Source organism: Streptomyces phaeoluteigriseus (genome assembly GCF_001896135.2).
Taxonomy (GTDB): Bacteria; Actinomycetota; Actinomycetes; order Streptomycetales; family Streptomycetaceae; genus Streptomyces; species Streptomyces phaeoluteigriseus.
The window spans coordinates 470,953-522,909 of sequence record NZ_MPOH02000016.1 but is presented as its reverse complement, the minus strand read 5'-3'; the positions used below and the strand labels follow the sequence as shown (position 1 = coordinate 522,909).

35 protein-coding genes and 8 pseudogenes are annotated in these 51,957 nt (G+C 71.7%); 18 read left to right on the top strand and 25 right to left on the bottom strand.

From position 1 onward, the window contains the following. Window positions 1-207 precede the first annotated feature (207 nt). The 4 genes and pseudogenes from BM536_RS26995 (at window position 208) to BM536_RS26980 (ending at window position 6,214) form a co-directional block, all read left to right on the top strand. Window positions 208-999: an ATP-binding cassette domain-containing protein gene (locus tag BM536_RS26995; protein WP_073493304.1), complete on the top strand. Its 792-nt coding sequence runs from the start codon at window positions 208-210 to the stop codon at window positions 997-999. Further along, window positions 996-2,341 (top strand): annotated as a pseudogene (locus tag BM536_RS26990) (sugar ABC transporter permease). The gene BM536_RS26995 and the pseudogene BM536_RS26990 overlap by 4 nt, the downstream one beginning before the upstream one ends. A 260-nt stretch (window positions 2,342-2,601) precedes the next feature. Continuing rightward, window positions 2,602-4,519: pseudogene (gene dxs, locus BM536_RS26985) on the top strand (1-deoxy-D-xylulose-5-phosphate synthase). Window positions 4,520-4,690: 171 nt separating this feature from the next. Continuing rightward, window positions 4,691-6,214, top strand: coding sequence for an amino acid permease (locus tag BM536_RS26980; RefSeq protein ID WP_073493305.1), 1,524 nt, complete (start codon window positions 4,691-4,693; stop codon window positions 6,212-6,214). Window positions 6,215-6,370: 156 nt separating this feature from the next. Here BM536_RS26980 and BM536_RS26975 read toward each other — a convergent pair whose 3' ends face one another. Continuing rightward, on the bottom strand, window positions 6,371-6,745 hold the full coding sequence (locus BM536_RS26975) for a PIN domain-containing protein (protein ID WP_073493346.1): 375 nt from the start codon (window positions 6,743-6,745) through the stop codon (window positions 6,371-6,373). A gap of 111 nt (window positions 6,746-6,856) precedes the next feature. Here BM536_RS26975 and BM536_RS26970 point away from each other — a divergent pair, with 111 nt between their 5' ends. Next, window positions 6,857-7,873, top strand: a complete 1,017-nt coding sequence (locus BM536_RS26970) for a PLL family lectin (RefSeq protein WP_073493307.1) — start codon at window positions 6,857-6,859, stop codon at window positions 7,871-7,873. 90 nt (window positions 7,874-7,963) lie between these two features. On the opposite strand, the gene BM536_RS26965 is transcribed toward BM536_RS26970, so the two are convergent. The 4 genes from BM536_RS26965 to BM536_RS26950 form a co-directional block, all read right to left on the bottom strand. Continuing rightward, window positions 7,964-10,093, bottom strand: coding sequence for a 3-hydroxyacyl-CoA dehydrogenase NAD-binding domain-containing protein (locus BM536_RS26965; protein WP_073493309.1), 2,130 nt, complete (start codon window positions 10,091-10,093; stop codon window positions 7,964-7,966). Next, window positions 10,090-11,307 (bottom strand): thiolase family protein, encoded by a 1,218-nt coding sequence (locus tag BM536_RS26960; protein WP_073493311.1) that lies wholly within the window; start codon window positions 11,305-11,307, stop codon window positions 10,090-10,092. The genes BM536_RS26965 and BM536_RS26960 overlap by 4 nt, the downstream gene beginning before the upstream one ends. Window positions 11,308-11,429: 122 nt before the next feature. Continuing rightward, window positions 11,430-12,467, bottom strand: a complete 1,038-nt coding sequence (locus BM536_RS26955; RefSeq protein ID WP_073493313.1) for a LacI family DNA-binding transcriptional regulator — start codon at window positions 12,465-12,467, stop codon at window positions 11,430-11,432. Further along, the gene (locus BM536_RS26950; RefSeq protein WP_073493348.1) at window positions 12,464-14,881 is read right to left on the bottom strand and encodes a glycoside hydrolase family 2 protein; all 2,418 of its coding nucleotides are present in this window, start codon (window positions 14,879-14,881) and stop codon (window positions 12,464-12,466) included. The genes BM536_RS26955 and BM536_RS26950 overlap by 4 nt, the downstream gene beginning before the upstream one ends. A 189-nt stretch (window positions 14,882-15,070) precedes the next feature. Between BM536_RS26950 and BM536_RS26945 the strand changes: the two genes are divergently transcribed. The 3 genes from BM536_RS26945 to BM536_RS26935 are packed head-to-tail and all read left to right on the top strand — an operon-like array spanning window position 15,071 to window position 18,155. Further along, window positions 15,071-16,387, top strand: coding sequence for an ABC transporter substrate-binding protein (locus BM536_RS26945; protein ID WP_073493315.1), 1,317 nt, complete (start codon window positions 15,071-15,073; stop codon window positions 16,385-16,387). Further along, the gene (locus BM536_RS26940) at window positions 16,384-17,328 is read left to right on the top strand and encodes a carbohydrate ABC transporter permease (RefSeq protein WP_073493317.1); all 945 of its coding nucleotides are present in this window, start codon (window positions 16,384-16,386) and stop codon (window positions 17,326-17,328) included. The genes BM536_RS26945 and BM536_RS26940 overlap by 4 nt, the downstream gene beginning before the upstream one ends. Beyond that, window positions 17,325-18,155 (top strand): carbohydrate ABC transporter permease, encoded by an 831-nt coding sequence (locus tag BM536_RS26935; RefSeq protein WP_073493319.1) that lies wholly within the window; start codon window positions 17,325-17,327, stop codon window positions 18,153-18,155. The genes BM536_RS26940 and BM536_RS26935 overlap by 4 nt, the downstream gene beginning before the upstream one ends. Before the next feature lie 277 nt (window positions 18,156-18,432). Here BM536_RS26935 and BM536_RS26930 read toward each other — a convergent pair. The 3 genes and pseudogenes from BM536_RS26930 to BM536_RS26920 all read right to left on the bottom strand — a co-directional run. Continuing rightward, window positions 18,433-19,716 (bottom strand): annotated as a pseudogene (locus tag BM536_RS26930) (HRDC domain-containing protein); the annotation flags it as partial. Window positions 19,717-19,931: 215 nt separating this feature from the next. Further along, window positions 19,932-20,594, bottom strand: coding sequence for a response regulator transcription factor (locus BM536_RS26925; protein ID WP_073493321.1), 663 nt, complete (start codon window positions 20,592-20,594; stop codon window positions 19,932-19,934). 485 nt (window positions 20,595-21,079) lie between these two features. After that, window positions 21,080-21,748 carry a DUF3000 domain-containing protein gene (locus tag BM536_RS26920; RefSeq protein ID WP_073493323.1) on the bottom strand — a complete coding sequence of 223 codons (669 nt, stop codon included), beginning with the start codon at window positions 21,746-21,748 and terminating at the stop codon, window positions 21,080-21,082. Between the two features lie 195 nt (window positions 21,749-21,943). Between BM536_RS26920 and hemE the strand changes: the two genes are divergently transcribed. Beyond that, on the top strand, window positions 21,944-23,011 hold the full coding sequence (gene hemE / locus BM536_RS26915) for a uroporphyrinogen decarboxylase (RefSeq protein ID WP_073493325.1): 1,068 nt from the start codon (window positions 21,944-21,946) through the stop codon (window positions 23,009-23,011). A 317-nt stretch (window positions 23,012-23,328) separates the two neighbouring features. On the opposite strand, the gene BM536_RS26910 is transcribed toward hemE, so the two are convergent. Further along, window positions 23,329-24,135, bottom strand: coding sequence for a rhomboid family intramembrane serine protease (locus tag BM536_RS26910; RefSeq protein WP_073493327.1), 807 nt, complete (start codon window positions 24,133-24,135; stop codon window positions 23,329-23,331). Window positions 24,136-24,269: 134 nt separating this feature from the next. On the opposite strand from BM536_RS26910, the gene BM536_RS26905 reads away from it, so the two are divergent. Then, window positions 24,270-24,536 (top strand): hypothetical protein, encoded by a 267-nt coding sequence (locus BM536_RS26905; RefSeq protein ID WP_094103618.1) that lies wholly within the window; start codon window positions 24,270-24,272, stop codon window positions 24,534-24,536. A gap of 53 nt (window positions 24,537-24,589) precedes the next feature. On the opposite strand, the gene BM536_RS26900 is transcribed toward BM536_RS26905, so the two are convergent. Both BM536_RS26900 and BM536_RS26895 read right to left on the bottom strand, forming a co-directional pair. Further along, window positions 24,590-25,996: an FAD-dependent oxidoreductase gene (locus tag BM536_RS26900; RefSeq protein WP_094103650.1), complete on the bottom strand. Its 1,407-nt coding sequence runs from the start codon at window positions 25,994-25,996 to the stop codon at window positions 24,590-24,592. Between the two features lie 201 nt (window positions 25,997-26,197). Beyond that, window positions 26,198-27,130, bottom strand: coding sequence for a DUF4349 domain-containing protein (locus BM536_RS26895; protein ID WP_073493331.1), 933 nt, complete (start codon window positions 27,128-27,130; stop codon window positions 26,198-26,200). 196 nt (window positions 27,131-27,326) lie between these two features. Here BM536_RS26895 and hemG point away from each other — a divergent pair, with 196 nt between their 5' ends. Continuing rightward, window positions 27,327-28,781 (top strand): protoporphyrinogen oxidase, encoded by a 1,455-nt coding sequence (gene hemG / locus BM536_RS26890; protein WP_073493333.1) that lies wholly within the window; start codon window positions 27,327-27,329, stop codon window positions 28,779-28,781. A gap of 5 nt (window positions 28,782-28,786) precedes the next feature. Next, window positions 28,787-29,518: a hydrogen peroxide-dependent heme synthase gene (gene hemQ, locus BM536_RS26885; protein ID WP_073493335.1), complete on the top strand. Its 732-nt coding sequence runs from the start codon at window positions 28,787-28,789 to the stop codon at window positions 29,516-29,518. Here the strand turns inward: hemQ and BM536_RS26880 are convergent. The 5 genes and pseudogenes from BM536_RS26880 to BM536_RS26860 all read right to left on the bottom strand — a co-directional run bounded on the left by BM536_RS26880 (window position 29,519) and on the right by BM536_RS26860 (window position 36,341). Next, window positions 29,519-31,116: pseudogene (locus BM536_RS26880) on the bottom strand (alpha/beta hydrolase). A 657-nt stretch (window positions 31,117-31,773) separates the two neighbouring features. Next, window positions 31,774-32,537: pseudogene (locus tag BM536_RS26875) on the bottom strand (TIGR04222 domain-containing membrane protein). A gap of 106 nt (window positions 32,538-32,643) precedes the next feature. Continuing rightward, window positions 32,644-33,426: a DUF4142 domain-containing protein gene (locus BM536_RS26870; RefSeq protein ID WP_073493339.1), complete on the bottom strand. Its 783-nt coding sequence runs from the start codon at window positions 33,424-33,426 to the stop codon at window positions 32,644-32,646. Between the two features lie 306 nt (window positions 33,427-33,732). Further along, a pseudogene (locus BM536_RS26865) lies at window positions 33,733-35,063 on the bottom strand (MbnB/TglH/ChrH family RiPP precursor modification enzyme). Window positions 35,064-35,300: 237 nt separating this feature from the next. Beyond that, window positions 35,301-36,341: a fatty acid desaturase family protein gene (locus tag BM536_RS26860; RefSeq protein ID WP_073493352.1), complete on the bottom strand. Its 1,041-nt coding sequence runs from the start codon at window positions 36,339-36,341 to the stop codon at window positions 35,301-35,303. An 839-nt stretch (window positions 36,342-37,180) separates the two neighbouring features. Here BM536_RS26860 and BM536_RS26855 point away from each other — a divergent pair. Together BM536_RS26855 and BM536_RS26850 are read left to right on the top strand one after the other, a co-directional pair. After that, window positions 37,181-37,486, top strand: coding sequence for a hypothetical protein (locus tag BM536_RS26855; RefSeq protein WP_073493341.1), 306 nt, complete (start codon window positions 37,181-37,183; stop codon window positions 37,484-37,486). Between the two features lie 56 nt (window positions 37,487-37,542). Continuing rightward, window positions 37,543-38,735 (top strand): annotated as a pseudogene (locus BM536_RS26850) (N(5)-(carboxyethyl)ornithine synthase). A 45-nt stretch (window positions 38,736-38,780) separates the two neighbouring features. Here the strand turns inward: BM536_RS26850 and BM536_RS26845 are convergent. The 8 genes and pseudogenes from BM536_RS26845 to zapE all read right to left on the bottom strand — a co-directional run bounded on the left by BM536_RS26845 (window position 38,781) and on the right by zapE (window position 47,263). Beyond that, window positions 38,781-39,482 (bottom strand): peptidyl-tRNA hydrolase, encoded by a 702-nt coding sequence (locus BM536_RS26845; RefSeq protein WP_245873781.1) that lies wholly within the window; start codon window positions 39,480-39,482, stop codon window positions 38,781-38,783. 90 nt (window positions 39,483-39,572) lie between these two features. Beyond that, window positions 39,573-39,761 (bottom strand): hypothetical protein, encoded by a 189-nt coding sequence (locus BM536_RS26840; protein WP_073493343.1) that lies wholly within the window; start codon window positions 39,759-39,761, stop codon window positions 39,573-39,575. A gap of 29 nt (window positions 39,762-39,790) precedes the next feature. Continuing rightward, window positions 39,791-40,625: pseudogene (locus BM536_RS26835) on the bottom strand (polysaccharide deacetylase family protein). Between the two features lie 51 nt (window positions 40,626-40,676). Beyond that, window positions 40,677-42,080 (bottom strand): alkaline phosphatase PhoX, encoded by a 1,404-nt coding sequence (locus tag BM536_RS26830; protein WP_073498556.1) that lies wholly within the window; start codon window positions 42,078-42,080, stop codon window positions 40,677-40,679. A gap of 90 nt (window positions 42,081-42,170) precedes the next feature. Then, window positions 42,171-43,040 (bottom strand): slipin family protein, encoded by an 870-nt coding sequence (locus BM536_RS26825; protein WP_073498554.1) that lies wholly within the window; start codon window positions 43,038-43,040, stop codon window positions 42,171-42,173. 361 nt (window positions 43,041-43,401) lie between these two features. After that, entirely contained in the window at window positions 43,402-44,859 is a 1,458-nt protein-coding gene (locus tag BM536_RS26820) for a SulP family inorganic anion transporter (RefSeq protein ID WP_073498552.1), read from the bottom strand. Window positions 44,860-44,867: 8 nt separating this feature from the next. Continuing rightward, on the bottom strand, window positions 44,868-45,449 hold the full coding sequence (locus BM536_RS26815; protein ID WP_094103615.1) for a carbonic anhydrase: 582 nt from the start codon (window positions 45,447-45,449) through the stop codon (window positions 44,868-44,870). Window positions 45,450-46,117: 668 nt separating this feature from the next. Beyond that, window positions 46,118-47,263 (bottom strand): cell division protein ZapE, encoded by a 1,146-nt coding sequence (zapE, locus tag BM536_RS26805; protein WP_073498548.1) that lies wholly within the window; start codon window positions 47,261-47,263, stop codon window positions 46,118-46,120. Between zapE and BM536_RS26800 the strand changes: the two genes are divergently transcribed. The 4 genes from BM536_RS26800 to msrB all read left to right on the top strand — a co-directional run bounded on the left by BM536_RS26800 (window position 47,262) and on the right by msrB (window position 50,944). Further along, a complete protein-coding gene (locus BM536_RS26800; RefSeq protein WP_094103613.1) occupies window positions 47,262-48,167 on the top strand; it encodes a pyrimidine reductase family protein in 906 nt (301 codons plus the stop codon). The two genes, zapE and BM536_RS26800, sit on opposite strands and share 2 nt — an antisense overlap. Before the next feature lie 233 nt (window positions 48,168-48,400). Beyond that, entirely contained in the window at window positions 48,401-48,874 is a 474-nt protein-coding gene (locus tag BM536_RS26795; RefSeq protein WP_211362952.1) for an indole-3-glycerol phosphate synthase, read from the top strand. 259 nt (window positions 48,875-49,133) lie between these two features. Further along, window positions 49,134-50,522, top strand: coding sequence for a UDP-N-acetylmuramate--L-alanine ligase (murC, locus tag BM536_RS26790; protein WP_073498544.1), 1,389 nt, complete (start codon window positions 49,134-49,136; stop codon window positions 50,520-50,522). Between the two features lie 14 nt (window positions 50,523-50,536). Continuing rightward, a complete protein-coding gene (gene msrB / locus BM536_RS26785; RefSeq protein ID WP_073498542.1) occupies window positions 50,537-50,944 on the top strand; it encodes a peptide-methionine (R)-S-oxide reductase MsrB in 408 nt (135 codons plus the stop codon). A 27-nt stretch (window positions 50,945-50,971) separates the two neighbouring features. Here msrB and BM536_RS26780 read toward each other — a convergent pair. Next, on the bottom strand, window positions 50,972-51,957 hold a 986-nt coding region (locus BM536_RS26780; RefSeq protein WP_425444682.1), incomplete at its 5' end, for a lysylphosphatidylglycerol synthase transmembrane domain-containing protein.

Here is a 51,957-nt window from a genome sequence, read left to right as displayed (position 1 = left end):
CGTCGAGACCCCTCGACGCCCGCCCCCACCTTCACACCCCGCTGCCGGGGCGGGCGTCGGACGGAGCCGTTGCCAAGTGCGACGGGCTCGCGCATGTTCATCTTGTAAACCTCGTGCGTCAACGCCCCGTACCCGCGGCGCTGCGCACACCCTTCCGCGCCTGTTCTGTCACAGCGCGGCATCCCCGCCGGTCAGGCGGCGAAGGAGATGGTTCACGTGTCCGCTACGCCCGTGCTGGCGTTGCGCGGAGTCTCCAAGCGATTCGGTGCGGTGCAGGCACTCACCGACGTCGAGCTGGAGGTCCACGCCGGAGAAGTGGTCGCCCTGGTGGGCGACAACGGCGCAGGAAAGTCCACCCTGGTCAAGACGATCGCCGGGGTCCACCCCATCGATGACGGAGTCATCGAATGGGAGGGCAAGCCGGTCAGCATCAACAGGCCCCACGACGCGCAGGGCCTCGGCGTCGCGACGGTCTACCAGGACCTCGCCCTCTGCGACAACCTCGACGTCGTCGGCAACCTCTACCTCGGCCGCGAACTGCTGCGCCGAGGCGTCATCGACGAGGTGACGATGGAGAAGAACGCCCGCGAGCTGCTGTCCACCCTCTCCATCCGCATCCCGAGCGTGCGCATCCCGATCGCGAGCCTCTCCGGCGGTCAGCGCCAGGTCGTCGCCATCGCCCGCGCGCTGATCGGCGACCCGAAGGTCGTCATCCTCGACGAGCCCACCGCCGCCCTCGGCGTCGAGCAGACCGCGCAGGTCCTCGACCTGGTCGAGCGACTGCGCGAGCGCAACCTCGGTGTCATCCTCATCAGCCACAACATGGCCGACGTCAAGGCGGTCGCGGACACCGTCGCCGTCCTGCGCCTCGGCAAGAACAACGGCTCCTTCCCCGTGAAGGACACCAGCCACGAAGAGATCATCGCCGCGATCACGGGTGCCACGGAGAACGCCGTGACCCGTCGTGCGGGGCGTCGCACCGCGGAGGCGGCAAAGTGAGCGACACGTCCAAGACCGTGAAGAGCGACACCACCAAGACCGAGAAGGCCGAGGGCGTGGTGGAGGAGCAGAACACCGTCGCCCCCGCCGACGACCCCACGGCCGCCCCGGTCACCGTCGTCGACCCGCGACTGCTGGTCCGCGAAGAGGGCTTCAAGGGCTACATCACCGAGTTCAAGCGCAAGGTCAAGGGCGGCGAGCTGGGCTCGCTGCCGGTGGTCATCGGCCTGATCGTCATCTGGACGATCTTCCAGTTCAAGAACGACCGGTTCCTGAGCGCCGAGAACCTCTCCAACATCAGCTTCTTCCTCTCGGCCACCGGCATGCTCGCCATCGGCCTGGTGTTCGTGCTGCTGCTGGGCGAGATCGACCTGTCCGTCGGCTCCGTGAGCGGCCTGGCCTCCACCCTGTTCGCCGTGTTCGTGGTGGACCACACCATGAACCCATGGCTGTCGCTGCTGCTGACGATCATCACCGGCATCGCCATCGGCGCCCTGCACGGCTGGTTCTTCGCCAAACTCGGTGTACCGGCCTTCGTGGTGACCCTGGCCGGCTTCCTCGGCTGGAACGGCCTGATGCTGTGGCTGCTGGGCTCCAGCGGCACCATCAACATCCCGTCCGACTCCGGCCCGGTCCACCTGCTCGGCCAGAACTCGTTCTTCATGGACCAGGCATCATCGGCGCCTACGTCCTGGCCGGTCTCGGTGTCGCGTCCATGCTCATCGGCTCCTTCGGTGAGCAGCGCCGCCGCCGTGTCGCGGGCGTGCCGTACCGGCCCACCAGCGAGATCCTGCTGCGCGTCGGCGCCCTCGCCCTCGCGTCCTTCACGGCCGCGGCCGTGCTGAACAACGCGGCCGGCGTCTCCAACGCGCTCGTCATCTTCCTGGCCGCGCTGGTCATCGTCGACTTCGTGCTCCGCCGTACCACCTTCGGCCGTCAGGTCTTCGCGGTCGGCGGCGGCATCGAGGCGGCCCGCCGGGCCGGTATCAACGTGCCGATGATCCGCATCACGGTGTTCGCGATCGCCGGTGGCTTCGCCGCGGTCGGCGGTATGTTCTTCGCCGGGCAGACCGCCAGCGCCACGCTGAACGCCGGTGGCGGCAACACGCTGATGCTGGCGATCGCCGCCGCGGTCATCGGCGGCACGAGCCTCTTCGGCGGCCGTGGCACCGTGTGGTCGGCCCTCCTGGGCATGCTGGTCATCCAGTCCATCCAGACCGGTCTCGACCTGCTGAACATGAACACCTCGATCCAGTACATGATCACCGGTGGTGTTCTCCTCGGGGCGGTCGTCATCGACTCGATCTCCCGCAAGAGCCAGAAGGCCGCCGGCCGCGGCTGACGGTTCACGGACGCGTCGTACGGCGCGTCCGCCGCAGGACCCCACTGTGCCCGGCACTGTGAAGTGCCGGGCACAGCCATGTCGTACAGCCATGTCGCACAGCCACATCAGTCGTACGGCCGTGTCATGGAAGGCCCGCATCCTGGGTACGGCCGAGCCGTGACGTACGACGCAAGGGGCGGGCGCCGCCCGCCGGGGCGGAACATTAGACTCGACGAGCCCGGCAACAGCCCGATCAGCTCTACTGCAAGGAGGCACGGGTGCCGCTGCTGACCCGCATCAGGGGACCGCGCGATCTGGACCGGCTCAGCCTGGAGGAGCTGGACCAGCTGGCAGGGGAGATCCGGACCTTCCTCGTCGACGCCGTGTCCAAGACCGGCGGCCACCTCGGCCCCAACCTCGGTGTGGTCGAGCTCACCATCGCCCTGCACCGGGTCTTCGAGTCCCCGAAGGACAAGGTGCTCTGGGACACCGGCCACCAGTCCTACGTGCACAAACTCCTCACCGGCCGGCAGGACTTCTCCCGGCTGAAGATGAAGGACGGCCTGTCCGGCTACCCCTCGCAGGCCGAGTCCGAGCACGACGTCATCGAGAACAGCCACGCCTCCACGGTGCTCGGCTGGGCCGACGGCATCGCCAAGGGCAACGAGATCCTCAAACGCGACAGCCACGTCGTGGCCGTCATCGGTGACGGCGCCCTGACCGGCGGTATGGCCTGGGAGGCGCTGAACAACATCGCCGAGGCCAAGGACCGCCCGCTCGTCATCGTCGTCAACGACAACGAGCGTTCCTACGCGCCCACCATCGGCGGCCTCGCCAACCACCTGGCGACCCTGCGCACGACCGACGGCTACGAGCGCTTCCTCGCCCGGACCAAGGACATCCTCGACCGCACCCCGGTCGTCGGGAAGCCCCTCTTCGACACCCTGCACGGCGCCAAGAAGGGCCTGAAGGACTTCATCGCCCCGCAGGGCATGTTCGAGGACCTCGGCCTGAAGTACGTCGGCCCGATCGACGGCCACGACCTCGAGGCCCTGGAGTCGGCGCTGGCCCGCGCCAAGCGCTTCGGCGGCCCCGTCATCGTGCACTGCCTCACCGAGAAGGGCCGCGGCTACCAGCCCGCCCTCCAGGACGAGGCCGACCGCTTCCACGCCGTCGGCAAGATCCACCCCGACACGGGTCTGCCGATCGCCAGCAGCGGCGCCGACTGGACCTCCGTCTTCGGCGAGGAGATGGTCAAACTCGGCACCGAGCGCGAGGACGTCGTCGCCATCACCGCGGCCATGCTCCAGCCCGTCGGCCTCGACAAGTTCGCCAAGGCCTTCCCCGAGCGCGTCTACGACGTCGGCATCGCCGAGCAGCACGGCGCCGTCTCCGCGGCGGGCCTCGCCCATGCCGGCGTGCACCCCGTCTTCGCGGTGTACGCCACCTTCCTCAACCGTGCCTTCGACCAGGTCCTCATGGACGTCGCCCTGCACAGGTGCGGGGTCACCTTCGTGCTGGACCGGGCCGGTGTCACCGGCACCGACGGCGCCTCCCACAACGGCATGTGGGACATGTCGATCCTCCAGGTCGTGCCGGGCCTGCGGCTGGCCGCGCCGCGCGACGCCGACCAGGTGCGGGCCCAGCTGCGGGAGGCCGTACAGGTCGACGACGCTCCGACCGTGGTGCGCTTCTCCAAGGGCGCCGTCGGCCCCGCCGTACCGGCCGTCGGACGCGTCGGCGGCATGGACGTCCTGCGCGAGCCGGGCACCGACCGGCCCGACGTGCTGCTCGTCTCCGTGGGCGCCCTCGCCCCGATGTGCCTGGAGATCGCCGGCCTCCTCGACCGGCAGGGCATCTCCACCACCGTCGTCGACCCGCGCTGGGTCAAGCCCGTCGACGAGGCCATGGCACCGCTCGCCGAGCGCCACCGCGTCGTCGTCACCGTCGAGGACAACTCCCGCGTCGGCGGTGTGGGCTCCACGATCGCCCAGGCCCTGCGCGACGCCGGGGTCGACGTGCCGCTGCGCGACTTCGGCATCCCGCCCCGCTTCCTCGACCACGCCTCCCGCGCCGAGGTCATGGCCGAGATCGGGCTGACCGCCCCCGACATCGCCCGCCAGGTCACCGGCCTGGTCTCCAGGCTCGACGGGCGGTACGACGCGCGGCCCCGAGGTCGAGCCCGCGCGCGACTGACGGGACCCGCGCGCGCCCGAAGGGGACCCGCGCCGCCACCCCTGCCGGGCCGGTTTCACCGCTGAGAGAGTGGTGAAACCGGCCCATCTGCGTGAGTGAGGCCGCGCCGGGGCATACGCAGTACGCCCCCTCTCGATCATGTCGGGGACGACACAGCGTGGGAGGTCACCCGTGAGCAACGCCCTCTTCCGGACGAAGAAGGTCGAGCAGTCCATCCTCGACACCGAGGAACCGGAGCACGCGCTCAAGAAATCCCTGTCCGCACTGGACCTGACGGTGTTCGGCGTCGGCGTCATCATCGGCACCGGCATCTTCGTCCTGACCGGCACGGTCGCCAGGAACAACGCCGGCCCCGCGGTCGCCCTGGCCTTCGTCGCGGCCGGCGTCGTCTGCGCGCTCGCCGCGCTCTGCTACGCCGAGTTCGCCTCCACCGTCCCGGTGGCCGGCTCCGCGTACACCTTCTCCTACGCCTCCCTGGGGGAACTGCCCGCCTGGACCATCGGCTGGGACCTGGTCCTGGAGTTCGCGCTCGGCACGGCGGTGGTCGCGGTCGGCTGGTCCGGCTACGTCGCCTCGCTGCTGGACAACGCGGGCTGGCAGCTCCCGGCGGCGCTCAGCGGCCGGGACGGCGCCGACGGCTTCGGCTTCGACATCCTCGCCGCCGCGCTCGTCCTGGTCCTCACCGCCATCCTGGTGCTGGGCACCAAGCTGTCCGCCCGGGTCACCTCGGTCGTCGTCGCCATCAAGGTGACCGTCGTCCTCGTCGTGATCATCGCGGGCGCCTTCTTCATCAAGGGCGACAACTACGACCCGTTCATCCCCAAGGCGCAGGCCGTGCCGGCGGGCGACAGCCTCCAGTCCCCGCTCATCCAGCTGATGTTCGGCTGGGCACCGTCCAACTTCGGCGTCATGGGCATCTTCACCGCCGCCTCCGTGGTCTTCTTCGCGTTCATCGGCTTCGACGTCGTCGCCACCGCCGCCGAGGAGACCAGGAACCCGCAGCGCGACATGCCCCGCGGCATCCTCGGCTCCCTGCTGATCTGCACCGCCCTCTACGTGGCCGTCTCGATCGTCGTGACCGGCATGCAGCACTACACGGACCTGTCCATCACCGCGCCCCTCGCCGATGCCTTCAAGGCCACCGGACACCCGTGGTTCGCGGGCTTCATCAGCTTCGGCGCCGCCGTCGGCCTCACCACGGTCTGCATGATCCTGCTGCTCGGTCAGACCCGCGTGTTCTTCGCGATGAGCCGCGACGGACTCCTGCCGCGGTTCTTCTCCCACGTCCACCCGCGGTACAAGACCCCGCACCGGCCGACCATCCTGCTGGGCGTCCTCATCGCGATCCTCGCCGGCTTCACGCCGCTGAGCGAACTCGCCGAGCTGGTGAACATCGGCACGCTCTTCGCCTTCGTGGTCGTCGCGATCGGCGTGATCGTCCTCCGCAAGAAGCGCCCCGACCTGCACCGCTCCTTCCGCACCCCCTGGGTGCCGGTGCTGCCGATCCTGTCGGTGCTGGCCTCGCTGTGGCTGATGCTCAACCTGCCCGCCGAGACCTGGCTGCGCTTCGCGGTCTGGATGGCGGCCGGTTTCGCCGTCTACTTCCTGTACGGCCGCTCCCACAGCCGTCTGGGCCGCGGCCAGGAGGGCTCCGTCGGCCAGGTGATCAAGCCCGACCCGGGCGAAGGCCGCTGAACGCTGCGCTCCACGGCCCCGTGTGTCTCCCGCCCTGGCGGGGATTGCGGGGCCGGTTGCCGCTCGGGGGAGGGGCGATGGGGCGGCGTGGCGGGTGGCTCAGGGGTGTGGGCGCGGGAGACGGCTCACGCCGGGATGGTGGGGGAGGCGATCGCCTCACGGCCGGACGGTCCGGGGCCCCGTCACCTCGGCGCCCAGTGCGGTCACCCTGCGGCGCAGCTCGCGGTCGGCCGTGACGACCAGGCGGGGGCGGTCTCCCGAGCGGGCCACCAGGTCGACGATGTGGTCGTCACCGCTGCCGGGCGCCGCCTCCACCCGTACGCCGGCAACCGGTTCCACACCGCGGGCCGCTCCCTCGACGACCAGCACGACCTCCACGGGCCCCGGGTGCCCCGGCAGCCCGTCGGCGGCCAGCCGGTCCCGCAGCCGCTCCGCGGCACCCCGCCGGTCACGCCACCACCCGTCGGGCACCGATCCCACCACGTTCGCGGCGTCGACGATCACGAGCAGCGGGATGTCGTCGTCGTCCATGGCGCCCAGGGTGCCACGGAGCACGGCACCCCCGGAGCACGGCCCCGGAGGACGGCCCTCGGACGTGCCCCGCGCGAGGGCGTCCCGAGGGGGTCGTCATACAGTGATCGGGTGAACGGCGAATGGCTCGTACGCGGCCGTGACGGGCGACTCTGTGTCTACCTGACGTCGGACGACGCGGTCCTGTGCCGCGCGGAGCACACTCCGGGCGGCGCCTGGGACCCGCCCCGCAGGGTGGGCGGCGACCAGAAGGTGCATCCGGTCCTGGCCGTCGGCCGGGGGGCCGACGACTACGCCCATCTGGTCTCCTGGCGGCCCACCGTGCCGGCACAGTCGGGCCTGGTGCACTCCACCCACTTCCGGCCCCTGCTCGCCGCCCTCGACTGGACCCCGATCGGCCACCCGAACACGAAGGGCGACCGCACCGGCGCCCCCGCCGTCGCCGTGGACGCCCAGGGGCGGGCGCACGTCTTCGTGGCCCGCGCCGGCACCGGGCTGGGCATGGTCGCGCAGAAGGAGAAGGGCGGCTGGGACCCCTGGCGCGACCTCAAGGGGCCGGACGTCCAGGGAACGCCCGTCGCGCTCGCGGGGGAGTCCGGGCGGGTCGAGGCGTGCGCGGCCGTCCCGGGCGGACTCCAGCACTGGCGGCAGGAGAAGCCGGGCACCCCGCCCGTTCTGGGAGAGTCGCTGGAGACGCCGGTGCGCGCCGGCACCCTGCGCGCCCTCGCCACCTCGCCGGAGCACACCACCCTCTACTACACCGACGACTCGGGCGACCTGTGCGCCTGGCGCCCCGGCGGCAAGCCCGTCGCCCTGCTCGCCGCGGCCGGCCCCGGCCCGGTGGCCGCCGTACGCTGCGAACTCGACGGCCACGACTGCACGTTGCTCGCCCAGCGCTCCTCGAGCGGCCGGGTCGCCTTCGCGGCGTACCCCACCGAGAAGGAGGGGGCCGGTGCCTGGTGGACCGAGTCCGGCCCCCGACTGCCCGCCGACGCCGAGGTGTCCCTCGGCCGGGACCACGAGGACCGGGTGGTCGCGGTGAGCCTGTCCCCGTCGGCCGGCCGGCTCCTCGTCACCCGCCGCAAGGACGAACCGGGGCTGGCGCTGACGGCGTGGCGGGAGGTCTGACCCGGCCCCCCCACGCGACGACGAGGAGAGGGCCCCCGCCGACGGCGGAGGCCCTCTCCTGACGCGTGCGTGTCCGCGTACGTCTCCGTGCTACGCCGGAATCGACGCCACGCCCGGAGCCAGGAACTGCTTTCCGTTCACCCGCTCCGACACGCCCTCACGGTCCAGGTAAGGCGTGATGCCGCCCAGGTGGAAGGGCCAGCCGGCACCGGTGATCAGGCAGAGGTCGATGTCCTGCGCCTCGGCGACGACACCCTCGTCGAGCATGAGCCCGATCTCCTGCGCCACCGCGTCCAGGACGCGCGCCCGCACCTGCTCCTCGGTGAGGACGGTGTCGCCCTGCTTCAGCAGCGCGGCGACCTCCGGGTCCAGCTCGGGCTTGCCGCTGTCGTAGACGTAGAAACCGCGCTTGCCGGCTTCCACGACCGCCTTGAGGTTCGGGGAGACCGTGAAACGGTCCGGGAACGCCCGGTTGAGCGTCTCCGACACGTGCAGGCCGATGGCCGGGCCGACCAGCTCCAGGAGGACCAGCGGGGACATCGGCAGGCCGAGCGGTTCCACCGCCTTCTCCGCGACCTCGACCGGGGTGCCCTCGTCGATGACGTTCTGCACCTCGCCCATGAAACGGGTCAGGATGCGGTTCACGACGAACGCCGGGGCGTCCTTCACCAGGACCGCGGTCTTCTTCAGCTTCTTGGCGACGGCGAAGGCGGTGGCCAGCGACGCGTCATCGGTCGCCTCACCCCGCACGATCTCCAGCAGCGGCAGGATCGCGACCGGGTTGAAGAAGTGGAAGCCCACGACCCGCTCGGGGTTCTTCAGCTTCGACGCCATCTCGGTGACCGAGAGGGACGAGGTGTTGGTGGCGAGGATCGCGTGCGCCGGGGCGACCGCCTCCACCTCCGCGAACACCTGCTGCTTGACACCGATCTCCTCGAAAACGGCTTCGATGATGAAGTCCGCGTCGGAGAAACCCTCGGCCTTGTCCAGCACACCGGACACCAGCGCCTTGAGGCGGTTGGCCTTGTCCTGGTTGATACGGCCCTTGCCGAGCAGCTTGTCGATCTCGGCCTGGACGTAGCCCACGCCCTTGTCGACGCGCTCCTGGTCGATGTCGGTCAGGACGACCGGCACCTCCAGGCGGCGCAGGAACAGCAGGGCGAGCTGCGAGGCCATCAGGCCCGCGCCCACGACGCCGACCTTGGTGACCGGGCGGGCCAGGTTCTTGTCCGGGGCGCCGGCGGGGCGCTTGCCGCGCTTCTGCACCAGGTTGAACGCGTAGATGCCGGCGCGCAGTTCGCCACCCATGATCAGGTCGGCGAGGGCCTGGTCCTCGGCGTCGAAGCCCTGCTGGAGGTCGCCGTTCTTGGCCGCGGCGATGATGTCGAGGGCGCGGTAGGCGGCCGGGGCCGCGCCGTGCACCTTGCTGTCCGCGATGAAGCGGCCCTTGGCGACGGCCTGGTCCCAGGCCTCGCCGCGGTCGATCACCGGACGGTCGACGACGATCTCGCCCTTGAGGACGGCCGCCGTCCAGATCAGCGACTGCTCGAGGAAGTCCGCACCCTCGAACAGGGCGTCGGCGATGCCCAGCTCGTGTACCTGGACGCCCTTGAGCTGCTTGTTCTGGTTGAGCGAGTTCTCGATGATCACCTGGACGGCACGGTCGGCGCCGATCAGGTTCGGCAGCAGGGTGCAGCCGCCCCAGCCGGGGACCAGACCGAGGAAGACCTCGGGGAGCGAGAAGGCGGGCAGGGCCGCGGACACCGTGCGGTAGGTGCAGTGCAGACCGACCTCGACGCCGCCGCCCATGGCCGCGCCGTTGTAGTACGCGAAGGTCGGCACGGCCAGACCCGAGAGGCGCTTGAAGACCTCGTGGCCGCCCTTGCCGATGGCGAGCGCGTGCTCGTGCTCCTTCAGCAGCTCGACGCCCTTGAGGTCGGCGCCGACCGCGAAGATGAACGGCTTGCCGGTGACGCCGACACCGACGATCTCGCCGGCCGCGGCCTCCTTCTCGACCTGGTCGACGGCGGTGTTCAGGTTCGCCAGCGACTGCGGACCGAAGGTGGTCGGCTTGGTGTGGTCCAGGCCGTTGTCGAGGGTGATCAGGGCGAAGCGCCCGGCACCCAGCGGCAGGTCGAAGTGGCGTACGTGCGCCGACGTGACGACCTCGTCCGGGAACAGCTCGGCCGCACCCTTCAGCAGCTCAGCGGTGGTGCTCACTTGTCCCCCTCGAAGTGCGGGTTCTCCCAGATGACCGTCGCGCCCATGCCGAAGCCGACGCACATGGTGGTCAGGCCGTAGCGGACGTGCGGCTGCTCCTCGAACTGGCGGGCCAGCTGCGTCATCAGACGGACGCCCGAGGAGGCCAGCGGGTGGCCGAAGGCGATGGCGCCGCCGTACTGGTTGACGCGCTCGTCGTCGTCGGCGATGCCGTAGTGGTCCAGGAAGGCCAGGACCTGGACGGCGAAGGCCTCGTTGATCTCGAAGAGACCGATGTCGGAGATGGACAGACCCGCCTGCGCGAGGGCCTTCTCCGTGGCCGGGATCGGGCCGTAACCCATGACCTCGGGCTCGACGCCCGCGAAGGAGTAGGCGACCAGCCGCATCTTGACCGGCAGGCCGTTCTCGCGCGCGAAGTCCTCGGACGCGATGAGGGAGGCGGTCGCGCCGTCGTTCAGACCGGCCGCGTTGCCGGCGGTGACCCGGCCGTGCACGCGGAACGGGGTCTTCAGCCCGGAAAGGTTCTCCAGGGTCGTTCCCGGTCGCATCGGCTCGTCGGCGGTGACCAGGCCCCAGCCCGTCTCACCGGCCTCGGGGCTCGTGCGGCGGACGGAGACCGGCACCAGGTCGGCCTGGATCCTGCCGTTGGCGTAGGCCTTGGCGGCCTTCTCCTGCGAGCGCACCGCGTACTCGTCGGCGCGCAGCTTGGTGATCTGCGGGTAACGGTCGTGCAGGTTCTCCGCGGTCATGCCCATGAAGAGGGCGGACTCGTCGACCAGCTTCTCGCTGACGAACCGCGGGTTCGGGTCGACGCCCTCGCCCATCGGGTGGCGGCCCATGTGCTCGACACCGCCGGCGATGGCGACGTCGTACGCGCCGAACGCGACGGAGCCGGCGACCGTGGTGACGGCCGTCAGGGCGCCCGCGCACATGCGGTCGATGGAGTAACCGGGCACGGAGGTCGGCAGACCGGCCAGGATGCCGGCGGTACGGCCGATGGTCAGGCCCTGGTCGCCGATCTGCGTGGTCGCGGCGATGGCGACCTCGTCGACCTTCTTCGGGTCGAGACCGGGGTTGCGGCGCAGCAGCTCCCGGATCGCCTTCACGACGAGGTCGTCGGCACGGGTCTCGTGGTAGATGCCCTTCGGGCCCGCCTTGCCGAACGGGGTACGGACGCCGTCTACGAAGACGACGTCCCTGACGGTACGAGGCACGATGGCTCTCCTCCAGGTGCGGGATGGCACTGCTGCTTGCGCAAGCGCTGAGCGCGCGCTCAGAACCCATGCTACTTGTGGGTAATGTAGCTGCACAGCCCTACCCGGTGGAGCGGCGAATGTCACACGTCCGGCGGAGCCGTCGACGCGCGTGGCGTCAGCACCGGCGTGGGCACCTGGTGCGTCCCCGGGCCCTCTCCGGTGATCAGCCCGAACAGCGTGCGTGCCGCCTCCGCACCGAATCCGTGCACGTCGTGGCTCATCGCGGAGAGGGTCGGATGCGTCAGCCGGCACAACTGGGAATCGTCCCAGGCCAGCAGGGACACGTCCCGCGGCACGCTCAGCCCCATCTCGGCCGCCACCGACAGACCGGCGACGGCCATGATGTCGTTGTCGTAGACGATGGCCGTCGGCCGGTCCGGCGGGGCGGCCGTCAGCATGGACCGGGTCGCCCGGGCGCCCGCCTCCCCCGAGTAGTCGGTCGCCACCTGCCGTGCCCCGGCCAGCCCCAGGCTCCGGGCCGCCTCGTCGAACGCGGCCGTCCGGATCATGGTGTGCCCGAGCGCCGCCGCGCCCCCGACCCGTGCGATACGGCGATGCCCCAGCGCGGCGAGATACCGCACCGCCTCCTTCACCGCCGTCGCGTCGTCGGTCCACACGGAGGTGAGGGAGCCGGTCAGTGAGGGATGCCCCACGGCCACCACCGGCATCCCGAGCCGCTCCACGGCGGGCACCCGGGGGTCGTCGGCCCGGAAGTCCACCAGGATCGACCCGCCGATCTGCCGCCCGCGCCACCACGACTCCTGGATGCCGACCTCCTCGTCCACCGTGCGCACCAGTCGCAGCAGCAGGGAGCAGGAGTGCTCGGTGAGAACGCTTTCGACGCCGGAGACGAACTCCATGTAGAAGGGCTCCAGGCCCAGCATCCGGGCCGGCCGGCAGATCGCGAGCCCCACCACGTCGACCCGCGAGCTGGACAGCGACCGCGCGGTCAGGTTCGGTTCCCAGCCCAGTTCCCGTGCCGCCGCGAAGATGCGGTCCCGGGTCGCCTCCGACAGTCCCGGCTTGTGGTTGAAGGCGAGCGAGACGGCACCCTTGGACACACCGGCGCGCGCGGCGACGTCCTTGATGGTGACGCGAGGTGCGGGAAACGCTGTCATCGAACGGGCTCCTGGCAGTACAGCGCACGGCGGGCGGTGTCGGCATCGGGAGTCTCCCAGCCGGTGATCCCGATGGTCACCCGTTCCCCGGGAAGCAGCGTGACGAGACCCCGGTCGGCACGTGCCCGCGTGTCCAGCCGGTCGGCCTGGAGCAGCAGGTCCCGTACGAGCGTGCACGCCCGTACCTCGACTCCGCCCGGTACGAGGCTCACCTCGAACACGGGCGAGGGGTAGGGGACTTCGCGGTCCGGGACGGGGAAGTACAGGGCCCGCAGCCCGTTCGCGCTCCCGGCTTCGACCGAGCGGGGGGACCCGGGGGATCCCCACGCGTCCGCCACGAGGAAGTCCTTCGGCCCGGTGGGCTCCAGCTCCGCCGGCACCGGCACCTCGGCCACCGCCCGGGCGCCGGCGGCGAGTTCCAGGTTCGCCGTTGCGAGCACCTCGCCCTCGACGGACATGCGCCGCAGCACGAGTGGGCCCGTCCACGGCTCCCGCGACTGGTTGACGGCCGCCAGCACCAGTTTGGTGGCCCGCCGTTGCAGGGTGAGCAGCCGGTCCGCGTACAGCCGCCGCAACTCGTGGTAGAGCGGCTTCTCCCGCCCGTCCCCGTCGATCGCCGACCAGGAGGTCACCGGCCAGCAGTCGTTGAGCTGCCAGACGACCGTGCCCGCGCACACCGGCCAGTGCGAGCGCCAGTGCTCGATCCCCGCGGCCACGGCACGGGCCTGGTTGACCTGCGTCAGGTAGTGCCACCGGTCGAAATCCCCCTCGGGGAAGACGAAATGCCGCTCCAGCCCGCGCCGCAGCTTGCCGTTTCCGTCCTCCGCCTTCTGGTGGTGCAGCACACCGGGGGAGTCCGCCGCGAGGTCCTCACCCGGCAGCGCGCGCCGCAGGGTGGCGTACGCGGGCGGCGCCTGCCAGCCGAACTCGGCCACGAACCGAGGCACCTCGCGCCGGTAGTCGGTGTAGTCCTCGCGGTTCCACACCTCCCACGAATGGTGCGTCCCGTGCGCCGGATCGTTCGGGTGCCGCCGCCACGAACCCGACCACGGACTGCCCGCCGTGTACGGCCGGGTCGGATCCGCCTCGGCCACCACCCTCGGCAGGACGCCCAGGTAGTACCCCTCCCCCCAGGAGTCACCGCCGAGCCGCTCCTCCCACCCCCAGTCCCGGAAGCCCCAGAGGTTCTCGTTGTTCCCGTTCCACAACACCAGCGACGGATGCGGCATCAGCCGTACGACGTTCTCGCGGGCCTCCGCCTCCACCTCCCCGCGCAGCGGCTGCTCCTCGGGGTAGGCGGCGCAGGCGAACGGGAAGTCCTGCCACACCAGCAGGCCCAGTTCGTCGCAGGCGTCGTAGAAGTCCTCGCTCTCGTAGATCCCGCCGCCCCACACCCGCACCAGGTCCACGCCCGCGCGGGCCGCCTGCCCCAGCCGTTCCCGGTAACGCTCGCGGGTGATCCGGGACGGAAACACGTCGTCCGGGATCCAGTTCACGCCCCGAGCGAAGACCGGCTCCCCGTTGACGACAAGGGTGAAGGCGGTTCCACGGACGTCGGCCGAGGTGTCCAGCTCCACGCTCCGGAAACCGATGCGCCGCCGCCAGGCGTCGAGCGGGGCATCGCCGTGGTGCAGCGTCAGTTCGACGTCGTACAGCGGCTGTTCGCCGTACCCACGCGGCCACCACAGTGCGGGATCCGGCACCTCCAGCCGGACCACCGCGTCCGTCCCCCGCACGGCGGCCCGCACGCGTCGTCCGCCCACGCCGGCCTCCAGGGTCAGCTCCGCCTCCACCCGGGTGCGCTCCACGTCCACGCGCAACTCGACGACGCCCACGCCCTGTTCGACGGTCACCAGTGGCCGCACCCGGGCGATCCGGGCCGTCGACCAGCGCTCCAGGCGCACCGGCCGCCAGATTCCGGCCGTCACCAGGGTCGGCCCCCAGTCCCAGCCGAAGGAGCAGGCCATCTTGCGGATGTACTGGTACGGCTCGGCGTAGGCGGAGGGCCGCTCGCCGAGTCGCCCGCGCACCGCCTCCGCCTCGGCGTACGCGGAACGGAACCGGACGGTCAGTGGCCCGCTCAGTCCCGTCACGTCGAAGCGGTAGGAGCGGTGCATGTTCCGCACCCGGCCCAGGAGCCGGTCGCCGGCCAGCACCTCGGCGGCCGTGTCGAGCCCGTCGAAGACCAGGTCCGTCTGCTCGTGCCCGGACGCCGGCTCCGGCAGCCGCGCCTCGTAGGTCCAGGCGCGCCGCCCGACCCAGTCGACCTCGGCCTCGTTGCGTCCGAGGAAGGGGTCCGGGATCACCCCGGCCGCGAGCAGATCGGTGTGCACACAGCCCGGCACCCCGGCCGGGAGCGACTCCTCCCCGTGCCGCAGGGTCCAGCCGTCGGTGAGCGGTGTGGCCTCCAGCATGCGCACTCCCTAAACCGGTCGATCCGGGGATGGGGAAACATCTCTTCATCCTTGGCCGGATGGGGACTTTACCGGTTGAGAAAGCGCTGTCAGAGTGCCGAATCAGCCAACCCGTACGGGCTCCACCGGCCCGTACGCGTTCCACCACCTTGCACGTGCTCGTCCGTCCCGTGAACGGAGTTGACGCACATGAACCGCCGTACAGTCCTCGCCCTGGTCGCCGGAGCCGCTCTGCTGCTCCCCGGCTGCACCGGTACAGGAGGCAGCGCGAAGGGCGCCGACGCCAAGGCGCCCGACGACCCGTCGAAGGTGAGCGGAGACATCACCGTTCTCACCGTCCGTACCGACCTCGTGCAGGACGGCACGATGAAGAAGTACGCCGCCGAGTTCAACAAGGTCTACCCGAAGGTGAAGGTCGAGTTCCAGGCACTCACCAACTACGAGGCGGAGATCAAGATCCGGATGAACACGGAGGACTACGGCGACGTCCTCCTGATCCCGGCGGTGATCAAGAAGAACGACTACCCGAAGTTCTTCGCCTCCCTGGGCACCGAGGCCGAGCGCGCCGCGAAGTACCGCTTCACCGACTTCACCACCGTCGACGGCAAGGTCTACGGCCAGAGCCCGGTCGGCGTGATGCCCGGCTTCGTCTACAACAAGAGGGTGTGGCAGGAGGCCGGGATCACCGAATGGCCCACCACCCCGGCCGAGTTCCTCGCCGGTCTGAAGGCCATCAAGGAGAAGACGCGAGCGGTCCCGTACTACACCAACTTCGCCGCCCAGTGGCCCCTGACCTCGTGGACGTACGTCAACGGCTCGGTCGGCTGCGACCCGCAGGCCACCACGAAACTCGCCCAGGGCGACCCGTGGGCGCAGGGCTCGGACCTGCGTGTCGGCGACAGGCTGCTCTACGACATCGTGCGCCAGGGGCTGGCCGAGAAGGACCCGACCACCACCAACTGGGAGCTGTCCAAGCCACAGTTGGCGAAGGGCGAGATCGCCACCCAGTGGCTCGGCACCTGGGCGGTCATCCAGTTCCAGGACGCCGCGAAGAAGGCCGGCGTGAACCCCGACGACATCGGTTTCATGCCGTTCCCGGCCCAGTCCGACGGCACGTTCTGCGCCACCGTCGGCCCGGACTACAACCAGGCCGTCAACGTCCACTCCCCGCACAAGGAGGCGGCCCGCGCCTGGATCGACTGGTTCACCGACAAGTCGGGCTACGACCGGGACAACCTGGCCATCTCTCCGCTCAAGGACGCCTCGATGCCCCAGGTGCTGAAGCCGTACGAGGACGCGGGCGTGAAGCTGATCGAGCTGGACGACTCGGCGGGCGCCGAGGTCAAACTGATCGACGACGAGTCCGAGGTCGGCATCTACAAGCCCGAGTACCGGCAGGACCTGGTCGATCTGGCGCGCGGCGCCAAGAAGGGCAGCCTGGACGACTTCCTCGCGGATCTCGGCAAGAAGTGGACGAAGACGCAGAAGAGCGTGACCGGCCGATGACGCACACCACCGGGAAGGTGCCCGCCGGGACCGCGGCCTCGGCGGGCACCGCCCCCCTGCCGGCTCCGCGCCGTACCCGCACCTGGCGGGTGCTCACCCCGTGGCTGTTCCTGCTCGCGCCCCTCGCCCTGCTGATCACCTTCACCTACGCGCCGATCGCCAACATGGTCGCGTACAGCTTCACCGACTGGGACGGCGTGAGCCCGGAGCTGCACTACACGGGCGTCGAGAACTACACGGAGATCTTCACCAGGGAGGACCTCTTCCAGGTGTTCTTCGTGAGCGGTTACTACCTGATCGCCTCGGTCGTCCAGATCGCCGCCGCGCTGTACTTCGCGACGATCCTGAGTTTCCAGGTCCGTTTCCGCAACTTCTTCAAGGGCGTGCTCTTCTTCCCGTCCCTGGTGAACGGCGTCGCCATCGGTTTCGTCTTCCTCTACTTCTTCCAGGACGGCGGCACCTTCGACACGGTCCTCGGCCTCTTCGGCCACCACACCGACCACGCCTGGCTGGGCACGCCCTTCTCCGCGAACACCTCGCTCGCCGGCGTCTCGATCTGGCGCTACCTGGGCATGAACTTCGTCCTGTTCCTCGGTGCGATCCAGTCGATCCCGGGGGAGCTGTACGAGGCCTCGGAGCTGGACGGCGCGAACCGCTGGCACCAGTTCCGCTACATCATCCTGCCCGGCATCAAACCGGTGCTGACCCTCACCGTGATCCTGTCGATCTCCGGGTCCCTCTCGGCCTTCGAGATCCCGTACATCATGACCGGCGGGGCGACCGGCACCGAGACCTTCGTGATCCAGACCGTGAAGCTGGCCTTCCAGTTCAACAAGACGGGGCTCGCCTCCGCGGCGGCCGTCGTGCTGCTGCTGATCATCCTGCTGGTGACCTGGGTCCAGCGGCGCCTCGTCCCCGACGACAGGGTGGACCTCGTATGACGCGCCGAGCCGTTGCCCGCACCCTCGTGTACCTGTCGCTGGTCCTCGCGTCGGTGGTCGTCCTGCTCCCGCTCGGAGTCGTCCTCCTGACGTCCCTGAAGACCGAGAACGAGACGGCGAACGGCGGAGGGGCGCTCACCCCGCCGCGCGACCCGCTCAACTTCGACAACTACGTGACGGCGTTCCAGGACGGCGGGATGCTCACGGCGTTCGGCAACACCGCCTTCATCCTGCTGGTCTCGGTCGGCGGCACGGTGCTCATCGGCTCGATGACGGCCTACGCCATCGACCGGTTCACGTTCCGGTTCCGGAAACCGGTCGTCGCCCTGTTCCTGGTCGCCGCGCTGGTCCCCGGCGTGACCACCCAGGTGGCGACCTTCCAGATCGTCCACAGCTTCGGTCTCTTCGACACCCGCTGGGCGCCGATCGCCCTGTACATGGGCACCGACATCGTGTCGATCTACGTCTTTCTGCAGTTCGTCCGCTCGATCCCGATCTCGCTGGACGAGGCGGCCCGCCTGGACGGCGCCAACGCGTTCACCATCTACCGCAAGATCATTTTCCCGTTGCTGAAACCGGCGATCGCGACGGTCGTGATCGTGAAGGGGATCGCCGTCTACAACGACTTCTACATCCCCTTCCTCTACATGCCCTCTCAGGATCTTGGCGTGATCTCGACGTCGCTGTTCCGCTTCAAGGGCCCCTACGCCGCCCACTGGGAGACGATCTCGGCAGGAGCGGTCCTGGTCATCCTGCCGACACTGATCGTTTTCCTGGCCCTCCAGAGGTACATCTACAACGGCTTCATGCGCGGAGCGACCAGATGAGCCCCTGAGCACGGAAACGGCACGCGCAACCGCTCACGGCCGGCAGCCGCCGTATGACAGCGATGTCCACGGCGGCCGAGCGGGTCCCTCACGCCCCGGTCCGCCGCGCTCCGGTCTGCCGTACGCCGTCGTCCGGCAGACCGGTCCCGGGTGCACCGTTCTCCTGGGAACCGTTCTCCCGCGCACCGGCCGCCTCCGGCGAACCGAGCGGACCGGCCCCTTGCGGCGCACTTGTGCCCTGTGGCGCCTGCGTGCTCCCCGTGGCCTGCGGGTTCGTCGCCTTGGCCGACAGGGCCGCCACCAGCACCGGCGCCACCTGCTCCACCTGCCAGGGGCGTGCGCCGAGGGCGGTGAGCGCCGCGGTGATCGAGTCCGGGTCGACCGGCTGAGGCGGCTCCCAGCAGACGCGCCGGACGGTGTCCGGGGCGATCAGGTTCTCCTGCGGCATGTTCAGTTCCTCGGCCACCGCCGAGACGGCCGACCTCGCGGCAGAGAGGCGGGCCGCGGCCTCGGGGTCCTTGTCCGCCCAGGCCCGCGGCGGGGGAGGACCCACGACCGACTGCCCCGGCTGCGGCAGCTGCGACTCGCTCATCGCCTTGGCCCGGTCGACGGCCGCCTGCCACTGCTCGAGCTGGCGCCGGCTCATGCGGTTGCCGAAGCCGTTCAGCGCGGCCAGCGCGTGCGCGTTGGCGGGAAGGGCGAGCGCGGCCTCCACGATGGCCGCGTCCGACAGCACCTTGCCGGGGGACACGTCCCGCCGCTGGGCGATCCGGTCCCGGGTCTGCCACAGCTCCCGCACCACGCCGAGCTGACGGCGGCGGCGCACCTTGTGCATTCCGGACGTACGGCGCCAGGGGTCCTTGCGGGGCTCGGGCGGCGGCGCCGTCGCGATCGCGTCGAACTCCTGCCGGGCCCACTCCAGCTTGCCCTGCCGGTCCAGTTCCTTCTCCAGGGCGTCGCGCAGATCGACGAGGAGTTCGACGTCCAGGGCGGCGTAGCGCAGCCACGGCTCGGGCAGCGGGCGGGTGGACCAGTCGACGGCGGAGTGGCCCTTCTCCAGGACGAAACCGAGGACGCCCTCGACCATCGCACCGAGGCCGACCCGCGGGAACCCGGCGAGCCGCCCGGCCAGCTCGGTGTCGAACAGCCTGGTGGGCACCATGCCTATTTCCCGCAGGCAGGGCAGGTCCTGGGTGGCCGCGTGCAGCACCCACTCCACGCTGGACAGCGCTTCGCCGAGCGCGGAGAGGTCGGGGCAGGCGACGGGATCGATCAGTGCGGTGCCGGCGCCCTCGCGGCGCAGCTGCACCAGGTAGGCGCGCTGGCCGTAGCGGTAGCCGGAGGCGCGTTCGGCGTCGACGGCGACGGGGCCGGAGCCGGCGGCGAAGGCGGCGATCATCTCGGCGAGCGCGGCGTCGTCGGCGATCACGGGCGGAACGCCCTCGCGAGGTGCGAGCAATGGTGTCGGCGCCCCGGCAGCAGTAGGTCCGTCGTCTTCCGGAGGGGCGCCTCCGGTGGTTCGCAGTGAGCTGGCTGCTGCGGTTTCTTGGGCGTCGGTCACCTGTCAAGGGTATCCGTGTGTGGGCGGCCCCCGCCGACGGAACGTTCCGTCGACAGGCGCCGCAGGGTCGCAAACCAGTCAGGTCGATGAAGGATCGAGGCGGATCGAGGCAGGCCGACGGAAACGAGGTGAGCCGGAGTGGATCAGCAGGGATCGGGAGGGGAACGGGGGGTGATCGAGGTGGACGGTCGGGACGGGCCCTCGGCCCGGAGCCCTCAGTGGATGATGCCGGTGCGCAGCGCCACCGCGACCATCCCGGCGCGGTCTCCCGTGCCGAGCTTGCGGGCGATGCGGGCGAGGTGGCTCTTGACGGTCAGCGCGGACAGGCCCATCGAGACGCCGATCGCCTTGTTGGACTGGCCTTCGGCGACGAGTCTCAGCACCTCCACCTCGCGGCCGGACAGCTCGCGGTAGCCACCCGGGTGGCTCGGGGCACCCGGGGGACGGCGGTGGAGGCGGGCGGCGGCCGAGCCGATGGGGGCGGCACCGGGCCGGGTGGGGAGCCCGACGTTGGTGCGGGTGCCGGTGACGACGTATCCCTTGACACCGCCGGCCAGTGCGTTGCGTACGGCGCCGATGTCGTCGGCCGCGGAGAGGGCGAGCCCGTTGGGCCAGCCAGCGGCGCGGGTCTCCGACAGGAGGGTCAGGCCGGAGCCGTCGGGAAGGTGGACGTCGGCGACGCAGATGTCGCGGGGGTTGCCGATGCGGGGACGAGCCTCCGCGACGGACGAGGCCTCGATGACGTCGCGCACACCGAGCGCCCACAGATGGCGGGTGACGGTGGAGCGGACGCGCGGGTCGGCCACGACCACCATGGCGGTGGGCTTGTTCGGGCGGTAGGCGACCAGGCTTGCGGGCTGCTCGAGGAGAACGGACACCAGGCCTCCTGGGTGGGGGGACGACGGGGCCGGCTCGTGGGGATGAAGCCGGGACGAACCGTGCTTTCAAGGTCACAGTCGTCTTCGGCACCGAAGCCTTGGTCCTTTAGAAAATGATCACGATCTAGTGAGTAACAATCCGTGCAATTCGGACGAGTGATCGATCACCCGAAGATCGAATCGGTTTGAGCGGGTGTCGTATGAGACCGAAAGTGGCCGTATCGACAAAGAGATGGTCAATCGAGGCGGCCGTTCGAGGGAGTCGACGGTTATCGGGGCCGATCACGGTGTGCGAGCGCGGCCGACCGGCCGCGCGCACAGGTCAGCGGGCTCAGGGAGAACCGGAGAGAACCGGAGAGAACCGGAGGTCAGAGAGATCCGGAGAGGCCGAGAAGGTCGGCGGGGCCGAGAACGTCGGCGGGGCCGAAGACGTCGGCCAGGTCCCGCCGACGTCTTCGCCCGCGGCATCCGGCGGTGCGGCGCGGTCAGCGCGACTGCGGCCCCCGCCGCTGCGGCAGCGTCACGACGGACGCGTCCCCCGGGCCGGCCGGTGGCAGTCCCGCGACCTGGGTCAGCAGATCGCACCAGGACGCCAGGTGCGCCGCCGTGTCCGGCACCCCGCCCAGCCCCTCGCGGGGCGTCCACGAGGCCCGGATCTCGATCTGCGAGGACGCCGGACGCTCCGCGAGTCCGCCGAAGTAGTGCGAGCCGGCGCGGGTGACGGTGCCACTCGGCTCCCCGTAGATCAGGCCGCGTGCCTGGAGCGCCCCGGTCAGCCAGGACCAGCACACCTCCGGCAGCAGCGGGTCGACGGCCATCTCCTGCTCCAGCTCCGCCCGCACGAGGGTGACCAGCCGGAAGGTGCCGCGCCAGGCGTCGTGCCCGGCCGGGTCGTGCAGCAGCACCAGGCGGCCGTCGGCCAGGTCCTGGTCGCCGTCCACGACGGTCGCCTCCAGCGCGTACGCGTACGGCGCCAGGCGCCGCGGGGCCGGTGTCGGCTCGATCTCGATCTGGGGCCGCAGCCGCGCCGCCCTCAGTGCGTCGACGGCGGCCCGGAAGGGCGGCGGAACCGCCCCGCCCCCGTCCAGGTCCTCCTCGTTCCCGTCATCCATTCCGCCCGTGCCGTCCGACAGTCGTCCCTGAGCCGCAGCCATGCGGGGAAGATTAAGGGGAACGGGAGCTTCGCGCAGGGCAAGACACCCGTGGGCACACCTCGGACGGCTGCGCGCTGGGCGAACACGCGCACGGTCAGGGGCCGTCGGCCGGCGTCCCGCCGACGGTGAGGGGCGGTGAGCGGGCGCCCCCCGCCGGTTTCCGCAGGGTTTCCGCGTCATGGGAGACTTGCCGTCGTGAGCGCGAACGAGAGCCCCGCGGGCCGGCAGCCGACAGCGACGTACGACAGCCCCTTCATGAAGGCGTGCCGGCGTGAACCGGTGCCGCACACGCCCGTGTGGTTCATGCGCCAGGCCGGGCGCTCGCTGCCGGAGTACCGCAAGGTCCGCGCGGGTGTGCCGATGCTCGAGTCCTGCATGCGGCCCGAGCTGGTCACCGAGATCACCCTCCAGCCGGTGCGCCGGCACGGCGTGGACGCGGCGATCTACTTCAGCGACATCGTCGTCCCGCTCAAGGCCATCGGCCTCGACCTCGACATCAAGCCCGGCGTCGGCCCGGTCGTCGAGGAGCCGATCCGCACCCGCGCCGACCTCGCCCGGCTGCGCGACCTGACCCCCGAGGACGTCTCCTACGTCACCGAGGCGATCGGCCTGCTGACCCGCGAGCTGGGACCGACTCCCCTCATCGGTTTCGCGGGCGCGCCTTTCACTCTCGCGAGCTACCTCGTCGAGGGCGGTCCGTCGCGCACGTACGAGAACGCCAAGGCGATGATGTACGGCGATCCCGAGCTGTGGGCCGACCTGCTGGACCGCCTCGCGGACATCACGGCCGCCTTCCTGAAGGTCCAGATCGAGGCGGGCGCCTCGGCGGTACAGCTGTTCGACTCCTGGGTGGGTGCCCTCGCACCCGCCGACTACCGCCGCTCGGTGATGCCCGCCTCGGTCAAGGTCTTCGAGGCCGTCGCCGGGTACGGCGTCCCCCGCATCCACTTCGGCGTCGGCACCGGCGAGCTGCTCAAGCTGATGGGCGACGCCGGCGCTGACGTCGTCGGCGTCGACTGGCGTGTGCCGCTCGACGAGGCGGCCCGCCGGGTCGGCCCCGGCAAGGCGCTCCAGGGCAACCTCGACCCGACCGTGCTGTTCGCCTCCACCGAGGTCGTCGAGACCAGGACCCGGGAGGTCCTCGACGCCGCGGCGGGCCTGGAGGGTCACGTCTTCAACCTCGGCCACGGCGTCATGCCGTCCATCGACCCGGACGCGCTGACCCGCCTCGTCGAGTACGTCCACACCCAGACCGCCCGCTGATCCGTCCCGCAGGGCACGGTGGTGCCCACCGGCCGTGGCGTGTGCGCGCCCGAGGGTGCGCACACGGCGGGCGCCCGCCGACCACTCGTACCGGTCTCGGGTGGGTACGGACGCCGGGAGACGGGTGCGCGGGACCCCTCTCCCCGGCATGGCGGCCAGGTACACGCACGGCACCCTGCACCCCGAGGCCGGCACGCGCTCGCACCGGCAGGGCTCCGTGCCGGTGACCTCACCGGCGCGACCACGACCGGCCGGTCGTCCGTCGGGCTGTCGTCCTTCCTCCTGACTTCCTCCCGACCGGTCCAGGTGACGCGACGTCACCAGCCGGGCCGGGCTCTCCTGCCGAACAGCAGGCCGCGCGGCTCGGGTGGCGGTGGTGTGCCCCGTTTCAGCGGCCAGGCGAGCAGCATGCCCGCGAGGAAGCCGACGACATGCGCGGCGTACGCCACCGTGCCCGCGTCGGAGACGCCCTCGCCGGAGGAGTACACGGCCTGGAGCCCGAACCAGAAGCCCAGCACCATCCAGGCCGGCAGCCGCAACGGCAGGAAGATCAGGAACGGCACGAGCACCCACACCCTGGCCTTCGGGTAGAGCACGAGGTAGGCGCCCAGCACGCCCGCGATCGCTCCCGACGCGCCGATCAGCGGGTCGGTCGAGTCGGCGTTGACGAGCGCGAAACCGTACGACGCCGCATAGCCGCAGGCGGCGTAGAACAGCGCGAAGCGGACGTGGCCCATGCGGTCCTCGACGTTGCTGCCGAAGATCAGCAGGAACAGCATGTTGCCCAGCAGGTGCAGCCAGCCGCCGTGCAGGAACATCGCGGTGAGCACGCTCAGGGGCGGGGACTTGTCGTAGTCCGGCGGGCCCAGCAGGCAGCCGCCCCCGCGGACGTCCCCGGTGGGCACGAGCCGCGGCAGCTGATGGTGCATCAGCTCGCGTGGGACGGCCGCGTACTGCTCCAGGAACGCCTGGAGATGGCAGGTCTGCGCCAGCGTGCTGTCACCGGCCACCGAGCCGGACAGGCCCGGCATGAACAGGAACACGAAGACGTTCACGCCGATCAGCGCATACGTCACCACGGGGGTGCGGCGCGTGGGATTCACGTCATGGACGGGGATGACCACAAGAAGGTTCTGCCCCCGATCCGTTCGAGGAATCGGTGGGCGCGCTGAACGCGGTCCCCCGCCGTTGCGTATGAAGCGGCAACCGCCCGCGGCACTGGGAAGGCGGGTCGCGGGAACGACGTGAGGAACAGGCGATGAACGACCGGGTTACTCCTCCCATGCATGCCACGCCCGACGGCGAGGCGGAGATCGCGCTCGTGATCCGCCTCCCCTGGGAGGACGTGGCACGGCTCGGCCAGGAGGCGGGGCGGCTGGCCGCGCAGGCGCAGCGGGCGGTGACGCTCGACGAGGCCGTCAGCCATCGGCTGCGGTCGCGGCCGGCGCCGGCCGCGCACGCCAAGCCGGCCGAGCAACAGCCCGCGGCGGTTTCCGCGTTGCCGAGGCTGTCCGGGACCGCGTAGGCGCGTCGCATGGTGCGGTTCCGTGGGGGCCGGCCGCGCGGGCGCGCCGTCTCCTATGTGTTCCGCACCTTTGCCGCTGCTTTCCGTGCCGCCACCAGTACCGGGTCCCACACCGGGCTGAACGGTGGGGCGTAACCCAGGTCCAGGGTCGTCATCTGTTCGGCCGTCATGCCCGCCGTGAGGGCCACCGCCGCGATGTCGACCCGTTTGCCCGCGCCCTCCCTGCCGACGATCTGTACGCCGAGAAGGCGGCCCGTGCGGCGCTCGGCGAGCATCTTGACCGTCATGGGGGAGGCGCCGGGGTAGTAGCCGGCCCGGCTGGTGGACTCTACGGTGACCGTCTCGAACTGGAGGCCCGCTCTGCGCGCGTCCTTCTCGCGCAGGCCGGTGCGGGCGATCTCCAGGTCGCAGACCTTGCTGACGGCGGTACCGACGACGCCGGGGAAGACGGCGTAACCGCCGCCGACGTTGGTGCCGATGATCTGCCCGTGCTTGTTGGCGTGGGTGCCGAGCGGGATGTGGCGTTCCTGGCCGGAGACCAGGTCGAGGACCTCGACGCAGTCGCCGCCGGCCCAGACGTTCTCGTGGCCGCGCACCCGCATCGCCAGGTCGGTGAGGAGACCGCCGTGGGCGCCCACGGGCAGCCCGGCCGCTTCGGCGAGGGCGGTCTCCGGACGGACACCGATGCCGAGGACCACCACGTCCGCCGGGTACTCGGCGTCCGGTGCGACCACCGCCCGTACCCGGCCGTCGTCGTGCGTGAGCAGCTCGGTGACCTCGGCGTCGTTCACCATGGTGATGCCGAGGCCCTCCATCGCCCGGTGCACCAGGCGGCCCATGTCCGGGTCGAGCGTCGACATCGGCTCGCTGCCCCGGTTGACGACCGTCACCCGATAACCGCGCTTGATGAGCGACTCCGCCATCTCCACGCCGATGTAACCCGCCCCGACGACCACGGCGTGCCGCCCACGCCCGCGGGTCCGCGCGAGCGTGTCGAGCAGCTCCTGTCCGTCGTCGAGCGTCTGCACCCCGTGCACGCCCTCGGCGTCGGCCCCCGGCATGTCCGGCCGGATCGGCCGGGCGCCGGTGGCGATGACGAGTTTGTCGTACGACGTCCAGGACTCGGCCCCGGAATCGACGTCACGCGCGTGCACCCCCTGCCGGTCGAGGTCGATCTCCGTGACCTCGGTGCGCAGACGCAGGTCGATCCCGCGCGCGCGGTGCTCCTGAGGAGTGCGGGCGATCAGTTCGTCCCGCTCGGTGACGTCACCGCCCACCCAGTACGGGATGCCGCAGGCGGAGTAGGACGCGAAGTGGCCGCGCTCGAAGGCCACGATGTCCAGTTCCCCGGGGCCCTTCAGCCGGCGGGCCTGGGACGCCGCGGACATGCCCGCGGCGTCCGCGCCGATCACGACCAACCGCTCCCGCCCGGACGCCCCGTGGCGCGCGCTCTCGCTCATGCTCATGCGAACACGCTACGGGGCGACGGAAATTCGTTTCCGCCCGGCTCGGTCGGGGCGGGTCCCGTTCCGTCCCGCTCGGTCCCGCCGGCTTCGTCCTGCTCGGTCCCGCTCGGCCTCGGCCTGCTCAGACCCGCTCGGCTTCGTCCTGCTCGGTCCCGCTCGGCCTCGGCCTGCTCGGTCCCGCCGGCCTCGGCCCGCTCAGACCCGCTCGGCCTCTTCCCGCTCGGACTCGCTCGGGCGGACCGGCCGGCCCGCACGGCGGCGGGGCCGCAGCAGCCGCAGCCACACGAACAGGATCAACGCGAGCACCGCGGCGAACGGCAGCACCGCGCCGAAGGCGATCGCGATCCAGCGCAGCATCGTCACGAACGCGTCCCAGCCGCCGGCCAGCGCGTCCACGAACCCGGGGTCGTCGTCCTCCTTCCCGGCCGACACCGGCTGCTCGGACAGGGTCAGCGTGATCGTGGCCATGCTGGTGCGGTCCTTGAGGGAGGCCTGCTGGGCGAGCAGGGCCTCCAGGTCGGACTCGCGGCGGCTCAGCTCGCCCTCCAGGGTGACCACGTCGCTCAGGTTCGTGGCCCGGTCCATCAGCTCACGGACGCGGATCACGCTGGCGCGCTGCGAGGTGATGCGGCTCTCCACGTCGACGACCTGGTCGGTGACGTCCTGGGCCTTCGCCGTGCGCTCCAGGAGCTTGCCCGCGCCCTGGAGGCCGGCGAGGACGTCGTCGTACTCGTCCACCGGCACGCGCAGGACGACGCGGGTCTGTTCGCTGCTGTCCTCGTCCCGGACGGTCGTCTCGTCGCTGAGGTAGCCGCCCGCGTTCTCGGTGGCCGTGCGCGCCTGGTCCAGGGCCTTGGGGACGTTCTTGACCTGCACGGTCAGCGTGGCGGTGCGGATGATGCGGTTCACGGACGGCTTCGGTGCCGTGCTCGCCTTCGAGCCGCTCGCGCCCGCGCCGGCCTTGGCGTCCTCGGCCGGCTGGGCGACGCCGGCCTCCGGCCCTGCCGCCTTCTGGGCGCTGCTGCTGTCTCCCGTGTCGTTCGCGCCGCATCCGGTGAGCGTGACGGCGGCGGCGAGCAGGACGCCCGCCAGGGCGTGGACCGGTCGTACGGAACGTCGTGTGCTCATGTGGGCGTACCCCCGAGGGTTCGGCGACGGCTGATGGTCCTTCGACGCCGGAGAGGGGCGGGACGTTGGCCTCCTACGGTTCCGAACAGGTCACGGTCGGGACGCGGGGAGGACACCGGAGGGGGACACCGCGGGCAGGACGCCGGGGAGCGCGGGGTGCGTCCGGAGTGTCAGTGGGGTTTGAGAGAGTTGGGGCATGAGCGCAACGGGTACGAGCACGGGACACGTCGTCGTGGTGGGAGCCGGTGTCGCGGGCCTGGCGGCCGCCCACCGGCTGCTGGACCGCGGCGCGCGCGTGACCGTGCTCGAAGCTTCCGACCGGGTGGGCGGCAAGCTGCTGCCCGGTGAGATCGCGGGCGTCCGGGTCGACCTGGGCGCCGAGTCGATGCTGGCCCGCCGTCCCGAGGCGGTCGCCCTCGCGCGCGAGGTGGGCCTCGGCGGTCGGCTCCGGCCGCCGGCCACCGCGACCGCCTCGATCTGGACCCGTGGTGCCCTGCGCCCCATGCCCAAGGGCCATGTCATGGGCGTCCCCGGCACCGCCTCCGCGCTGGCCGGCGTCCTCTCCGCCGAGGGCCTCGCCCGGATCGCCCGCGACACCGACCTGCCCCGCACGGAGATCGGCGAGGACGTGGCGGTCGGCGAGTTCGTGGCCGCCCGCCTGGGCCTCGAGGTCGTCGACCGCCTGGTGGAGCCTTTGCTCGGCGGGGTCTACGCCGGTGACGCCTACCGCATCTCGATGCGTTCGGCCGTCCCGCAGCTGTTCCAGGCCGCGCGCACGCACCGCTCCCTCACGGAGGCCGTCCGCGACATCCAGGCGAAGGCCGCCGCCGACCAGCAGACCGGGCCGGTGTTCATGGGCATCGAGGGCGGCGTCGGCTCCCTGCCGCGCGCCGTGGCCGCGTCCGTGGAGGCGCGCGGCGGCGAGATCCGTACGCGCGCGGCGGTGAGCGGACTGCGCCGCGAGCCGGCCGGTGGCTGGCGCGTCACCGTCGGCGACCGGGTCCTGCACGCCGACGCCGTCGTCGTCGCCGTCCCCGCGCCCGTCGCCGCCGCACTGCTCGCCGCCGAGTCCCCCGAGGCCGCCGCCGAGCTGCGCACCGTCGAGTACGCCTCCATGGCCCTGATCACCCTCGCCTACCGCCGCTCCGGGACCGCCCTGCCCGACGGCAGCGGTTTCCTCGTCCCGCCCGTCGACGGCCGCACCATCAAGGCGTCCACCTTCGCCTCCCAGAAGTGGGCCTGGATCGCCGACGAGGACCCCGACGTGACCGTGCTGCGCACCTCCGTCGGGCGGCACGGCGAGACGACGGTCCTGGAGCGCTCCGACGCCGAACTCGTCGACGTCTCCCGGCACGACCTGGAGGCCGCCACCGGCCTGGACGCCACGCCGCTGGAAACCCGCGTCACCCGGTGGACGGACGGCCTGCCCCAGTACCCGGTCGGCCACCACGCGCGCGTGGCCCGCATCCGGGAGCACGTGGGGAAGCTCCCCGGCCTCGCGGTGTGCGGCGCTCCCTACGACGGCGTCGGCATCCCCGCCTGCATCGCGAGCGCGTACGCGGCGGTCGACCAGATCGGCGGCGACGCGAGCGCCGCGCGCGAGCTGACGGCCCACCCCGTGCAAAGTCTGCACGGCGGGGCGGGAGAATGAGACCCATGAGTGACGACGCCCCCACCACCGAGTCCGGCAGGATCCCGAACAAGGGCAAGCTGGCCAAGGACCTCAACGAGGTCATCCGCTACACGCTGTGGTCCGTCTTCAAGCTGAAGGACACCCTCCCCGAGGACCGCGCCGGCTACGCCGACGAGGTCCAGGAGCTGTTCGACCAGCTCGCCGCCAAGGACGTGACGGTCCGCGGCACCTACGACGTGTCCGGTCTGCGCGCCGACGCCGACCTCATGATCTGGTGGCACGCCGAGACCAGCGACCAGCTCCAGGAGGCCTACAACCTCTTCCGCCGCACCGGGCTGGGCCGCGCGCTGGAGCCGGTCTGGTCGAACATGGCGCTGCACCGCCCCGCCGAGTTCAACCGCTCGCACGTCCCGGCGTTCCTCGCCGACGAGACGCCGCGCGACTACATCAGCGTCTACCCCTTCGTGCGCAGCTACGACTGGTACCTGCTGCCCGACGAGGACCGTCGCCGCATGCTCGCCGACCACGGCAAGATGGCCCGCGGCTACCCGGACGTCCGCGCCAACACCGTCGCCTCGTTCTCCCTCGGCGACTACGAGTGGATCCTCGCCTTCGAGGCCGACGAGCTGTACCGCATCGTCGACCTCATGCGCCACCTGCGCGCCTCCGAGGCGCGTATGCACGTCCGCGAGGAGGTCCCGTTCTACACGGGCCGCCGCAAGGACATCGCCGAACTGGTCGCGGGCCTCGCCTGATCAGCGCGTCGGCCGGACGGCCGCCGCCTTGCCGGCGCGGTCGGCCGGCCGGGGCTCCGCGTGCGGCGCGCAGGCCGCGCGCCGCGCCGGCAGCCGCCCTTCCAGCAGATACGCCTCCAGGTGGCCGTTGACGCAACGGTTCGGCCCGCCCGCGATGCCGTGGGTGCCGGCGTCCCGCTCCGTCACCAGCACCGAGCCCGTCAGCCGCCGGTGCATCTCCAGGGCGCCGTCGTAGGGTGCGGCGGCGTCCCGTTCGGCCGCCAGGATCAGCGTCGGCGCAGCTCACCCGGACCGGTCCGCACGTCCAGGGGCTGCTGCCGGGGCGCCCGCCAGTAGGCGCACGGCAGGTTCGCCCACACGTTGTCCCAGGTCTCGAACGGGGCCACGCGCGCCAGCCGCGTGTTGTCCCGGTCCCACACCCGGAAGTCCGTCGGCCACGGCCCGTCGTTGCACTCCACGGCCGTGTAGACGGCGTTCGCGTTCTCCGCCTCCGCCGCGGCCTCCCGGGGCGGCGCGGCCAGCGCGATCAGCAGCTTGGGATCGCCCTCGAGATACGCCGACAGCGCCTCGGCGCGGGACGGCCAGTAGTCGTCGTAGTACCCGGCCTGGAGGAACGTGCCCTGCAACTGCGCGGGCCCCACCTTCCCACCGGCCGGCTCCGCGGCCAGCTTCGCCCGCGCCCGCTCGTAGCTGCGCAGCACCGCCTGCGAGGTCCCGCCCAGCCGGTACACCCGGTCGTGCCTCGCGACCCACTCCCGGAAGTCCTCCCAGCGGCTCTCGAACGCCGCCGACTGGTCGAGGTTGTTGCGGTACCAGATCTGCGCCGGGTCCGGGTTCACCGCCGCGTCGAACACCATCCGCCGCACGTGCGAGGGGAACAGCGTCGCGTACAGCGCCCCGAAGTAGGTGCCGTACGACGCCCCCATGAACGTCAGCCGCTCCTCGCCGAGCGCGGCCCGCAGGACGTCCAGGTCGCGGGCGTTGTTCAGCGAGTGGTAGTGCCGCAGCGCGTCGCCCGCCCGCTGCGCGCAGCCACGCGCGTACGCCTTCGCCCGCGCGACGCGCTCCCGCTTGTACGTCTCCGAGGGGTGCGTCGGGGACGGGGCGGGCCCCTTGAAGAAGGTCTTCGGATCCTCGCAGGACAGCGGGGCCGAGCGGCCGACCCCGCGCGGGTCGTAGCCCACCAGGTCGTAGGCGGCGCCGATGCGCTTCCACTCCGGGATCATGCCGATCAGCGGGAAGTACAGGCCTGAGGCACCCGGCCCGCCCGGGTTGAAGACCAGCGCGCCCTGCCGGGGCACCCGGCGCTTGCTGTTGTGCGGGTCGCGGTGGGTGGCCCGCACCCGGCTGACGGCCAGCTCGATCTGCCTGCCGTTGGGCCGCGCGTAGTCCAGCGGCACACCGACCTTGCCGCATTCCATACTGCCCGGCAGGTCCGGTACGTCCGTGCAGGCCCCGAAGTCGACCCCCTCCGCCGCTGCCCGTTCGGCGGCGATCACGACACCGGGCACGGCGTTCGGGGTCCCGCCCGCGGGAACGGCGGAGAGGGTGGTCAGGAGCAGGGCTCCCGTGGCCGAGTAGAGGACGGCAGCTCTCATCGCGTGTCCCTTCGAAGCGCGGCAGCGACAGAAGGGATGGTTCGTCCGCCTGTTGATGAAGGCAAGCACCACCGAGGGGTGTCGGCGCCAATGCCCCCTGTGCGCCCCCGGGATACCCGGACGCGCCGCCGGCGGCGGGCGGGGTTCGGCGTGCGTGGGGGTGGGTCGGCCGGGCGCGGCCGATCGTGGGCTTACGGCGCCCTGGCCGTGCGTCGGCTCGGTCGCTTTCGGGGGTTGGACCGGCCGTGGACCGTGGCGCACCGGTCGCGCCGGTCCGGGCCGGCAGGCGGCGGTCGAACGGTGGCCGGGATCGGCCGCGGGTCGGTCGCGGTACCGGTACCGGTACCGGCGCCGGTGCCGGTGAGGGCCCACCGTGAGGGTCAGCTGCCCTTCGGTCGAGGGTTCGCAGTGAGGTTCAGCTGCCCTTCGGTCGAGGGTCCGCCGAGGTGGTGGGGGCGTCGGCCTGTTTCGGCGCGGTGCTCGCCGGTGCCGTTCCCGCCGCGGCCGCGGTCGGTCGTGGGGCAGCCGGTGCCGGCCGGGGCTCGCCGTGCGTCAGTCGTCCCGTCGGGTGGGGCCCGCCGTCCGCCGACGGTGCGTCAGCCTGCGTCGTACGAGCCTCACCGCGCGTCGTGGCGACGACGGCCCGCCGTGCCGCGCCTATGTCCTGTCCCGGTGGGCGAACGCCGCGCGTAGTTCCGGTTCGGCCGCCGCGTGGATGCCGCGGACGGCGATGGAGGTCAGGTAGGTACGGTCGTCACCCGCGGGCGCCTGCCGGGCCACGGCGGCCAGCAGGCGTTGTCCCGCCGGGGAGGCCCAGCGGGAGTACGGGTGCGCTCGATGCGGGCGAGGGCCAGGCAGCTCAGGGTGAGGGCGAGGGGCAGCCCGAACCAGGCGGCCATGAGGACGCGCGGCAGGTCCGAGGTGGTCGGCATCAGCAGCGCCGTCGCCCCCAGCACGAAGACGGTCAGGGCCGCTCCGCGCACCTGTCGGACGCCCGCCGCCACGGTCGTACGGGCGCCGTCGGGCACCGCGAGGCCGGCGCCGACCAGGTTGTCGGCGAGTCCGCGGACCGCGTCGGCGGTCGCCGCGGCGGCCCGCACCGGAGCGATCCTGGACTGTCCCTCGGGACCGATGGCTCCTATGACGGACCGTTCCATCTCGTCGCGCCCGCGCGGGTCCACGACCGTCGCCCAGCCGGTGTGGGCGAGCAACAGCCGCCGCTGCCGGGCCATGGACACCAGGGTCAGTTCGGCGACCCGGCCGGGCCCGCCGGACAGGAACGCCGCCTCGTACAGGGTCAGGTCGTGGCACTGACCCGCGTCCGCGTCGACGGACGCCGAACGGACGGCGGCCAGGCACAGCCGGGTGCACGCGACACCGGCGACGGCCCAGGCCGGCAGCAGGAGAAGGACCCAGAACATGCCGCGTTTCTACGCCGGAGACGCAGGAGAACGCCATGCCTTGTTCACTATCCGGACCCGGCGTCATGGGTATGCGGCGTTCCGTTCGCCTTCGTCCGGCTGGGCGTCAGGGGCTGTCGGCCGTGGGCGGACCGGTCGCGGCCGGCGGGAGCGGGTAACCCGGGTCCGGTGACGGCGTGAGCGGTACGACCGCGCCGGGGTCGGCGACGGGGCCCGGCGGGGCGGGGGAGCGGGTGGCCGGCGGGGTGCTGCCGGCCGCCAGGTCCCGGGCCAGGTCGGCGAAGTCGACGTAACCGGTTGCCTCAAGGACCTTGATGTGGTCCAGGACGGTGGTGTTGGCGTCGTCGGCGAGATCGCGGACCAGCACGTTCTGCGTGCCGGCCCGCACCTGGGCGACAAGGGAGAACACGCGGCCGTGCGCCAGCCGCAGGATGTTGGCGAACTCACGGTCGAAGTCCTCACCCTGCGCCGCGTCCAGCGTCTTCAGCCAGTCCTGCTGCTGGTCGGTGGGCTCGTTCGGCAGCGCGAGCCCGAGCTGCGCGGCGACCGTGCGCACCCGCTCGTCCAGGAAGGCGTGCCCCTCGACGAGGTGCCGCCCCGCCGTCCGTACGGCCTCGGTCGTGCCCTTGGCCTGCGCCTGCCGGCCGGCCGGAAGTTCCCAGAGTCCGGCCAGCCGCACCTTCGTGACGAAGTCGCGGTCGGGCCCGGACAGCGGCCCGTACAGGGTCGCCACGGTCTCCGCGTTCAGTACGTCGACGCCGGTGGCCGACCGGTCCTCGTACGACCAGACCGGGACGATCAGCGCGACGAGCGTCACCGCCAGGCCGGCGATGATGAGCCCGGTGCCATTGAAGATGCCTCTGCCCTGGATCGGGGGTCGGGGTCGCATGGTGCCTCCTGCTCACGGCACCGCACGCTCGTGCTTCGGGTGCGGAGTTGGCATATTACTGCGGCGGCGGGGCCGACTGCCGTACGCGGGCGAAGCGTTGCATCTCAGGCATACAGGGTTGAATGGGTGGGCCGGAGCGGATGCCATATGAGCGGAAACCACCGGAAAACGGATGGCGAGGAGGTGTGGCCGACCCCGGTGTTAACCCCGGCACACTCGAACGCCGGGACGACTCCATGGCTCACCGCGCAGTTCACCGCGGGCACGCCCCGATCAGTGCCCGATCAGTGCCCGCTCAGCGACCGATCAGCGACCGATCAGCGCCCGGCCCACCTGTCCCACGCGTCCCAGCCGGGACAGCGGCCTCGGCGCCGGGCCCGAGCGGTCCAGCCACCAGCGCCGCAGCTCGCGCCGGGCCCGCCCCTCCGCCAACTGCCCGCCGAGCAGCAGCCGCTCGGCGAAGTCCAGGGCGTCCTGCCGGTAACCGCCGCGCATCGGGTGGCCCTGGGCGTACGCGACGAACGCGGCCCGGTAGCCCGTGCCGAGGATCAGCGGCAGCTCCGGGGCCAGTTTGGCCACCACGTCAGCCCGCTTCGCGGCCAGCGCGCGGGCCTGCACGCCGAGCCGCACCCGGTCGAAGCCCTCCGGGACGGGCGTGCCGGCGACCAGCGAGGACAGCAGGGCGGCCTGGGCGAGCCCGAGCCGCTGCCGCGTGGCGTCACCGGCGACGGCCGACGGCTCGCTCCCCCCGTCGGCACCCGCGCCCGCCGTCTCCCGGGCGGGCGCCCCCCGCTGCTCCGTGTCCCGCTGCCGCGCCCCCGCCTCCACCGCCTGTCGATCGCGTCCAACTCCCGCTCCAGCTCGGCCGGTTCCGGGAAGTTCTCGTCGCGCTCCAGCAGCACGCCGGGCGGGGCGACCCGGGAGGTGAGGTCGGTCAGGATGTCGAGGACGGGGCGCGGCACCGGGTGCGCGTGGCTGTCGTGCCAGACACCGTCCCGTTCGAGGCCGCCCGCGACATGGACGTACGCGATGGCCTCCAGGGGCAGCTCGGCGAGCGCCTTGGCGGGATCCTCGCCGCGGTTGACGTGGTTGGTGTGCAGGTTGGCCACGTCGATGAGCAGCCGGACGCCCGTGCGGTCGGCCAGCTCGTACAGGAACTGCCCCTCCGTCATCTCCTCACCGGGCCAGGCGAGGAGCGCCGCGATGTTCTCCACGGCGAGCGGGACGGGCAGCGACTCCTGCGCGATGCGCACGTTCTCGCACAGCACGTCCAGGGCGTCCCGGGTGCGCGGCACGGGCAGCAGGTGACCGGCCTCCAGCCGTGGGGTGGCGGTCAGCGGGCCGCCCGCCCGGACGAACGCGATGTGCTCGGTGACCAGCGGCGAGCCCAGTGCCTCGGCCCGCTCGGCGAGCGCGGTCAGCCGCTCCTCGTCGGGCCGGTCGGCGCCGCCGAGGCCGAGCGAGACGCCGTGCGGGACGACGGTGACCCCGCGTTCGCGCAGCCGCACCAGGGACTCGGGGAGGTGACCGGGGCAGATGTTCTCGGCCACGGCCTCGACCCAGTCGATGCCCGGCATGCGTTCCACGGCGTCCGCGATCTCCGGACGCCAGCCGATTCCCGTACCCAGCCGCGTCATGGTCCCCTCCTTCATCGCCGCCCCCCCTGCGTGGTGACGGGGATATGACCCCGCCGACCGGGCCCGAACCGCCGACGGTGCTCCTTCAGAGCAACATTTGAGGTTCCGGCCGCGCACACCGCACGGCCCGCCCGGCGCCTGGAGGTACGCGCGGCCGGCCCGCCCGGTTCAAAGAAACGGCACAGAAAGGGAAGGAAACAGAGGAAACGGGGGCCGCCGAAGGGGCCGGACCGGCGATCAGTACTCCAGCTCGGGGCGCAGCGGGCCGCCGACCGCGTGGAGGTGTCGCAGGACCTGGGCGTACGAGTCGACGAGCCCGGTCTCGTGGTAGGCGACGCCGTGCCGGGCGCAGAACGTGCGCACGAGTTCCTGGGCATGGCGCAGGCTCGGGCGCGGCATGGAGGGGAACAGGTGGTGTTCGATCTGGTAGTTCAGCCCGCCGAGCGCGAAGTCGGTGACCCGGCCGCCGCGGATGTTGCGTGAGGTCAGTACCTGCCGACGCAGGAAGTCGATCCTGTCGTCCTTGCCGAAGATGGGCATGCCCTTGTGGTTGGGGGCGAACGAGCATCCCATGTACAGCCCGAACAGTCCCTGGTGCACCAGGAGGAAGCACACGGCCTGGACGGGGGACAGGACCAGGAACAGGGCGGCGAGATAGCCGCCGACATGCGCCGTCAGCAGTGCCGCCCCGACCAGCCTGGTCCGCCGCGAGGTCGCGGTGCCGCCGCGCTCGAACACCGCCCGTACGCCGGCCACGTGCAGGGCGAGTCCTTCGAGGAGCAGCATCGGGAAGAACAGCCACGCCTGCCGACGGGCCAGCCAGGCATACGCTCCGTGGCGGACGCGGGCCTGGTCCTGGGTGAAGGCGATCGCGCCGTCGGCGATGTCGGGGTCACGGTCGACGTGGTTGGGGTGGGCGTGGTGCCGGTTGTGCTTGGCGATCCACCAGCCGTAGCTGAGGCCGATCAGGAGGTCGGCGTGCAGGTGGCCGAGCAGGGTGTTGACGCGCTTGGAGGTGGCGATCTGGTGGTGTCCGGCGTCATGCCCGATGAACCCGGTCTGGGTGAACATCACCGCGAGGAAGGCGGCGGTCACCAGCTGCCACCACGACTGCCCGATCAGGGCGAACGCGGTCCAGCCGACGGCCAGCAGGAGCAGGTTCGCCCCCACCTTGACCGAGTAGTACCCGGGCCGCCGGTTCAGCAGCCCCCTCTGTTTCACCTCGCGGGACAGCGAGGCGTATTCGCTGCCCCGGCCGACGGGCGGGGGTTTGGTCATCTCGGGGTGACCCGCCGGACCGCCCGGATGGCTGATGTCGGTGTCCACATCGGTCGCAGCGGTCGCGATTGTCACGGAGGTAACGGAGTTCGCGGAGTTCACAGAGTTTCCTTTCGGCGTGCACGAGCGCTGTCTCCGGCGTGCGGGTGGGGCGCCGGGAACGGCGCCGCTCGCAGGCGCCGCGAGGCCGGCCCTCGGCATGGGGCCTGTCTCGGAACGGGGAACCTCAGAAGGCGCTGACCTGGTCGGCCCGCAGCCGCTCGGGGCCTTGGCCGGAGGCGGCGAGGAAGCCGGAACCCTTGTCCGGGATGAACCACCGCACGGTTCGTCGAGCCACGAGAGGTCTCCTTCGAGATGGCGAGTAGGTGGGAGGACGCGCACTCGCGCGGTCCCGGGCTGCCGGTCGCCAGCCGTCGAAGAAAACCCCCGAAACGGCGAAGCGCCCGCTGTCAGAACTCCGCAGGCGCTGCCACGTCGCAAACTTCAACCACAACCACTCACTTCAACGTCCGGTGTGCCGGGAACGTTCCCGGCGGCTCCCGGCGGGCGGTCGCACAGGGCGGCCGGAGGCCCGGAGGGAGTACGGTTGCAGCATTGAGCGCACTTCGCGTGTCGTTCATCCACGGCGGCGTCGCCCTCGGGGAACGGCAAGGCCGGAGCCCCCGCGTCCGGCCGGAAAGAGCCGCACGATGCTGCCTGGCCTGTTCTGACGCGCTGTTCTCCCCATGCCGTTCCCGCGCCCCGCGGTAACGGATTTCCTCAGTTTCCGGGGCGTTCGAGAGGCATTCCGGCGCCGCGCCTCCTGCACGTTCCGAACCGATCAAAAGGATGCAGGGAGCATGTATTCACAGGAATCGATCTCCGGTCACCGACGCGGCCGTCCCGAACCGACCGCCGAGACGCTCTCCGGACTGGCGTGCCTGATCTGCGCCACCGACTACCGCGACGCGTCGGCCCCGGAGGCGGTGGTGGTGTCCCACCGCGACGACAGGCAGCTGCTCGCCTGCCGGGGGACGTGCGCACGCATGGCGGGCGGGTCGGTCGACGGCCTCGACGAGACGCCCCTCCCGCTGGACGAGCGGGTACGCAGGCACCAGGGCCCCGCCCCGCACGACGGTGACCCGCACGACGGTGACCCTTCCTGACCCGGAGACCCGGCAGCCGTGAACCGCACGACAAGAACCACATGATGAGGAAGAGCATGAGCCTGTTGAGCCTCGGAGTACTCGCCTCCTCCCGCAAGGAGAACGAGTTCCGGCTGCCCCTGCACCCCGCTCACCTCCACCGGATCGCCCCCGACGTACGCGAGAGGATCTTCCTCGAACAGGGGTACGGCGAACGGTTCGGCGTCGCCGACGACGCCCTGCTGCCGCTCGTGGCCGGACTGCGCTCCCGCGAGCAACTCGTCGCCGAGTGCGACGTGATGCTGCTGCCCAAACCCATGCACGAGGACGTCGCGGAGCTGCGCGAGGGCCAGGTGCTGTGGGGATGGCCGCACTGCGTGCAGGACGAGAAGATGACCCAGCTCGCCATCGACCGACGGCTGACCCTGATCGCCTGGGAGGCCATGAACCACTGGACCTCCACCGGCGCCTTCAGCGTCCATGTGTTCCACAAGAACAACGAGCTGGCCGGCTACTGCTCGGTGCTGCACGCCCTCCAGCTCGGCGGGGTGACCGGCAGCTACGGGCGCCGCCTGCGGGCCGTGGTCATCAGCTTCGGCGCGACGGCGCGCGGAGCGGTCACGGGCCTGGGCGCCATGGGCGTCTCGGACGTCACGGTGCTCACCCAGCGGGCCGCGGCGGCGGTGGCGTCGCCGATGCCGTCGGTCGTGATGGGCCACTTCGAGGAGGAGGAAGGCGATCCGTCGCGCCTGCGGGCGTTCACCGCGGCCGGTTCCGTGCCGCTGGCGGAGTACCTGGCCGGGTTCGACATCATCGTCAACTGTGTCCTCCAGGACACCGACGCGCCGCTGACCTTCGTCACCGAGGAGGAACTGGCCCTGTTCCGGCCGGGGACCTTCTTCGTCGACGTCGCCTGCGACGAGGGCATGGGCTTCGAATGGGCCCGGCGACGACCTTCGGCGACCCGATGCTCACCGTCGGGCAGGACTGCCACTACTACGCGGTGGATCACAGCCCGTCCCACCTGTGGAACTCGGCCACCTGGGAGATCAGCGAGGCACTCCTGCCCTACCTGCGCAAGGTCATGAGCGGCCCCGCGGCGTGGGAGGCCGACGCCACGGTCGGCAAGGCCATCGAGATCCGCGACGGCGTCGTCATGAACCCGAAGATCCTGTCCTTCCAGAACCGGGCGGCCGCCTACCCGCACGCCGCCGAGACCCCGGCCCCGCTCGCCACCCCGGCGACGAAGGCCTCCGTCCGGCCGGCCTGACGATCCTGCGGAGGTGACCGGAGACCCGGTCACCTCCCCGAGGCCTCACCGAGAGCGCAGCGCCGGGTGCTCCGCGACCACCGTGCAGCTGCCCGGCGCGATCTCGGTGAACCCCGCGTCCCGCACCAGCGGCAGCCCGCTCGTGGTCAGCTCGCGCCAGCGCTCGGGCCGCGCGGTGCGCACGGCCAGCGGGAAGCCCGCCTCCCGCCACGCCGACCGCTCCTCGTCGGACAGCTCCCACCAGGCGAGCTGCGCGCCGTGCCCGGCCTGCGCCATGGCCTTGCCCGCCGACATCTCCACCTCGGGGCTCATCCACAGCACCGGTACACCCGGATCGGCCGCCGGCGGCTCCTCGGGGTCGTCGAGATCGGTCCCCGACACCTGGAGCTTCGCCAGCTCCTTCGGCCACCCGTCCAACGGCACCGGCGCGAACACCCGCACCTCCGCCGCCTTCCCGGTCACGGTGATCCCGGGCAGCTCCCCGGCCCGCCGCCACTCGGCCCCGCGGGCCCGCCGTACGACCTTGCGGATCCGGGCGTCCTGCCAGTCGCGCACGGTCTGCGCCCACTCGCCGTCCCCGAGGGCCCGCTCGTCGCTCAGCAGCACCAGCACGGCCCGAGCGGCGGTCTCGAGCGCGTCGGTACGGCCGGGAGGATCGGCCTTCTCCAACCGGACGACGAGGGGAAGGACGAACTGCGGTGCCTCATCACGCGGATGCGGCTCGGTCTGGAACGGGCTCTCACTCACTCGGCGCAGGGTACTGGACCGCCGAACGGACCGGCCGGTCCGGCCGGGGCCCCGCGGCCCCCGGCGGCCGGTGCGCCCACCTCCCGGCGATCAGCCCGAGCAGGCCGTCCGCTGGGCCTCCTGCCACTCGCACACCGGGCACATCGTGATCCCCTTGTACGACTCCGGGTACTCCGTCGGCTTCCGGCACAGCACGCACTCCGCGTACGGCGGCCCCTCGGCCCTGGGCGGCCTGGTCGCGTCGATCAGACAGTAGGCGTCGTCGTTGTCGTCGCTCATGACTCCAGCGTACGAGAGCGGCGCGGGCCTCAGCGGCGGCCTTCCACGGCGCCGATCAGCTCGGACACCTTGACGAACCGGTAGCCCCGGCGGCGCAGCTCGGGCACGATCACGCGCACCGCCCGCTCGGTGACCGGGGCGGCGCTGAGCGTGCAGTGCATGACCACCACCGACCCCGGCCGCACGCCCTCCAGCACCTGCCGGGCCACCGCGTCCGCGTCGGTGGCGAAGGCGTCGCCGCTCACCACGTCCCACTGCACCGCCGTGACACCGCTGCCGCGCACCGCGCGCAGCGCCTGCCCGTCGTAACAGCCCCCGGGGAAACGGAAGTACGGCATCGCGTCCGGCACACCGGCCCTGCGGAACGCCGCGTACGCCCGCTCCACGTCCGCCCGCATCGACTCGGGCTCCACCGTCGGCAGGCCGTAGCAGTCGTCGGTGAAGGCGTAGTGGCTGTAGGAGTGATTGGCGACCTCGAAGAGCGGGTCCCGGCCGATGGCGCGGGCCTGGACCGGGTACTCCTCGGCCCACCGGCCCGTCATGAACACGGTCGCCGGCACCTTCGACGCCCGCAGGGACGCGATCAGTTCGGGATTGTCGAAGCGCTCACCGGCCGCCGCCCGCGCCCCCTGGTCCGCGGTCATGTCGGCGTCGAAGGTGAGGGCGACGGTCTTGTCACGGGTGCGGGGGGCGTGCGCGAAGACGGGGGCCTGGCCGGCCGGGCCCGGCGCGGAGCGTGGGCGGCCGGGACACGGCGGGCGAGGCCTGGGCGGGTGAGGGCCGGGTGGGCGAGGGGTCACGAGACGGCGGGCGAAGGCGGCGTACGGGAGGGATCACGTACGAAGCTATGAGCGGTGAACGCATCTTATCCGTACGATATGCACGCGCCTCCGCTGGCCGCGTCACCCGCCCGGGTCACCGGACCCGGTCACCTGCCCGTTCACCGGCCTGGCGGCGCCAGGGGCCCGTGACCGCGAACGTCGTTCCCGGCGTGTAGCAGTTGACATACATCGTCCGGCCGTCGGGGGAGAAGGCGACGCCGGCGAACTCGCCCCACTCCGGCTCCTCGGGCGTACCGATGTTCTGCCGCCCGCGCGCCATCGCGTACACCTCGCCGCCCCGCGTCACGCCGTAGACGTGCTGGGCGCCGTTGCCGTCCTCGCAGACCATCAGGCCGCCGCTGGGGGCGAGGCAGATGTTGTCCGGGGACTCGCCCGGCAGCTGTACGTCCGTCTCCGGGCCGAAGACGATCACCAGGGTCAGCCGACGGCGGGCCGGGTCGTACCGCCAGATCTGGCCGAAGTGGTCGGCAGCCGAGCCTTCCGCCCCGCGCGCGAACGACGACACGAAGTACACGCACCGCCCGCCCCAGTAGCAGCCCTCCAGCTTCTGGGCGTGCGTGATGCCCTTCGGGCCGAAGTCCTGGAGCCTGATGGGCGTCCCGGCGGCCAGCGGGTCGGGTACGTCGACCCACTCGACGCCGTCGAAGCTCGCGCCCGTGTCCCGGACCGACGACAGGTCCGGTACGCCCGGCACACGCATCGCCTGGAGCCGGCCGCCCGCGCGCAGCGAGCCCACACCGCCCAGCGGCTTCTCCGGGAGGAAGCGGTAGAACAGGCCGAAGGGCTTGAGGAAGGCGTCCTCCGTCTCGTAGACGACCCCCAGGTGCGGGTCGACGGCGATCGCCTCGTGCTGGAAGCGGCCCATGGCGGTCAGTGGGACCGCCCCGGTGCGGCGCGGGTCGGACGGGTCCACCTCGAAGACGAAACCGTGGTCCTTGGTGTAGCCGTTGGTGCCGGCCTTGTCCTCGGTCTCCTCGCAGGTCAGCCAGGTGTGCCACGGCGTGGGCCCACCCGCGCAGTTGACGGCCGTACCGGCGATCGCGACCCGCTCGGCGAGCACCCGGTCGCCCGCGTCCAGGGTCAGGGCCGTACAGCCGCCCTTGCCGGCCGGGTCGTAGGTCAGGCCCTCGACGGTGGGGACGGGGAGCGCTGCGTTGTGCCGGTTCTCGTGGTTGCGGACCAGGTGGACGCGGCCGCGGCGGCCGGGCAGGGCCGTCATGCCGTCGTGGTTGGAGGGGACGGGGCCCTCCCCGGAGCGCAGTGGGTCGCCCTCACGGGACAGGACCCGGTAGCGGAAACCTTTCGGCAGATCGAGCAGACCGTGCGGGTCGGGGACGAGGGGGCCGTAGCCGCCGTGTCCGAGGTTCTGGGCGGCGGTCGCCGTGCCCGGGAAGAGTTCGGACAGTGCCCCGGAGAAGGCGATGCCCGCTCCCAGGGCACCGGTGCGGGCGAGGATCTGACGACGGGTCGCGGACATGGGGAAACCTTCCTGCTGGCGGACAGGGACGGTGACCCCGCCGTGTCTATCACCCGGCGCCCGCCTCGGGAACCACGCGCGTAGCTCGTGTCACCGGTCCATCGGCGGGGGAGGCGGGGGAGATGGGGGTGGAGGGAGCGGTGCCGAGGGCTGCTGTTGCGGTTGGGATTGAGGTTGCTGTTGTTGCTGGAGCTGCGGTTGTTGCTGGGCGCGTTCGAGGAAGCGCAGCAGTTCCACCGGGAAGGGCAGTACGAGGGTGGAGTTCTTCTCGGCGGCCACCGCCACCACTGTCTGGAGCAACCGGAGTTGGAGCGCGGAGGGTGTGCCCTCCATCTGCTGGGCCGCCTCGGCGAGCTTCTTCGACGCCTGGAGTTCCGCGTCCGCGTTGATGATCCGCGCCCGCCGCTCACGGTCGGCCTCCGCCTGACGGGCCATCGAACGCTTCATCGTGTCGGGCAGCGACACGTCCTTGATCTCCACCCGGTCGATCTGCACGCCCCAGCCCACCGCCGGGCTGTCGATCATCAGCTCCAGGCCCTGGTTGAGCTTCTCCCGGTCGGACAGCAGGTCGTCCAGCTCGCTCTTGCCGATGATCGACCGCAGCGAGGTCTGCGCCATCTGTGAGACGGCGAAGCGGTAGTCCTCCACGTTGACGATCGCCGCCGCCGGGTCCACGACCCGGAAGTAGACCACCGCGTCGACCCGCACGGTCACGTTGTCGCGGGTGATGCCCTCCTGCGCGGGCACGGGCATCGTCACGATCTGGAGGTTGACCTTGCGCATCCGGTCGATGCCGGGGACCACCATGGTGAAGCCGGGCCTGCGCACCTCGCCGGCGACCCGGCCGAGCCGGAAGACGACCCCACGCTCGTACTGCTTGACCACCCGCGCGGCCGCCACCACATACGCACATCCTGCGACGCCGACCGCCGCGGCCGCCGACAGCAGTTCCTCGACCATGACGACCTCCTCCGCGAGAGGCCCGAAACGCCTTTCCTGCAAAGATATGCCGCCGTCGGATCCGGGGCCACGTGGTGTGCGCGGCTGTGTGCCGAACCCGACGGCGGGCTGGAGAAACCCCTGCTGGAAGCGCTTCGGCGGCCTTCCCGGCGGCTTCCGGCAGCCTTGGCGGCGGCCTTTTCCGGAGGTGTGCGCCGAGACGCCTCCGGAACCGCGTGTGGAGGCGTTTCCCGAAGTGTCGCTGGAAGCGTCTGCCCGCGGCCTTCCGCAGGACTTGCCGACAGCGGTTTCCGAAACGCCTTGGCGGGAGCCCCGCCGGAGGTGTTTCCGGCGAGGCTCCCGCCAAGGACTTGCCGACGTCCTACGCGGCCGTCGTGACCCGTACCGGTTCCGTGCCGGCGTCGCTGTGCCGTTCGGCCCAGGTCTCCAGTGCGGTCCGGCAGGCGTGGTCGAGGTGGTGCAGACCGGAGAGGTCCAGCTCGACCGGGCGGTCCTGCGGCAGGGACTCCAGGCTGTCCAGGATCTTCGGCAGCCGCAGGAAGGTGGCGTTGCCCGACAGGTACGCCTGGACGGGTCCGGCGCCCTTGTCGACGATCTCCATCTTGATGTGCGAGGCCTCCCAGGCCGTCTTGACGATCGCCAGCGCGAGGCCGATCAGGACGCCCTCGAACATGCTGACCGCGACGATCGACACGGCCGTGACGACCAGGATCAGCGCCTCGCCGCGGTGGTCGCGCCACAGCGACACGATCGAGCGGACCGGGACGAGCTTGGCTCCCGCGTGCACGAGGATGCCCGCGAGGGCCGGTATGGGTATGTAGGCGAGCACGTTCGGCAGGAGCGCCGCGAAGAGCAGGAGCCAGACGCCGTGCAGCACCCGGGACGCCTTGGTGCGGGCGCCCGCCTGGACGTTGGCGGCGCTGCGCACGATCACCGCGGTCATCGGCAGTGCGCCCAGCACACCGCAGACGGTGTTGCCCGCGCCCTGCGCCAGCAGCTCCTTGTCGTACTCGGTGCGCGGGCCGTCGTGCAGCCGGTCCACCGCCGCCGCGCTGAACAGCGACTCGGCCGACGCGATCAGCGTGAAGGCCACGATGGTGCCGAGCAGGCCGACGTTCGCCAGTTCGCCGAAGGCGCCCAGGGACGGTGGCTGGATGGAGCCGAGCAGACCCTGTACCTCGACGGTGGCCACGGGCAGGTCCAGCACCAGCGCGGCGAGCGTGGCGAGACCGACCGCGGCGAGCGGGCCGGGCACCGTGCGCACCCTCGCCGGCACCCGCTTCCACAGCACGAGGACGGCGACGGTGCCGACGCCGACGGCCAGCGAGGCGAGCGCGGCGCCGCTGCCGAAGGCGTCCACGAGGGCCTCCGGCAGCCCGGCGATCTTGTCCAGGCCGGAATCGGGTGCCTTGGCGCCGATCAGCGAGTACAGCTGTCCGGCGATCAGCACCAGGCCGATCCCGGCCAGCATGCCCTCGACGACGGAGACGGAGATGGCCCGGAAGTAGCGCCCCAGTCTCAGCGCGCCCATCGCGATCTGGAGCAGGCCGGTGGCGAGCACGATCACGCCGAGCGCGGGCAGCCCGAACTCCTGCACCGCTTCGAAGACCAGCACGGTCATACCGGCCGCCGGGCCGGACACCTGGAGGCTGCTGCCGCGCATGAGTCCGGTGACGATGCCGCCGACTATGCCGGTGACGAGCCCCAGTTCGGCCGGCACACCGGAAGCGACGGCCACGCCGACGCACAGCGGCAGCGCGACCAGGAAGACGACGAGGGAAGCGGCGAAGTCCTGTTTGAGGTGGGGGAACCTGGTCATCGGGGTCCTCACAGGGCCTCGAAGGAGTCGGTGTCGACGCGGTGTTCGCGCACGGCACCGGTGTGCACCTCGTAGTACCAGCCGCGCACCCGCAGTCGGCCGTCCGTCAGCCGCTTCTCCACGCAGGGGTAGGAGCGCAGCCGCAGCAGTTGGGCGAGGACGTGGTGCTGCACGGCCTGCGCGACGGTGGGGTCGCCGGGGTCGGCGGCGGCGGGTTCCTCGGCGGCGTGCGCGAGCCAGGCGCGCACGGCGGGGACGGAGTCGAGGTCGTCGCCGCGCACGAGCGCGCCGACGGCACCGCAGTGCGAGTGGCCGCAGACGACGATGTCCTGGACGCCGAGCACCTCCACCGCGTACTCGATGGTGGCGGCCTCGCCGGTCGGGGACGGGGACACGTAGGGGGGAACGATGTTGCCCGCGGTGCGCAGCTCGAACAGCTGGCCGGGGCGGGCTCCGGTGATCAGGGCGGGGACCACCCGTGAGTCGGAGCAGGTGATGAAGAGGACCTCGGGGGACTGGCCTTCTGCGAGCTTGGCGAACTCCTCAGGGCGCTGTCCGAACGTACGGGCGTTGTCGATGAGGGGCTGCATGCGTGGTGATTCCTCCTGGCGCGCCGTGGGGGCGCGTCGGACGGGCAGGACAGGTGGGGGACGGCTGCGCTGCGCCGCTCTCAGCAGCGGAAGACCTGAAGTGCCGCCGGAGAGTGGGCCGTCGAGGATCTCGACCAGTGCCGGTGGTGGTCGCCGGGCGGGCGGGGTGGTGCCCGGCCGAAGCGTACTGGGCCGACCGGTCGCGCTCGGGCTGCTGGGGCGCCGGGTCGGCCGTCACGGTGGTGCGGTGCCGGTCGCGGGTGCCCAGGGGGTCGAAGGGCTTCTCGGACCGGCCGCAGGGGCGGGCGGTGAGGATCGCGTCGCGCGCGGGTTGGGCGGCGGGCTTGATCCCGGGCTGGGCCTTGGCCTCGGCATGACGGGCCGTGTGCGCTTGTGCGAAGGGAGACGATAGTGCGAAGAACGGGAGGGTGAGCAGGACGGCGGCGAGGAGTGACACCACGGTCCGGGCCGTCTTACCTCGGAACATGCGCCCCCTCCCGGCATCCCACGCCTATAGTCCAGACCAAGGGTTGGTCAACCACTGGTCAAGAAACACGTTAACCCTGCGAAGTTGTTTGCAGGGTTAACGTGGCGTTTCGAGAGTAAGTGCGCCTCAAAACTGAGGGTCGAGTGGCGAGAACCGATCCCTCACGGCGGTGGAAAGACGCTCAGACGGGCTCGACGAGGCCCTTGGCGTCGCGGGCCAGCGCCGTGAGGCGGGAGATGGCCCGGAAGTACTTCTTGCGGTAGCCGCCGTTCAGCATCTCCTCGCTGAACAGGCGGTCGAACGGCAGCCCGGAGGCCAGCACCGGGACCTCACGGTCGTAGAGCCGGTCGGCGAGGACGACCAGACGCAGGGCCGTCGACTGATCGGGAATCGGCTGTACGTCGGTCAGGCAGACCGCTTTCAGGCCATCGGTCAGCGCGCCGTAGCGGCTGGGGTGGACCCGGGAGAGGTGGTCGAGGAGGTGCGGGAAGTCGTCGAGCGAGGAGCCCTCGGTGGCGTACGCCGCCTTCGTGACCTGTTCCTCGGAGTACGGCGCCGGCGCCTCGGGCAGGCCGCGGTGGCGGTAGTCCTCGCCGTCGATGCGCAGGGCGCGGAAGTGGGCGGACAGGCCCTGGATCTCGCGCAGGAAGTCGGCCGACGCGAATCGGCCCTCGCCGAGCTTGCCCGGCAGGGTGTTGGAGGTGGCCGCGAGCGCGACGCCCGCCTCGACCAGCTTGCCCAGCAGCGTCGAGACCAGGACGGTGTCGCCGGGGTCGTCCAGCTCGAACTCGTCGATGCACAGCAGCCGGTGCCCGGAGAGGGTCCGCACCGTCTGCTGGAAGCCGAGGGCGCCCACCAGGTTCGTCAGCTCGACGAAGGTGCCGAACGCCTTGAGCGCGGGCTCGGCCGGGGTGGCGTGCCAGAGGGAGGCCAGGAGGTGGGTCTTGCCGACGCCGTACCCGCCGTCCAGGTAGACGCCGCGCGGGCCGGCCGGGAGCTTCGGCGCCTTCGCCCGGCCGAAGCCGAGGAACCCCCGTTTGGCGCTACCGACGGCGTGCGCCCCGCCGAGCCCCGCGGCGAACTCCTCCAGGACCCCCACCGCCCGGACCTGGCTGGGCTGGTTCGGATCCGGGATGTACGTGCTGAAGCGCACCGAGTCGAACCGGGGCGGCGGCACCATCTCCGCGACCAGCCGGTCCGCGGGGACACGCGGCTCACGGGCGCAGAGGGACACGGGGGCCGCGTCGGCTATCGGTTCGGGGCCGGGGACGGGCTGGGAGGACGACACGGTTCCCCATGGTAAGCGCCGTGCCAGACTGCCAGGCATGCGACGGCTGTTCCCTGTGACCGACCAGACAGTGACCGACCAGACGGTGACCCGCGAGAGACAGACCCGCGAGACGGTGACCCACGAGACGGTGACCGGCCCCGCGGGCGAGGGGGGTGCGGCGCCCGGGGCCCGTGAGGGCGGCCCCGACGGGCACGAGCGCGGCCCCGACGGGCGCGAGTGGAGCCTCGACGAGATCGCCGACGCCTACGCCTATCCGGAGCCCCGGCCCGGCGAGCCCGTGCCCTGGCTGCGCGCCAACATGGTCTCCACCCTCGACGGGGCCGCCCAGCACGACGGACGCTCCCAACCCATCTCCAACGCGACCGACATGCGTGTCTTCGGCACGCTGCGGGCGCTCGCCGATGTGGTGATCGTCGGTGCCGAAACGGTACGCCAGGAGCAGTACCGTCCGGCACGCGCGCGTGCGGAGTTCGCGCGGCGTCGGGAGGCGGCCGGGCAGGGTGCCGCCCCCGCGATCGCGATCGTCAGCGCAAGCCTGGACCTGGACTTCTCGCTGCCCCTCTTCACCTCTCCGCTCGTCCCCACGCTGATCCTGACCGGCGCGGCGGCCGCCCCCGACCGGGTCGCGGCGGCCGAGAGGTCGGGCGCCCGCGTAGTGACCGCCGGTGACGGCGTGGGTGTCGACCCCGCACGGGCCGTCCGGGCCCTCGCCGACCTCGGGCACACCCGGCTGCTCACCGAGGGCGGGCCCCGGCTGCTCGGGCAACTGGTGGCCGCAGGGGTGCTCGACGAGCTGTGTCTGACCGTCTCCCCGATGCTCACGGCGGGCGGGGCGCAGCGCATCGCGGGCGGACCGGCGATCGCGGTTCCGCGACGGTTCGCACTGGTGTCTCTCCTGGAGGAGGACGGGTTCCTCTACAGCCGGTACGCGCGGGTCTGACGTGCCAGGTGGAAGGGGGGTGGAAGGGGGTGTGACCGGGCGCGGCCGGGGGAAGGCGGGGTCAACACCAAGAAGCCGAATTCGGCGGAATCTTCCGTTCCGGTTGGCTTCGGGTGGGCAGACATAGGACACGCAGACCCCGTGCGAGCACGGGGAAGGATGGTTTCCGCAGGCCTTGACGGCCCACGGAGGACTGAGGGCCACGGGGGTCCTCGAAGGAGAATGAGGCGCTGGTGTTCACAAGCGTTTTGATGATCGAGAAGGCCCTGACGTCCGCCGACGTTGAGTTCGTCACCACTTTGCACGGTGACGAGCCGGTCTCCTTCCACGTCCTGCTCCAGCCTCGCGGCGATCAGGCGGACCGCTTGCTGCGGGCCATCGACGACGTCGCGCTCGGCGAGCTGGACGAGGCGGCGAAGGAGCACGAGACGCCCGAGGGCGACGAGGCCAAGGGATTCGGGGTCCGGGCCCTGGACGTGTCCCTGCAGGCGCTGCACGCCGCCGGCAGCGAGGCGGTGGGACGGCTGGTGGAGGACCACCCGCTGGACGCGCTCAAGGCACTCGTCGAGGAGACCGGGGCGGACGAGGTGATCGTCCTGACCGACCCGCACTACGTGGAGGAGTTCTTCCACCGGGACTGGGCGTCGCGCGCCCGGCACAAGGTGGGGGTGCCGGTGCTGAAACTCTTCTCGCACAGCAAGGTGTAACCGCCGTCGGTTCGACGGGAGCTCTGCGCCGAGGGGCGAGGGGCGAGTGGCGCGGGCCGCGGGGTGAGTGGCCGGCCGGCGGTGGTTCGTGGCCGGTCGGGCACTTTCCTCCCCTGGGTGGGCTGCGGTGGGTCTTGGGGGTGGGGCGCCGGGAGGTGGGGGCTGTTCGTGGCGGTGGCCGCGCCCCTCCGTCGGACAGGGGTGGTGTGCGCAATAGGGTGGGGGCGTCACCGTCGTACCGCACCTGGGAGAGACACGCATGGCACCCGGCCTTCCTTCCGCCATGGACCGACCGCACTTCATCGGCATCGGCGGGGCCGGGATGTCCGGGATCGCCAAGATCCTGGCCCAGCGCGGGGCCGAGGTGGCCGGCAGCGACGCCAGGGAGTCGGCGACCGCCGAGGCGCTGCGGGCGCTGGGCGCGACCGTGCACATCGGGCACGCCGCCGAGCACCTGGCCGACGACGCGAGCTGCGTGGTCGTGTCGTCGGCGATCCGCGCGGACAACCCGGAGCTGGCCCGCGCCGCCGAACTGGGCATCCCGGTGGTCCACCGCTCGGACGCCCTCGCCCGGCTGATGGACGGCCTGCGGCCGATCGCCGTCGCCGGCACGCACGGCAAGACCACCACGACCTCCATGCTGGCGGTCTCCCTGTCCGCGCTGGGCCTGAACCCCTCGTACGCCATCGGCGGCGACCTGGACGAGCCCGGTTCCAACGCGCTGCACGGCGACGGCGAGATCTTCGTCGCCGAGGCCGACGAGTCGGACCGCAGCTTCCACAAGTACGCCCCCGAGGTCGCGATCGTCCTCAACGTGGAGCTGGACCACCACGCCAACTACGCGTCGATGGACGAGATCTACGAGTCCTTCGAGACGTTCGCCGAGAAGATCGTGCCCGGCGGCACGCTGGTGATCTCCGCCGACCAGGAGGGCGCGCGGGAGCTGACCCGGCGGGTCGAGGGCGTGCGGGTGGTGACGTACGGCGAGGCCGAGGACGCCGACGTACGCGTGCTGTCGGTCGTGGCGCAGGGGCTGAGGAGCGAGGTCAGCGTCCTGCTGGACGGACGGGAGCTGACCTTCGGGGTCTCCGTGCCCGGCCGCCACTACGCCCTCAACGCCGTCGCCGCGCTGGTGGCCGGCGTCTCCCTCGGGGTTCCCGCCGCCGAGCTGGCGCCCGCGCTCGCCGCCTACACCGGCGTCAAGCGCCGTCTCCAGCTCAAGGGCGAGGCGGCCGGTGTGCAGGTGATCGACTCCTACGCGCACCACCCGACGGAGATGACGGCCGACCTGGAGGCGATGCGCGCCGCCGCCGGCGACGCCCGCATCCTCGTCGTCTTCCAGCCGCACCTGTTCTCCCGGACCCAGGAGCTGGGCAAGGAGATGGGCCAGTCGCTGGCGCTGGCGGACGGCTCCGTGGTCCTCGACATCTACCCGGCCCGCGAGGACCCGATCCCGGGCGTGACCAGTGAGCTGATCATCGAGGCGGCGCGGGCCGCGGGCGCCGCGGTGACGCCGGTGCACGACAAGGACGAGGTGCCGTCGGTGATCGCGGGAATGGCCGGCCCCGGTGATCTCGTTCTCACCATGGGCGCGGGTGACGTGACGGACCTGGGCCCGCGCATCCTGGACCGTCTCGCACAGAAGTAGAGGGGTTGGCCACCATGTCGTACGACGTCGAGAAGCCCGACGAGCAGTGGCGGGCGGAGCTGTCTCCGGCCGAGTACGCCGTGCTGCGCCAGGCCGGGACCGAGCCCGCGTTCGTCGGTGAGTACACCGACACCAAGACGACCGGCGTCTACTCCTGCCGGGCCTGCGGCGCCGAACTCTTCACCTCCGACACCAAGTTCGAGTCCCACTGCGGGTGGCCGTCCTTCTTCGACCCGAAGGACACCGACGCGGTGGAACTGATCGACGACCGCTCGCACGGCATGGTGCGGACCGAGGTGCGTTGCGCGCGCTGCGGCTCGCACCTCGGCCATGTGTTCGAGGGGGAGGGCTATGCCACCCCCACCGACCAGCGGTACTGCATCAACAGCATCTCGCTGCGGCTGACGCCGACCGAGGGCTGACCGCACCGGAGGCCCCCGCCCGGCCCCTCACAGCACCTTCCGCTGGACCAGCGCCGACAGCACCAGCATCCCCGGCAGCAGGGGGAGCCAGACCGTCAGGACGCGGTAGCCGATGACGGTGGCCGTGGCGAGGGCGAGGGGGGTGCCGTAGCCGGCCAGGGTGAGGACCAGGGCCGCGTCGATCGGGCCGATGCCGCCGGGGGCCGGGACCGCGCCCGCGGCGGTGCTGGCGGCCAGGAACGCGAAGACCAGCTGCGGCCAGGACAGCGGGACGCCCAGCGAGGTGCCCACCGAGGCGACCACGCAGGCCTGCAGCAGCGGCGCCGCCATCGCTCCTCCCCACAGCGGGAGGAAGCGGCCGGGCCGGGTGTGCAGATGCCGGGCGTCGGTGAGGGCCGTACGGACGAAGTCCAGCGCCGGGCGGCGCAGGGGGCGTACCAGCGTCAGGACGACCGCGGTCGCCGCGGGCGCGAGCAGGATGCCCACGACGGCCAGCATCAGGGTCCGCCCGTCCGGGAGGACCGTGACGGGCGGTACGGCCGTGGGCGCGGCCAGCACGAAGAGCAGGAGCAGCGGGGTCTTCGCCAGGGCTCTGACCAGGGAGTACAGGGCGATCGAGGTGGTCGCTCGGGGGAGCGCGACGCCCTGGCGCAGCAGGAAGCGGACGGTGACCGCGTGCGCGCCGATGCTCGCCGGGAGCAGGTGGTTCGCGGCACCCGCGGCGATCTGGGAGGCGAGCAGCAGGCCCTTGGGCAGCCGGTCGGGGATCGCGCCCTGGCGGACGCAGGCGGCGGCGACCCAGCCCAGGCAGGTGAAGACGAGTCCGGCCAGCAGCCACCAGGGGTCGGCGGTGGCGAGACGGGCGGCACCGTCGCGGACGGCGTTCCAGTCGATCGCCGCCCAGATGCCGAGCAGCAGGAGCGGCAGCAGGCTCAGGACGCGGCGGGCGGTGGCGGAGCCGAGGGCCCGGCGGGCGGACGAGGCGGGCGGCGGGGGGCGGTCGGTCCGCGTGG

What these genes read in the sequence shown, in the direction of transcription:
- hemG (WP_073493333.1), top strand. Translation starts at nt 27,327, where the DNA reads ATGAGCGCAACGGGTACGAGCACGGGACACGTCGTCGTGGTGGGAGCC.
- BM536_RS26860 (WP_073493352.1), bottom strand. Translation starts at nt 36,341, where the DNA reads ATGACCAAACCCCCGCCCGTCGGCCGGGGCAGCGAATACGCCTCGCTG.
- BM536_RS26830 (WP_073498556.1), bottom strand. Translation starts at nt 42,080, where the DNA reads ATGTCCGCGACCCGTCGTCAGATCCTCGCCCGCACCGGTGCCCTGGGA.
- BM536_RS26955 (WP_073493313.1), bottom strand. Translation starts at nt 12,467, where the DNA reads ATGACAGCGTTTCCCGCACCTCGCGTCACCATCAAGGACGTCGCCGCG.
- zapE (WP_073498548.1), bottom strand. Translation starts at nt 47,263, where the DNA reads ATGCCTGGCAGTCTGGCACGGCGCTTACCATGGGGAACCGTGTCGTCC.
- BM536_RS26895 (WP_073493331.1), bottom strand. Translation starts at nt 27,130, where the DNA reads ATGAGCACACGACGTTCCGTACGACCGGTCCACGCCCTGGCGGGCGTC.
- BM536_RS26900 (WP_094103650.1), bottom strand. Translation starts at nt 25,996, where the DNA reads ATGAGCGAGAGCGCGCGCCACGGGGCGTCCGGGCGGGAGCGGTTGGTC.
- hemQ (WP_073493335.1), top strand. Translation starts at nt 28,787, where the DNA reads ATGAGTGACGACGCCCCCACCACCGAGTCCGGCAGGATCCCGAACAAG.
- BM536_RS26870 (WP_073493339.1), bottom strand. Translation starts at nt 33,426, where the DNA reads ATGCGACCCCGACCCCCGATCCAGGGCAGAGGCATCTTCAATGGCACC.
- msrB (WP_073498542.1), top strand. Translation starts at nt 50,537, where the DNA reads ATGTCGTACGACGTCGAGAAGCCCGACGAGCAGTGGCGGGCGGAGCTG.
- BM536_RS26825 (WP_073498554.1), bottom strand. Translation starts at nt 43,040, where the DNA reads ATGGTCGAGGAACTGCTGTCGGCGGCCGCGGCGGTCGGCGTCGCAGGA.
- BM536_RS26920 (WP_073493323.1), bottom strand. Translation starts at nt 21,748, where the DNA reads ATGGCTGCGGCTCAGGGACGACTGTCGGACGGCACGGGCGGAATGGAT.
- BM536_RS26945 (WP_073493315.1), top strand. Translation starts at nt 15,071, where the DNA reads ATGAACCGCCGTACAGTCCTCGCCCTGGTCGCCGGAGCCGCTCTGCTG.
- BM536_RS26935 (WP_073493319.1), top strand. Translation starts at nt 17,325, where the DNA reads ATGACGCGCCGAGCCGTTGCCCGCACCCTCGTGTACCTGTCGCTGGTC.
- BM536_RS26975 (WP_073493346.1), bottom strand. Translation starts at nt 6,745, where the DNA reads ATGGACGACGACGACATCCCGCTGCTCGTGATCGTCGACGCCGCGAAC.
- BM536_RS26995 (WP_073493304.1), top strand. Translation starts at nt 208, where the DNA reads ATGGTTCACGTGTCCGCTACGCCCGTGCTGGCGTTGCGCGGAGTCTCC.
- BM536_RS26855 (WP_073493341.1), top strand. Translation starts at nt 37,181, where the DNA reads ATGTATTCACAGGAATCGATCTCCGGTCACCGACGCGGCCGTCCCGAA.
- BM536_RS26820 (WP_073498552.1), bottom strand. Translation starts at nt 44,859, where the DNA reads ATGACCAGGTTCCCCCACCTCAAACAGGACTTCGCCGCTTCCCTCGTC.
- BM536_RS26905 (WP_094103618.1), top strand. Translation starts at nt 24,270, where the DNA reads ATGAACGACCGGGTTACTCCTCCCATGCATGCCACGCCCGACGGCGAG.
- BM536_RS26815 (WP_094103615.1), bottom strand. Translation starts at nt 45,449, where the DNA reads ATGCAGCCCCTCATCGACAACGCCCGTACGTTCGGACAGCGCCCTGAG.
- BM536_RS26950 (WP_073493348.1), bottom strand. Translation starts at nt 14,881, where the DNA reads ATGCTGGAGGCCACACCGCTCACCGACGGCTGGACCCTGCGGCACGGG.
- BM536_RS26840 (WP_073493343.1), bottom strand. Translation starts at nt 39,761, where the DNA reads ATGAGCGACGACAACGACGACGCCTACTGTCTGATCGACGCGACCAGG.
- BM536_RS26800 (WP_094103613.1), top strand. Translation starts at nt 47,262, where the DNA reads ATGCGACGGCTGTTCCCTGTGACCGACCAGACAGTGACCGACCAGACG.
- murC (WP_073498544.1), top strand. Translation starts at nt 49,134, where the DNA reads ATGGCACCCGGCCTTCCTTCCGCCATGGACCGACCGCACTTCATCGGC.
- BM536_RS26940 (WP_073493317.1), top strand. Translation starts at nt 16,384, where the DNA reads ATGACGCACACCACCGGGAAGGTGCCCGCCGGGACCGCGGCCTCGGCG.